We start from the raw sequence: 40,448 nt of genomic DNA, 5'->3' as shown, positions 1-40,448 counted from the left end.
GCACCGGCCGGTGGCGCCGCCCCCGCGATGCCCACGCGGGCCGGTGAGGATGCCCCCGTGGCGCCCGCACCGGCCGGTGGCGCCCCCGTGGCGCCCGCGCCGCGGCCCGGCGGGGAGGAGCGTGCTGCGGGCAGGGGTGCCCTGGCGCGGGTTTGTCGGGCCGGGCGGCCGTTGTGGGGGCGGTTCGGGCTGGCCCTGCTGCTGGGGGCCCTCGCCCTCGGGAGTGCCGTCGGTCTGATGGCGGTCTCCGGGTGGCTGATCTCGCGCGCCTCCCAACAGCCGCCCGTGCTCTATCTGATGGTGGCCGTCACCGCCACCCGTGCCTTCGGCATCGGCCGTTCCGTCTTCCGGTACGCCGAACGCCTCGTCTCGCACGACGCGGTCCTGCGGGTGCTGGCGGGGCTGCGGGTCTCGGTCTACCGGCGCCTGGAGCGCCTCGCCCCCGCGGGCCTGCGCGACACCCGGCGCGGCGACCTGCTCACCCGCCTGGTCGCGGACGTCGACGCCTTGCAGGACTACTTCCTGCGCTGGCTGCTGCCGGTCGGTTCGGCGGTGACGGTCGGCGTGGCCTCCGTGGCGTTCACCGCGTGGCTGCTGCCGGAGGCGGGCGCGGTGCTCGCCGCCGGGCTGCTGGTCGCCGGGCTGGCCGTGCCCGCCCTGTCGGGCGCGGTCGCCCGGCGCGCGGAGCGGCAGCTGGCTCCCGCCCGGGGCGAGTTGTCCACCCATGTGGTCGAGCTGCTGGCCGGCACGGCCGAGCTGACCGTCGCGGGTGCCCTGCCGGCCAGGCTCGCCCGGTTGCGTCGCGCGGACGCCGCCCTGACCCGCATCGCCCGCCGCGCCGGCGCCGCCGCCGCGCTCGGCGCCGGCCTGTCGGCCCTGGCCTGCGGCCTGACGGTGACCGGCGCGGCCTGGGCGGGCGTACAGGCCGTGCACGACGGCCGCCTCGGCGGCGTCTGGCTCGCCGTGGTCGTCCTCGTCCCCCTGGCGGCGTTCGAGGCCGTCATGGGGCTGCCGCTCGCGGTGCAGTACCGCCAGCGCGTGCGGCGCTCCGCGGAGCGGGTGCACGAGGTGCTGGACGCCCCCCTGCCCGTGCGCGACGGGACGGAACCGGCCCCGCCGTCGCCGTTCCCGCTGCGCCTGGCCGGACTCACGGCACGGCACCCGGGGCAGGACGCACCCGCTCTGGAGGACCTCGCGCTGGAGCTGACGGCGGGCCGGCGGATCGCCGTGGTCGGCCCGTCCGGGTCGGGCAAGACGACCCTGGCGCAGGTCCTGCTGCGCTTCCTGGACGCCGAGGCCGGCTCGTACACGCTGGGCGGCCGGGACGCCGTCGCGATGGACGGGGACGCGGTGCGGCGGCTGGTGGGACTGTGCGCGCAGGACGCGCACGTCTTCGACAGCTCGCTGCGCGAGAACCTGCGCCTCGCCCGTCCGGACGCGAGCGACGACGAGCTGCGCGCCGCGCTGGCGGCCGCGCGGCTGCTGGAGTGGGTGGAGGGCCTGCCGCAGGCCCTGGACACGCTGGTCGGCGAGCACGGGGCGCGCATGTCGGGCGGTCAGCGGCAGCGGCTGGCGCTGGCGCGGGCGCTGCTCGCGGACTTCCCCGTGCTGGTGCTGGACGAGCCCGCCGAGCACCTCGACCTGGCCACCGCCGACGCCCTGACCGCGGACCTGCTGTCGGCGACGCGGGGCCGTACGACCGTACTGATCACCCACCGGCTGGCGGGGCTGGCCGCGGTGGACGAGGTCGTGGTGCTGGAGAGGGGGCGCGTGGTGCAGCGGGGGGCGTACGAGGATCTGGCGGGCGCCGAGGGGCCGTTCCGGCGGATGCTGGAGCGCGAGGCCGGCGAGCCCGGGCAGGGGGAGGCCGGCGAGCCTGCGGCGGGTGCCGCGGCCGCCGGAGACGGCACGGACACCAGCCGTAAGGCGCTTTCCCTGGCAAATGGTACTTATTAGGCTTCCTGTCATGGCGTCGACCACAGGATCCTCCGACCCCCGGGACGACGTCCCGCGGGGCAGTACGGGCACGGGCGGCGGGGCCGCCCTCCCGGACTCGCTGGACGTCGCCACGGAGGCCACCCGCAGCCTCCAGGGCCTGTCCACCGAGCTGACCGGACGCGTGCCGCAGCTGCTGGAGGCCATGCGCTCGGTCGGCACCGGCCTGGACCTCCACACCACCCTCGACCGGATCGCCCGCACCGCCGCCGAACTTGCCGACGCCCGGTACGCCGCCATCGGCGTCATCGACGCCGGGGGTGAGGGGTTGTCGGACTTCGTCACCTACGGAGTCACGCAGGACCAGTACGAGCACATCGCCGCCTTTCCCGACGGCCAGCACGCCCTCGGCGTCCCCATCCGCGTCGCAGGCGAGATCTTCGGCAACCTCTATCTGACGGAGAAGCGCAGTGGCGGCCCGTTCGACCTCGCGGACCTGCACATGGTGAAGATCCTCGCCACGGAGGCGGGCATCGCGATCGGCAACGCGCGCGTGCACGACGAACGTCGTCAGCGCATGCGCTGGATCGACGGTTCGGTGGCCGTCACGACGGCCCTGCTGTCGGGCAGCGACGCCGAGGACGCCCTGTCCGTCGTCGCCGAACAGGCGCGCAGACTGGCCGATTCGGCCGCCGGGATCGTCCTGCTGCCCGACGGCGAGGGCGGCCTGGAGATGGTGGCGGTCTCCGCCGAGGACCCCGCCGGGCTGCTCGGGACGGTGATACCGCCGCACAGCCCCGTCGTCTCGCAGCTGCTGGAGGGGGAGCCCGTCTTCATCGACGACTCGGCCACCGACCCGCGCATGATCACCGAGGTGGCGCCCCGCTTCGGGCCGAGCATGCTGCTGCCGCTCAAGAGCGGCGACCGCGTGCTCGGCACCCTCGCGACCCCGCGGGGCCGTGGCGCGCGCAAGTACACCGCCACCGAGCGCACGCTGGCGACGCAGTTCGCCGCGCAGGCTGCCCTCGCGCTCGTCCTGGCGGAGGCACAGCGCGACCGCGAACGGCTCGCCGTCTTCGAGGACCGCGACCGGATCGCCCGCGACCTGCACGACCTGGTCATCCAGCGGCTGTTCGCCACCGGGCTGCTGCTGGAGAGCGCCCAGCGGCTGGCCGTCGTGCCCGAGGTCTCCACGAAGGTCGGCCAGGCGGTCGACGAACTGGACGTGACCATCCAGGAGATCCGCACCGCCATCTTCGCCCTGCAGCAGGAGCCCACGGAGGCGCCGGCCGGGCTGCGGACGCGCGTGCTGCGGGAGCTGGGCACGGCGGCCGTACCGCTCGGGTTCCAGCCCTCCGCGACCTTCCTCGGACCGGTCGACGCGAAGGTCGGCGAGCTCACCGGCAAGAACCTCATCGCCGCCCTGCGGGAGGCCCTCTCCAACGCCTTCCGGCACGCACGGGCGTCCCGCATCGAGGTCCTGGTCGACGCCACCGCCGCCCTGCCGGACGGGCGCGAGGCGGTGCGCCTGACGGTCGCGGACGACGGCGTGGGCATCCCGGAGGGCGGCCGGCGCAGCGGACTGCGCAACCTCGCCAAGCGTGCCGAGTCACTGGGCGGCTCCAGCTCGTACGGGCCGGGGCTGGGCGACGACGGGGGCGGCACGAAGGTGATCTGGGAAGCGCCCCTGTAGGAGCGCACCGGCGGGGCGCGTCGCACGCGTTTCTGACGGCATGTCCGTGCGAGGCAGAGCGTGCCGGTGGTGACGGTGCGTCCGTACGCGCGTACCCGCCGCTGTGCACGCGTCGGTGACGGTGCGTCCGTGCGGGTGCGTCCTTGTAGAGGTACGTGTCGCCCTATAGATGCGCGCATTCCTCCGAACGGTCTTCTGTGGGCGCGCCCGGCATGCGCTCACGCCAAGATCGCCACCATGCGATGGTCGTATCGTTCGTACCGCCGGACCCACCGGAGCCTGCGGACCCTGCGGAACCTGCGGACCCGCCCCGTGCACCGGCACGGCGGTGCGCTGCTGTGCGCCCTGTGCGTGGCGGTGGCGCCGTTGCCATCCGCCGCGCCCCCCGCCGGGCACGCACAGGAGCGGCTGGCACGCCTCAGCGCCGAGGTGCTCCGGCTGGCGTGGCAGACGGGATGGGTCCACCACCGCTACGAGCGCGGGCTGCGCGTGGCGAAGGACCAGAGGAAGCGGGCCGACCAGCTGGCGCGGCAACTGCACGGAGAACGGATACTGGCGGCCGTCCTGCACGAGGACGCCGGCACCGTGGCCCGGGCGCAGTACCGCACCGGCGGCTTCACCGCCCCGGGCAGCCTCGCGGCCGCCGCCGAGCCGCTGGCCCTGCTGGAGCTGCAGGCCAACGACTCCGACCGGCGGGAGCGGCTGGCCCGCATGGTGATCGAGGCCGACAACAGGAGCCGGGCCCTGGCTGCCGACCAGATGTCGACCTCCGCCTCCTGGCAGGCCCTCGACGCCGACGTCACCCAGCTGCGCGCGGAGAAGAAATTGCTGGAGGAACGGCTGAGCCGGGCCCGTGGCGAGCTGAACAGCCTGGCGGCCGCGGCCGTCCGCAACGGCCGTTGCACCCCCGTCGACCTCGACGGCCTGCAGGGCGAGCTCCAGGACAACCAGAACGGCGCGGACCGGGCGGCCGCGATCTCCCCCAGCGGCTTCACCCGCCCCCTGCTGACGTACGAGCTGACCGCACGCTTCGGCGGCACCGGGGCGCATTGGGCGGGCGGGCACACCGGTCAGGACTTCGCCGTTCCCACCGGGACGCCCGTGCGCTCGGTGGGCAGCGGGACGATCGTCTCCACCGGCTGCGGGGGGCCGTTCGGCATCAGCATGGTGGTCCGGCACGAGGGCGGCTGGTTCTCGCAGTACGCCCATCTGGCGGCGCCGCTGCTCGGGGCGGGCCGGCAGGTGCGCGCGGGCGAGTGGATCGGGCTGTCCGGGACCACCGGGAACTCCACCGGGCCGCACCTGCACTTCGAGATCCGCAAGTCGGCGGAGTTCGGGTCGGCCGTCGAACCGGTGGCGTGGCTGCGGGCGCGCGGCGTCCTTCTGTAGGCGCACGCCCTGCCGGGCGCCGGGGCGCCTAGGGCAGGCCGTGCAGGAGCTGCTCGATGACCGCCGCCACGCCGTCCTCGGTGTTCGCGGCCGTGCGGTGGGTGGTGGCCGCCAGCACCTCGGGATGGGCGTTGGCCATGGCGTACGAGGTGCCCGCCCAGGTGAGCATCTCCAGGTCGTTGGGCATGTCCCCGAACGCCACGACCTCCTCGGGCGCGATACCGCGCTCGGCGCAGCAGCGCGCCAGAGTGCTGGCCTTGCTGACGCCCGGCCCGCTGATCTCCAGCAGGGCGGTCGGGCTGGAACGGGTGAACGAGCCGTGCCGGCCGCCCGCCATGCGGGCCAGGTCCAGGAACTCGTCCGGGGCCAGCTCGGGGTGGAAGGCGAGCAGCTTGATGATCGGGTCGCCCTGGCCGTCCCCCGCCGCCAGGAGCTCCTCGGCGGGGGCTATCCGGGCGTCCGGGTCCAGCTGGAACGGCGGATAGTGCGGTTCGTAGTCGAAGCGCGAGGTGCGTTCCAGGGCGAAGGAGGCGCCGGGGGCCGCGGCGCGCACGGCGCGGATGATGGCGAGGGCGGCGGCGGACTCCAGCGGGCGGACCTCGACGCAGCGGCCGCCGTCGTGCAGGTCGACGACGACGGCGCCGTTGGCACAGATCGCCAGGCCGTGGCCCTGCACGTGGTCGCGGACGACGTCCATCCAGCGGACCGGGCGGCCGGTGACGAAGAAGACCTCGATGCCCGCCGCCTCCGCCGCGGCCAGCGCGGCGACGGTGCGGTCGGAGACCGTCTTGTCGTCGTGCAGCAGGGTGCCGTCGAGGTCGGTGGCGATCAGCCGGGGAACAGCTGCGGTCCGGCCTGCGGCCGGGGTGTCGGGCTCGGTAGCTGAAGTCACGGCCCCATTCTCGTCCACGCACCCGGGCAGGCGTACGAACGTACGGCCGGAAAGCCCCGTGCGCCCGTCCGCCGGGGCCAGCGCCTAGGCTCGGTGGCATGCGACTGAGCACCGTGATCCTTCCCGACCGCCGCTGGGCCGAGGGCGGCCGCGACTCCTGGCAGCGTGCCGAGGAGCTGGGCTTCGACACCGCTTACACCTACGACCACCTGTCCTGGCGCACCTTCCGGGACGGCCCGTGGTTCGGCGCGATACCGACCCTGACGGCGGCGGCCGGCGTGACGTCCCGCATGCGGCTGGGCACGCTGGTCACCTCGCCGAACTTCCGCCACCCGGTGACGCTCGCCAAGGAGCTCATCTCCCTCGACGACATCTCCGGCGGGCGGATCACGCTCGGCATCGGTGCCGGCGGCTCCGGCTTCGACGCCACCGCGCTGCGGGCGAGCGGCGAGGAGGCGTGGACGCCGCGCGAGCGCGCCGACCGCTTCGCGGAGTTCGTGCCCCTGCTGGACCGGCTGCTCACCGAGGACGTGGTCTCCCACGACGGCGAGCACTACTCGGCGACCGAGGTGCGCAACATTCCCGGCTGCGTGCAGCGCCCCCGGCTGCCCTTCGCGGTGGCCGCGACGGGCCCGCGCGGCATGCGGCTCGCCGCCCGCCACGGGCAGGCATGGGTGACCACCGGCGACCCGAAGCTCTACGAGACGGGCACGCCGGAGCAGTCTCTGGCCGCCGTCGCCGGGCAGATCGAGCGCCTCGGGGAGGTGTGCGCCAAGGCCGGCCGGGACGTGGCGGAGCTCCGCAAGGTGATGCTGACGGGCTTCACGCCGGACCGGCCGCTGGAGTCCTTCGACGCCTTCGTCGACTTCGCCGGAGCGCACGCGGAGGCGGGCATCGAGGAGATCGTCGTGCACTGGCCGATCACCGACTCGATGTTCGAGGCCGACGTCGCCGTTTTCGAAAAGATCGCCACGGAGGGCCTCGCGCAGCTCGCCTGAGGCGGCGGGTGGGGTGCCGGCCGGGGGGCGGTGGCTTGCCCTCTACTGCCTGCTGCCGGTCGCTACGGCGGACATGCTGCACGTGCCGCGGCCCGGAGGGCCGCGGTGTCTACGGCTCCGCCGCTCGGCGGCCCGTGTCTCACCGGGGCGGGAGGAGGCCGTCCATCACGCGGGCGCGGACTTCGCGCTCGGCGGCGGCCGCGATGAACGCTCCCGCGTTCTCGGGGCCGACCAGCTCCCGGACCGCCCGGACGACCGCGGCGGGCAGGCGCACCTCCTCGGTGGTCGCCGCAGAGGGGTCCGTGGCAGCGCCCGGCACGGGCCCGGGGCTGTTGCCGCAGCCGTCGCTGGGGCGGTCGTCAGAGCCGTCGGCAGGGCCCTCGCCGGGGTCCACAGCAGGGTCGACGGCAGGGCCCTCGCCGGGGTCCACAGCAGGGCCGTCGGCACGGCCCTCGTCGGGGGCCTCGGCAAGGCCATCGCCCGCCCCCTCGGCCAGGCTGTCGCCCGCATCCTCGCCAGGGGGCTCGGCCGAGCCGGCCGGGGGCGGCTGGGGGAGGTGGTCGCGTAGGTGGCGCGTTGCCAGGGTGTGCATGGCGCGGGCCAGTTCGGCGTCCACCGTTTGCTGGGCCAGGGGGCGCAGGCGGCGTACCAGGGCGGCGGCCTGTGCTGCCTCCTCGTCGGTGGGGGGATGGCCGAGGTACGGGTGGAAGACGTGCTCGGTGGTGAAGTCGAGGAAGCGGCCCGCGATGTGCTCGACCTGGGTGCGCAGCTCGCGCAGGTGCCCGGAGATGGCGGTGAGCGGGACCCCGGCGGCGTGGAGCTCGGCGGCCACGGCCAGCTCCTGGGGGCTGGGCACGAGGAACGCGTCGGGCGAGGACGGCAGCCGCACCAGGACGCCCAGCTCCACCGCCTCCTCGACGGCCCGGTCGTTCCGTTCGCCGCCGAAGCGCGCGTCCAGCTCGGCGCGGGTGATCCGGCCGGACTCCTCGTCCGTCCACGGTCCGTCCACCTCGACCGCCAGCCCCAGCACCCCGCCGAGCCCGCGGCCGGTGTCCCAGGCGTCCAGCAGCTCCTTGATGCTGGCCAGGGTGTAGCCCCGGTCGAGGAGGCCGGAGATCTGGCGGAGGCGGGCCAGATGGGCGTCCCCGTAGACGTTGGCGCGGCCGCGCCGCTCGGGCCGGGGCAGCAGCCCGCGGTCCTGGTAGGCGCGGATCGTGCGGACCGTGGCACCGCTGCGGTGGGCCAGGTCCTCGATGCGGTACTCGGCCGGCGGCAGACGGCCGGCGGCCGGGGCGGGGCCGGAGTCGGGCATGGCGAGGATCCTCATCGCCTCAGGAGGCGGCCGCGCGGCCGATTGCGCCCGCCGCGGCCCGGGCAGCCGGCGAGCTCGCCAGATAGGCGACGGCCTTGCGCAGCGAACCCTCCTGGGAGGGATGGTACGACCGCCGCAGGTAGCGCGGAACGGCCGAGCCCAGCTGCCCCCAGGTCGGCAACAAGCCTTTCGCGACAGCTCGCTTGTGCTCCCCCAGGGAGTAGCGCGAGCGGCCCGCCGACTGCGGGTCGTGCCGCATCAGATAGGCGCTGCCCCACGACCACAGGTACAGCAGCACCGGAGCGGTGATCGCCATGCCCAGCAGGCGGCGGGCGTAGCGCGCGGGGTCCTCGCCGCCGCAGTGCTCGTACATGTCGAAGGCCACCGAGCGGTGTTCGACCTCCTCGGCGCCGTGCCAGCGCAGCAGGTCGAGCATCACCGGGTCGCAGCCGGCGCGGTCGAGGGCCTCGGCGTGCAGCACCCAGTCGCCCAGGACCGCCGTGAACTGCTCGACCGCGGCGATCACGGAGAGGCGGAAGCGGAGCCACTCCCGCTCCGGGACGGGCAGGCCGAACGGGGGCTTCTCGCCCAGCAGGACGTCGAAGAGGAAGTCCACCTGCCGGGTGTACGGGCCGGTGTCCAGGCCCTGCGCGGCGAGGTGGTCCAGCACATGCGCGTGCTGCACGCTGTGCGTCGCCTCCTGGCCCATGAAGCCCTTGACGTCCTTGAGTAGCGCTTCGTCACGCACCAGCGGCAGGGCCTCCTTGAAGACCTTGACGAACCACCGCTCGCCGGCCGGGAGCAGCAGGTGCAGCACGTTGATGACGTGGGTGGCGGTGGGCTCGTCCGGTATCCAGTGCATCGGGGTGCCGTGCCAGTCGAACGACACCCGCCGCGGGGCTATGCGGTGGGGGTGGCTGTCTCTCATCGTGGGTCTCCTCTACAGCGGGGGGTCGATCCGCGCGATGGCGCGCCCGAGCCGGGGCGCGAAGCGGGAGACGAAGCGCAGGACGTGTGCCTCGGGGGCCACCGGCAGGACGGCCCGGTCGTGGATGACGGCGCGCAGGACGGACTCGGCGACCTTCTCCGGCGGGTAGTTGCGCTTCGCGTACGCCCGGCCCACCTTCTCCCGGTGCCGCCGCTGCTCCTCCTCGGACAGGCCCGCGAAGCGGGTGGCGGCGACGATGCCGGTGTTGACGATGCCCGGGCAGATCGCGCTGACCCCGATGCCCTTGCCCGCCAGCTCGGCGCGCAGGCACTCGGTCAGCATCAGCACCGCCGCCTTGGACGTGCTGTAGGCGGTCAGCGACTTTGACGGCTGGAAGGCGGCCGCCGAGGTGGTGTTGACGATGTGGCCGCCCTGACCGCGCTCCGCCATCTGCCGGCCGAAGGCCCGGCAGCCGTGGATGACGCCCCACAGATTGACGTCGAGAACGGCACGCCACTCCTCGGCCGTGGTGTCCATGAACGTGCCGCCCAGACCGATGCCGGCGTTGTTGACCAGCACGTCCACCACGCCGTACTCGGCGGCGACTTTGGCGGCCAGCTTCTCCATCGCCTGCTCGTCCGAGACGTCGCAGCACTCGGCCCACGCCTCCTGCGCCCCGGTCAGCCGGGCCAGCTCCGCCGTACGGGCCGCGCCCGCGGCGTCCCGGTCGACGGCGACGACCCGGGCCCCGGCCTCGGCGAAGGCGAACGCGGTGGCCCGCCCGATGCCGCTCGCCGCGCCCGTCACCAGCACCAGCCGTCCGCCGAAGTGCCGGGCGTACGGACCCGTGCCCGCCGGCGGCCGGGCGGGCGCACCGGATCGCCGGGCCGTCTCCTGGGCGGTGACGAACTCCGCGATCCAGGAGGCCATCTGGTCGGGGCGGGTGCGCGGCACCCAGTGCTTGGCGGCCAGCGTGCGGCGCACCAGCCGGGGCGCCCACCGCCCGAGGTCGTCGTAGAGCCGCTCGGAGAGGAACGCGTCGCCGGTCGGGGTCACCAACTGGACCGGCACGTGGGCGTAGGCGTCGGTGCGCGGGTCGCGCAGCCGTGCACGGACGTTGTCGCGGTACAGCCAGGCGCCGTGCGCGGCGTCGTCCGCCAGTGAGCCGGACGGGTGGCTGCCGGCCGGCAGCCGCTCCGCGCGCTCCAGCATCCGCGGCCACCGCCTGCCCAGCGGCCCGCGCCACGCCGCCTCGGGCAGCGCGGGCACGTGCAGGGCGCCCACATACCAGGACCGGGCCCCCTGCCCGAGGAGCTGGGCCACCCGGCGCGGGGTGGGCCGGGCCATGCGGTCCTTGATCCAGTGCCCGAAGTGGTCCAGGGAGGGGCCGGAGACGGAGGTGAAGGAGGCCACCCGGCCCTCGGTGCGGGCCACCGTGACGAACTCCCAGCCCTGCACCGAGCCCCAGTCGTGGCCGACCAGATGCACCGGGGCGTCGGGGCTCACCGCGTCGGCGACCGCCAGGAAGTCGTCGGTGAGCTTCTCCAGCGTGAACCCGCCGCGCAGCGGCACGGGAGCCGTGGAGCCGCCGTGGCCGCGCACGTCGTAGAGCACCACGTGGAAGCGGTCGCGCAGCCGCCGGGCGACGTCGTACCAGACCTCCTTGCTGTCCGGATAGCCGTGCACCAGCACCACCGTGGGGTCCGTGGCGTCGCCGAGCTCGACGACGCACAGCTCGACCCCGTCCGAGCGCACGCGCCGCTCGCGCGCGCCGTCGATCCCTCTGCCCTGCCCGTTCATGCGACCGCCCTCTCGTCCCGTCGGCGCCGCACGTGCGGCAGATCGTCGTCCAGCCAGAACGCGCTCTCCTGCGGGTCCCGCGAGTCGGTGACCACCAGAAGCTCCTCGAACTTCACGCCGGTGCCCCGGAAGCCCAGGTGCGGCTCGACCGCCCACAGCCCCGGCCGGGGCGGATGGTCGGAGAAGCGGTACGGGCTCCACAGCGGCGACCAGCCCTCGCGGTGGCCGTGCAGGGCGTCCGCCGCGAGCCCCTTCAGGGACTGCACCCCGAACCCGAACAGATGAGGGGACCAGCGGCGCTCACGGACCCGGTCCACCTTGTGCGCTATCACTCCGAAGGGATAGGCGCGGTGCCGGTTGGCGTAGCCCTGGCGGACCATGAGCCGGTCCACGTCCTCGTAGATCTCCCGCAACGGCCGGCGCTCGCGCACCTCGCGCAGCACCAGGTCGCGGTGTGCGCCCAGGTCGGCGAGCATCCGCTCGTGCAGCGGGTCGGAGCCCAGGCAGCCGGCGTAGCCGACGTCGGCGGTGAAGCCGCGGTGCACCGGGGCCAGGTCGAGGATGAACGGCATGCCCGGCTCCAGCCGGCGCCCGGTGGGGAAGAACTGCAGCGGCACCCGGAACCCCGCGAAGGCCGTGCGGTCACCGAACCACGCGAACGGCAAGTGGAACCAGTCCCGCACTCCGCGCTCGCGCAGCCACTCCCGCTGCATGCGGGCCGCCGCCCGCTCGGTCACCCCCGGCCGGAGCTGCGCGGCCACCGCCTCCGCGCACGCGTACGCCAGCCGCTGCACCTCCCGGAAACCGCGCAGCTCCTCGTCGAACCGCCCTGCCATGCCGCCCTCCGACCCCGTCCGAAGCCGCACCCGCACCTGCCGACGCACGCCAAACCGGCCGTCTCGCCCGCACGTTGACACCAACGAATGTGACAATGACCGGAGGCTGCGTCAAGGGTCACGGCGCGCCTGTGGAAAACCTCCCCACCCGTCGCAGGGGGTGGCCCCTACGGGCGCATCAGACCCGAGGACTACGCACAAACCGGCATCTGGTCTGACGACGTCTGTGGCCCACGCCACTACCGTCGACTACGTGACTGTGATCGCCACCGAAAGCCTCAGCAAGCGGTTCCCCCGGGTGACCGCCCTCGACCGGCTCTCCGTCGACATCACTCCGGGAGTGACCGGGCTGGTGGGGGCGAACGGAGCCGGCAAGTCGACGCTGATCAAAATCCTGCTCGGGCTCTCCCCGGCCACCGAGGGCCGCGCCGAGGTCCTCGGCCTCGACGTGGCCACCCGGGGCGCCGAGATCCGCGAGCGGGTCGGCTACATGCCGGAGCACGACTGCCTGCCGCCCGACGTGTCGGCGACGGAGTTCGTCGTCCACATGGCGCGGATGTCCGGCCTGCCGCCCACGGCCGCCCGCGAGCGGACCGCCGACACGCTGCGGCACGTGGGTCTGTACGAGGAGCGGTACCGCCCCATGGGCGGCTACTCCACGGGCATGAAGCAGCGGGTGAAGCTGGCGCAGGCCCTCGTCCACGACCCCCAGCTGGTGCTGCTGGACGAGCCGACCAACGGCCTCGACCCGGTCGGCCGGGACGAGATGCTGGGCCTGATCCGGCGCGTGCACACCGACTTCGGCATTTCGGTGCTGGTCACCTCGCACCTGCTCGGCGAGCTGGAGCGCACCTGCGACCACGTCGTCGTCATCGACGGCGGCAAGCTGCTGCGCTCCTCCTCCACCGACGAGTTCACCCAGGTCACGGGCTCCCTCGCGGTGGAGGTCACCGACTCCGACGCCCACCCGGACGGCACGGCGGCCCTGCTCGCCGCCCTCACCGGCGCGGGCCTGGTGAGCCGGCCCGCCGGCCGGGCCGCCGACGGCTCCCCCGCCGCCGGCCCCGTGCTCCTGGTCGACCTGGTCGACGAGGGGACGTACGACGTCGTCCGCGACGCCGTCGCCGACCTCGGCCTCGGCCTGGTCCGCATGGAGCAGCGCCGGCACCGCATCGCCGAGGTCTTCCGCGACGACGACGGGAGCGGCGGCGAGCCCGCCCCCCAGACCGCCTGGGGCGCCGGATGGCGCAAGACGCCCGGCCCCCGCCACGAGCAGCAGAACGGAGGCACGTCCGATGCCGCCTGAGACCAGGACCCCGGCGGCGCCCGGCCGGCCGCAGCCCGCCCAGGACGTCATCCACAACATCGGCTACCGCACGTACGACGGCCCCCGCCTCGGCCGCGGCTACGCCCGCCGCTCGCTGTACTCCCAGAGCCTGCGCGGCGCCTACGGCCTGGGCCGCTCGGCCAAGTCCAAGGTGCTGCCGATGATCCTCTTCGGTGTGATGTGCCTGCCGGCCGCGATCGTCGTGGCGGTCGCCGTCAGCACCAAGCTCAACGAGCTGCCCGTGGACTACACCCGCTACGCCCTGTGGCTGCAGCTGGTCATCGGCCTCTACGTCGCCGCCCAGGCGCCGCAGTCGGTCTCCCGGGACCTGCGGTTCAAGACCGTGCCGCTGTACTTCTCCCGCCCGATCGAGCGGGTCGACTACGTGGTGGCCAAGTTCGCCGCCATGGCCTCGGCCCTGTTCGTCCTCACCGCCACGCCGCTGCTGATCCTCTACGTCGGCGCGCTGCTCGCCAAGATGGACTTCACCGAACAGACCGAAGGCTTCGCCCAGGGGCTGGTCTCGGTGGCCCTGCTCTCCCTCCTCTTCGCCGGCATCGGCCTGGTCGTCGCCGCGCTCACCCCGCGCCGCGGCTTCGGCGTCGCCGCCGTCATCGCCGTCCTGACCATCCCCTACGGGGCGGTCAGCACCATCCAGAGCATCGCGCTCCACAGCGACAACTCCACGGCCATCGAGTGGCTGGGCCTCTTCTCGCCAATCACCTTGATCGACGGCGTGCAGACGGCGTTCCTGTCGGCCACCACCTCCTTCCCCGGCGGCAACGGCCCCGGTGCCGCCACGGGCGCGGTCTACCTCCTGGTCGTCCTCGCCCTGATCGCCGGCTCCTACGGGCTGCTGATGCGCCGCTACCGAAAGGCCGGGCTGTGACCACCATCCGCATCGACAACGTCTCCCGCTGGTTCGGCAACGTGGTCGCCGTCAACGACGTCTCCATGACGGTGGCGCCCGGCGTCACCGGCCTGCTCGGCCCCAACGGCGCCGGCAAGTCCACGCTCATCAACATGATGGGCGGCTTCCTCGCCCCCTCCGCCGGCACGGTGACCCTCGACGGCCAGACCATCTGGCGCAACGAGCAGATCTACCGCCACATCGGCATCGTTCCCGAGCGCGAGGCGATGTACGACTTCCTGACCGGCCGGGAGTTCGTCCGGGCCAACGCCGAGCTGCACGGCCTCGGCGACCGCGAGGCCCAACGGGCCCTCGCCACGGTCGAGATGGAGTACGCGCAGGACCGCCGGATCGACACGTACAGCAAGGGCATGCGGCAGCGCGTGAAGATGGCGTCCGCCCTCGTCCACGAGCCGTCCGTGCTCCTGCTGGACGAGCCGTTCAACGGCATGGACCCGCGCCAGCGCATGCAGCTGATGGACCTGCTGCGGGCCATGGGCGCCGACGGCCGCACCGTGCTGTTCTCCTCCCACATCCTGGAGGAGGTCGAGCAACTGGCCGCCCACATCGAGGTGGTCGTCGCCGGACGGCACGCCGCCTCCGGCGACTTCCGCAAGATCCGCCGCCTGATGACGGACCGCCCGCACCGCTACGCCGTACGGTCCAGCGACGACCGCGCGCTCGCCGCCGCGCTGATCGCCGATCCCTCGACCTCCGGCATCGAAGTGGACGTCCGGGAAGGCGTCCTGCGCATCCAGGCCGTCGACTTCGGCCGCTTCACCGAACTCCTGCCGTGCGTCGCCCGCGCGCACGGCATCCGGCTCCTGACGGTCTCGCCCTCGGACGAGTCCCTGGAATCGGTCTTCTCCTACCTCGTCGCGGCCTGAAGGGAGCGGTCACAGCCCATGTACAACCCCACTGTCGCCCGGCTGACCTACCGCGGCCTCCTCGGCCGCCGCCGGGCCCTCATCCTCTTCGTGCTGCCGGCCCTGCTGCTCGTGATCTCGGCCGCCGTCCGCATGCTGACCGGAGCCGACGACAACACGGCCACGAGCGTCCTGGGGGGCTTCGCCCTCGCCACGATGGTGCCGCTCATCGGCGTCATCGCCGGTACGGGCGCGATCGGCCCGGAGATCGACGACGGCTCGGTGGTCTACCTCCTGGCCAAGCCCGTCAAGCGCCCCACGATCATCCTCACCAAGCTCGTCGTCGCCATAGGCGTCACCGTCGCCTTCTCGGCGGTGCCCACCCTCATCGCGGGCTTCCTGCTCAACGGCAACAGCCAGCAGATCGCCGTGGCCTACGCCCTGGCCGCCACGGTGGCCTCGGTCGCCTACAGCGCGATCTTCCTGCTGCTGGGCACGGTCACGCGCCACGCGGTCGTCGCCGGGCTCGTCTACGCCCTGGTGTGGGAGTCGCTGTTCGGCAGCCTCATCCCCGGTGCGCGGACGCTGAGCGTGCAGCAGTGGTCCCTGGCCCTGGCCGAGAAGACCGCGGGGGCAGGAGCGGTCACGGCGGACGTGGGCCTGCCGCTGGGGCTCACGCTCCTGACCGGTGCCACCGTGGCCGCCACCTGGTTCGCGGCCCGCAGGCTGCGCGCGCTGACGCTCGCCGGGGAGGAGTAGGCCCGCACCGGCCCATCGGGCACACGCCCTAGGAGAGGGCCCGCGCGATCGCCATCTGTTCCGGCTGCAGCGCGGGCTCCCCGTCCTCGATGTCCCACAGGCAGTTCTGCAGGACCCGTCCCAGCGTCCAGCACACCGCGCGCTGCCGGTCCAGGCCGAGGACGTCGGTCATCAGGTCGAACCGGCGCCGCACCGCCCGCGCCACGTCGCCCGTCGCCACGACCTCCTCCCAGCGGTTGCCGATCGCCGGCAGCAGGTCGAAGGCCGGGTCGCCGGCCAGCGGTTTGGGATCGATCGCCAGCCACGGCTCACGGCCGGCCCCCGGCAGCGACGCCAGCACGTTCTCGTAGTGCAGGTCCCAGTGCAGCAGCCGGTCGCCGGCCTCGCCGACGACGTCCCTCACGGCCGCCGCGCACGAGGCCAGCAGCCGGCGTTCCCCGGGATCGGCCAGCCGCGGCAGCGCGTCCGGCACCTCGGCGAGCATCGCCGCCGCCACGTCCGCCAGCCGGCGCATGCCGGCCGGCGGCGGGGCCTGCTGCAGCCGCCCCAGCAGCTCGCTGAGGGCCAGCAGCGCGGCCTCGGCGTCCGGGACGTCCCTCAGCGAGCGCCCGGCGTCCAGCCGCTCCAGCAGCATCGTGCCGGTCTCCGCGTCCTCGTCGAGGAGACGGACCGCCCCCGCGCCGCCCCACGCGCGCAGGGCGTGCGGCTCGCCCGCGCTCTCGCCGGTGACCGGCTGCAGCTTCAGCGCGGCCGGCGAGCCGTCCTCGCGCAGCACGGGCAGGACGAGCGCCACCGCGCCGTGCGCCGCGGGCCCGTCGGCCTTCAGCCCCCACCGGTCGAGGAGGTCCGCGGCCAGCTCCGGCAGACCGGCGACCCACTCCGGGCCGCCCTCGCCCTCCGGCATGGTGGCGTGGTTGTCGACGAGACCGGCCGGGACCGTGATCCGGGCTGCACTGTGCACGGGGCGTCTCCTCCTACGGCACGGGCGTGCCGTCTCACCCCTCCAACGCGTCAGATCTTGCGATTGCGCCCGGCGCCCAGCCCCAGGAAGAGCAGCGCCGTGCAGGCGACGAGCAGCAGGGCGACGGGCAGCGTCCAGTCGCCGGTCGCCTGGTGCACCGCGCCGATCGCGAACGGGCCGACGGAGGCGAGGAGATAGCCCCAGGTCTGGGCCATGCCCGAGAGCCGGGCCGCCGTGTGGGCATCGCGGGTGCGCAGCACCATCAGCGTCAGCGCGAGGCCGAGGAGACCGCCCTGGGCCACGCCCATGAGCGTCGCCCAGACCCAGGCGCCCGCCACCGGGGCGATCAGCAGCCCCGTGACGCCGGCCGCCATGAGGGCGACCACGGCGACGGCCAGCGGCCGTTGGTCGCTCATGCGCCCGGCGAGCATCGGCACGACGAACGAACCGGCCATCTGCACCAGCGTGTAGAACGCGTAGACCATGCCGGCCTGGCTCTTGCTCATGCCGTGGTCGGTGAAGACCGTCGGCATCCAGGCGATGCACACGTAGGCGATGAGCGACTGGGTGCCCATCAGCAGCGTGACCTGCCACGCCAGCGGGGACCGCGTGAGGGACGTACGCGCCTCGGAGACCGGGCGCGGCGTCGCGGCCGCCGGCCCCTGCCCGGCGCCGCGGCGGGCGACGGCGGCCTGCGGGAGCCACACGAGCGCCGCGACGACCGCCAGCAGCGCCCAGGAGGCGAGGGAGCCCTGCCAGCCGCCGAGGGCGTTCTCCAGCGGGACGGAGGTGGCCGCCGCGCCCGTGGCGCCGAGGATCAAGGTGGTGGAGTACAGCGCCGTCATGCTCGCGGCGCGGTCCGGGAAGTCCCGCTTCACCAGGCCGGGCATCAGCACGTTGAGCAGGGCGATCGCCGTTCCGACGAGCGCGCAGCCGACGAAGAGGGCCACGACGGGGGGAGTGACGCGCAGCAGGATGCCGGCGGCCAGCAGGACGAGCGCGCCGCACAGCACGGCCTCCGTCCCCCAGCGCCGGGCGAGCCGGGGCGCGACGATCGAGCCGAGGCCCATGAAGACCAGCGGAATGGTCGTCACCAGGCTGCTCGCCGCGGCCGCCAGGTGGAAGTGGTCGCCGATCTCGCCCATCAGGGGAGAGACGCCGGCGAGCGCGGCCCGCATGTTGAGCGAGGCGAGGACGATGCCGAGCATCACCAGGGCGGGGTGCGCGCGGCGCCCGGCGGCGCCCGCGGGAGCGGGCGCCGGCTTCGCCTCGGCGCCCGTGAGGGGCTGCTCGGCGGCTATGACGGGTGTGTCCGGCCTCGTTTCCGGCATGGGGGTGCTCTCCAAAGGGGGGTGCGGTGAGGTGGTCGTCGCTCCGGCGCGCTCCGGGCCGGTCAGTGTTCGGCGAGCAGCGACTCGACGGCCTGCTTGGGGCGCTCCAGCAGCACCCGGGCGGCCCGGCCGGCCGCCTCGGGGTCACCGGAGGCGATCGCGTCCATGAGCGCGTGGTGGTCGCCGTGGATGATGCGGGGCATGTCGCGGTCGCCGAGCGCGGTGACCAGCGCCTCGCGGACGGAGCTGCTGAACCAGGCGTAGGTGGCCGTCAGCGCGGTGTTGTGCGCGGCCTCCACGACGGCCCGGTGGAACTCGACGTCGTGATCGGCGTACAGCTCCAGGTTGCCGGAATCCGGCTGGCCCTCGGCGTCCTCGAACGCCCTCTGCGCGTCCAGTGCGGCCCGCATCCGCTCCAGGTCGGCGGGCTCGTGCCGGTGCGCCGCCAGCCGGGCGGCCTCCGCCTCCAGCGCGATGCGCAGCTCCAGGACGTCGCGCACTCCGGCGCGCTGCAGACCGCGCATGATCTCGCCGGGGTCGGCCGTGGAGACGACGAAGGTGCCCTCGCCCTGCCTGGAACGCAGCATCCCGGCGTGCACGAGCACGCGGACGGCCTCGCGGACGGTGTTGCGTCCCACCTGCAGCTGCTCGGCGAGCGCGTGCTCGGTCGGGATGCGCTCGCCGACGGCCCACTCGCCCGCGGCGACCTGGGTGCGCAGCTGTTCCACGACGGTGTCCACGAGGGACTGGCGTCCCGCAGCTCGCAGTGCCATGCGTCCTCCGACGATGCCGATCCAACCGGTTGCCCAGTCATCCTACAACTGGTTGTCCTACAACTGGCAGGGTCGTCGAACGGGCCGGGCCGTCCAAGGGCCGGGCCCGTCCAACGGACAGCGCCGTCCGGCCGGCAAGGCCGTCGGCTCCGCCGTTCCCCGGGCTGTGGCCCGGGCGCCGGGCTACCGTCGAAGGGTGACAGTCGACGCGATACGTCTGCGGATCCGCTCCTGGGTCCGTTCCTCGCCCGGCACTCACATCTGGCTGCTGATCATCGGGATCACCAGCCTCGTCATCGCCTCCGCCAGCGAGGGCCTGGAGAGCTTCCTGCTGCACCGCACCAGCAGCAACATCCACGAGCTCAACAAGCACCCGATGCAGTCGCTGCTCATCAGCGGCTTCTGGATCGCGAACCCGTCCTCGTTCCTGCTCTACGTCGTGCTCTTCGAGCTCTTCCACGCCAACGTGGAGCGCTGGATCGGCACCCTGCGCTGGCTGGCCACGGTGGCGGCCGCGCACATCGCGGCGACGCTGATCAGCCAGGAGGTGCTGTTGCTGGCCATCCAGAGCCACTCGGCGCCGCGTTCGATGAAGCACGTGGTCGACATAGGGGTCTCGTACGGACTCGCCGGCTCCGCCGGTGTCCTCACCTACCGCGTGCCGCGGCCCTGGCGCTGGTGCTACCTGGCGGGGACGGTGCTGTTCTTCGCCGTGCCGCTGCTGACCGGCGGCACGTACACCGACGTCGGGCACGCGATCGCGCTGGCCCTGGGCCTGGCGTGCCGGCCGCTGACGCGCGGCCGGCCGGAGTGGGACTGGGACGGGCGGCGGGCCCGGCGCGCGGTGCCCGCGGCTGTGCCCGAGGCCGTCAGACGGCGGCTGGGCGGAAGAGGCGCTCCAGGACGACCGCGATGCCGTCCTCGTCGTTAGAGGCCGTCACCTCGTCCGCCACGGCCTTCAGCTCCGCGTGCGCGTTGGCCATCGCGACGCCGTGCCCGGCCCAGCCGAACATCGGAACGTCGTTGGGCATGTCGCCGAAGGCGATCGTCCCGGCCGCCTTGACGCCCAGCCGGCGCGCCGCGAGCGACAGGCCGGTGGCCTTGCTCAGGCCCAGCGGCAGCAGCTCGACTATGCCGGCACCCGCCATCGTGACGCCCACCAGACCGCCCGCGACCGCACGCGCGACCTCGGCCAGGGCGTCGTCGTCGAGCCGCGGGTGCTGGATGTAGAGCTTGTTCAGGGGCGCCGACCAGATCTCTTCCGGATCCGTGATCGGGACGGCGGGCAGCGGCCCCTCCTGGACGTGGTACCCGGGGCCGACCAGGACGTCGCCGTCCATGCCGTCACGGCTGGCGGCGAGGTACAGCGGGCCGGTCTCGGCCTCGATCTTGGCGAGCGCCAGCCCGGCCAGCTGCCGGTCCAGCGTCACCGACGTCAGCAGCCGGTGCTCGCCCGCGTGGTAGACCTGCGCGCCCTGGCCGCAGACGGCGAGGCCGCGGTAGTCCAGGGCGTCCAGGACGTGCCGGGTCCAGGCGACGGTCCGGCCGGTGACGACGATGTGCGCCGCCCCCGCCGCCGTGGCCAGCTGCAGGGCGGCGCGGGTGCGCTCCGAGACGGTGTCGTCGGAGCGCAGCAGCGTGCCGTCGAGATCGGTCGCGATCAGCCGGTACGGCAGCGGAGCGGATCCGTCTGCGGCGTCGTCACTCACTTGGCGAGGGGCTCCAGCAGCTCGCGGCCGCCCAGGTACGGGCGGAGCGCCTCGGGCACGCGCACGGAGCCGTCGGCCTGCTGGTGGTTCTCCAGCAGCGCCACGATCGTGCGCGGCACGGCGCACAGCGTGCCGTTGAGCGTCGCCAGCGGGCGGACGTTCTTGCCGTCGCGCATGCGGACGGACAGGCGGCGGGCCTGGAACTCGTTGCAGTTGGACGTGGAGGTCAGCTCGCGGTACTTGCCCTGGGTGGGGATCCACGCCTCGCAGTCGAACTTGCGCGAGGCCGAGGCGCCCAGGTCGCCGGTGGCCGTGTCGATGACCTGGAAGGGCAGCTCAAGGCTGGTCAGCCACTGCTTCTCCCACTCCAGCAGGCGCGCGTGCTCGGCGTCGGCCTCCTCCGGCGCGACGTACGAGAACATCTCGACCTTGTCGAACTGGTGCACGCGGAAGATGCCGCGGGTGTCCTTGCCGTACGTTCCGGCCTCACGGCGGAAGCACGGGGAGAAACCGGCGTAGCGCAGCGGCAGCTGGTCCGCCTCGATGATCTCGTCCATGTGGTACGCGGCGAGGGGGACCTCGGACGTGCCGACGAGGTAGAGGTCGTCGTTGTCGAGGTGGTAGACGTCCTGCGCGGCCTGGCCGAGGAATCCGGTGCCCTCCATGGCGCGCGGCTTGACCAGCGCGGGGGTGAGCATCGGCGTGAAGCCGGCGGCGGTGGCCTGGGCGATGGCGGCGTTGACGAGGGCGAGCTCCAGCAGCGCGCCGACGCCCGTCAGGTAGTAGAAGCGCGAGCCGGAGACCTTGGCGCCGCGCTCGACGTCGATCGCGCCGAGCGCCTGGCCGAGCTCCAGGTGGTCCTTGGGCTCGAAGCCCTCGGCGGCGAAGTCGCGGCGGGTGCCGACGGTCTCCAGGACGACGAAGTCGTCCTCGCCGCCGCGCGGCACGTCCGGGTGGACGAGGTTGCCGATCTGCAGCAGCAGGCGCTGGGCCTCCTCGGCGGCCTCGTCCTGCTCGGCGTCGGCGGCCTTGACGGCGGCGGAGAGCTCGCCGGCCTTCTTCAGCAGCGCGGCCTTCTCGTCGCCGGCGGCCTTGGGGATGAGCTTGCCGAGCGCCTTCTGCTCGGAGCGGAGCTCGTCGAAGCGGACGCTCGACGACCTGCGCCGCTCGTCGGCGGAGAGCAGTGCGTCGACGACGTCGACGTCCTCTCCACGGGCGCGCTGGGAGGCGCGCACACGGTCGGGGTCCTCACGGAGCAGGCGAAGGTCAATCACCCCTCCAGGCTACCGTCGTGCACTGCGATCGCTCGACGCGATATTCCTTTTCCTTCCGGTTTGCCCCACTCTGGGGTGAAGGGAAAAGCCCGTGATCCCCCCGCGCGGGCGCCCGCGGGGATTTCTGGAAAACCGGAAAAGGAGGGGCACAGGGGGCGCAAAGGGGCCGCGCCGACCGGCGAGCGGCCTTGTGGAGGACGGGAGTTGAGGACACCCGTTGTCCACAGGAAGTGATCCTTCCGGTTCTTTGTCCACAGGGTGTGCGCGAAATCTGTGGATGCCGGAATCTCGCCTTCCGCCTCTTCTGTCATTCGTCAGAGTTTCTCCGGCCAAACATCGTCCGGACACTCTTTGGGATGGGTTTCTCTCCCCCTAAGGGGTTGTTCGAGGCTTTTCGGTAGACGCAGGGGCGCGGGCCGGCCGGAGGGGGGCTGTGGACGGCCCCTGCGGCCGACCGCGGCGATTTGTCGACCTTGACCGTTTCGCCGCGCTTCTCGACACCTCGCTGTGTCGACTTATCCCCAGCTTCGGGGGTGCCTGTGGATAACCCTGTGGGAAAAGCCTCAGGCCCGGCCGTCCTGGCAGCGTGCCAGCCACTCCGCCGCCGCCACGAAATCACCGTCCGAGGTCCCCGGCCGCACCGAGAAGGCATCCGTCCGGACGTCCGGGTCGACACCCGCACGCGGGTACGACCCCAGGAACCGCACCTCCGCGCACGTCCGCTTGAGCCCCATCAGCGCCTCGGCCACCCGGCGGTCGGTGATGTGCCCCTCGCAGTCGACCGAGAAGCAGTAGCGGCCCATTCCCTGGCCCGTCGGCCGCGATTCGATCCGCATGAGGTTCACGCCCCGCACGGCGAACTCCTGCAGGTATCCCAGCAGCGCACCCGGGTGGTCGTCCCGCTGCCACATCACCAGGGACGTGCGGTCCGCGCCCGTCCGCGCCGCCGGCCGCGCCGGACGGCCGGCCAGCACGAAGCGGGTCTCCGCGTTCTCCGCGTCGTGGATCTCGGTGACCAGCGGCTGCAGTCCGTACGTGGCCGCCGCGAACTCCCCGGCGAACGCGGCGTCGTAGCGGCCCTCGCGCACCAGCCGCGCCCCGTCCGCGTTCGACGCCGACGACTCCCACACCGCGTCCGGCAGGTTGGCCGCCAGCCAGTTGCGCACCTGCGGCTGGGCGACCGGGTGCCCGGTGACCGTCTTGACGTCCTCCAGCCGCGTGCCGGGCCGCACGAGCAGGGCGAACGCGATCGGCAGCAGCACCTCGCGGTAGATCATCAACGGCTCGCCCGTGGCCAGCTCGTCGAGCGTCGCGGTGACGCCGCCCTCGACGGAGTTCTCGATCGGCACGAGCGCGGCCGCGGCCTCGCCGCCCCGCACCGCGTCGAGCGCGGCGGGCACGGAGACCATGGGGACGAGCTCGCGGGTGGCCGCCTCCGGGAGAGTACGGAGGGCGGCCTCGGTGAACGTGCCCTCCGGGCCGAGGTAGGTGTAGCGCGTTGCCGACCTCACGCGATGTCCCTCCGAGCGATCATCTGGTGGAGCAGCCACCATACCGATGCCCGTGCGGGGCCGTCCGCGGATGCCCGGTGAGGCCCGCGCGGGGACGGCCGCCCCGCCGTGGGCCCGGGATCACCCCTCCAGCAGCCGCTGCCCCACGTACTCCCCCGGAGCGCATCCGCCCGGCACCGCGAACACCCCGCTCGCCTCGTGCTTCAGGAAGCGCGAGAGCCCGTCGCCGCGGTCCAGCTTCCGCTGCACCGGGGTGAAGCCCTTGCGCGGGTCCGCCTGCCAGGCGATGAACAGCAGGCCCGCGTCCGGAGCGCCGTCGTCCCGGAAGCCGTCGTGGTACGAGAACGCCCGGCGCAGCATCGCCGCACCGCGGTTGGTCGCCGGCGAGGCCACCCGGACGTGCGCGTCGCCCGGAATCGCCAGCACCCCGTCGGGACCCATCTTGTTGAAGTCCGGGCGGGTGGTCTCGGTGCCTCCCGACAGCGGGGAGCCGTCCGACTTCCGGCGGCCGATGATCTTCTCCTGTCGCTCCAGCGACAGGTTGTCCCAGCTGTCGAGCAGCATCCGGATGCGCCGGAAGACGACGTACGAGCCGCCGGCCATCCACGCGTCGGCACCGGTGCGGTTGTCCGGCACGAAGATCCGTTCGGCGAAGTTCGCGTCGGTCTCCTTCGGGTTGTTTGTCCCGTCCATCTGGCCCATGAGGTTGCGGCCGGTCATCGGGTTCTCGGTGGCGCCGGGTGTGCGGTTGAAGCCGTTCATCTGCCAGCGCACCTTGGCGGTGTCCGCCGCCAGCCGCTGCAGCAGCCGCAGCGCGTGGAAGGCGACCAGCCCGTCGTCGGCGCCGATCTGCACCCACAGGTCGCCCTCGCTGCGCTTGGGGTCGAGGGCGTCGGCGGTGAAGGCGGGCAGCGGCTCCAGCGCCTCGGGGCGCTTGGCCTTGAGACCGGTCCGGTCGAAGAAGGTGCGTCCGAAGCCGATGGTGACGGTCAGGGACGACGGCCCGGCGTCGAGGGCGATGCCCAGCTCGTCGCCCTGGGGCGTGCGGCCCTCCATCATGTCCGCGGCCGCGGCCGACCAGCGGCGCAGCAGGGCCGCGGCGGCCTTGACGTCGGCCTTGGGCGCGAGGTCGAAGGCGGCCAGGTGCCCGTGCGCCTGCGAGGGCTGCAGGATGCCCGCCTGATGGGTGCCGTGGAAGGCCACGTTCGCCGAGCCGACCGAGGAGAGGGGATCGGGTTTGCCGCGCACCACCGACACACCGGTGGCACCGGCGGCACCGCCCGCGACGAGCGCGACGGCGCCGGCGGCACCGGCGGTGCCGAGCAGCCGCCGGCGGGAGACGCCGCCGGTGCCGTTGTCGGAGATCTTCTGCACGTCCTCGGGGGACGCGTCGCCGGAAAGGGTGTCGGTCCTGTCAGCCATCAGTTGATCTTCACGCTCTCGATCTCGGTGACCTGGTCGATGTCCGAGGTCCGTACGGTCAGGGACAGCTGCCAGTCGCCCGCCATGGGCAGTCGGAAGCCGGTGGCCTGCCAGCGTCCGACGGACTGACGCACGAGGGCGGCCCGGAGTGGACCGATGCGCTGCGTCGTCTCGGTCATGGCCAGTGTGAGCTCAGGGACGTCCACGGGGCGTCCGGAGGGATCCGTCAGAGTGACGGAGACGGTGGTGGCGCCGGAGCGCGCCGGGTCGACGGTGACGCGGGCGGTGCCGCGGCCGTTCGTCCCGCCCGTGTCGTAGGCGAGGCGCACGTCGGCGGGGCCGGAAGCGGCCGGAGCCGTGCCGGCCGCGCCCGCCGCCCGCTTCTGCCCGGCCTCGGCGCGGCCGGGCTGGGTGCCGGTCAGCAGCGTGGTGACGACCAGCAGGGCGACGGCGACGACCGTCTCGGCGAGGACCGAGCGCCGCAGTCCGCTGCGGTCCGCGTCGGCGTCGCGCTCCCGCAGCCCGCTCGCCTTCTCGACCGCGGCCCGCTGCCGGGCGAGCTGGGCGGCCCGGACGGGATCGGCCGCGGCGGTCCTGGCCGCGGCGGGCACCCCCACCGGGCCCCTGGTCCGGCGGACCGTGCCGGCCGCCGTGCCGGAAGCCTGCCCGGCCGTCCCGCCGTCGGCGAGCCGGCCGGTCCAGCGCCGCGAGAAGAAGGCGACGGCCAGCATGACGGCGACCAGTGCCACCTTCAGCAGCAGCCAGCGCCCGTACTCGGTGCCCGTCAGGGTGCTCCACGAGAAGCCGACTTGTCGCCACGACTGGTAGAGCCCGGTCGCCACCAGGACGCACACCGAGGCGAACGCCAGGCGCGAGAAGCGCTCCACCGCCGGGCGCCCGATCGCCTCACCGGACCGCAGCACGGCCAGCAGCCCGGCCAGGCCGCCCAGCCAGACCGCCACGGCCAGCAGGTGTGCCACGTCGACGGGCATGGCCAGCCACGGCTGGATGCCCGCCGAGGCGTGCTCGGCCATCGCCCACGTCGCCGCCAGCCCGGCCGCGACGACGAAGCCGCCGATGCCCAGCCCGTAGGCGACGTTCCGGCGCGCCGCGTCCGCGCCCTCGCCGGAACGCCCGTCGCCGGCGCGGTCGTCGCCCTCCCGCGCCTGCGGTGCGTACGAACCGAACAGCACCGCCAGGAAGACGGCCGCCGCGCTCAGCAACAGCAGTCGCGACAGCAGCGCCGCGCCCGGCTTGGTGGCCAGCACGTCGCCGAGCAGCGACAGGTCGGGGACCGAGCCCAGTCCCTTGCCGCTCGTGTACGCGCCGCGCAGCAGCAACAGCGCGGTCGTGGAGACGAACAGCGTGACCCAGCCGGCCACCGCGATCCGCTGCACCGGCCGCGAGGCGCGGCACACGCCCGCGAAGACACAGCCGCCGACGAGCAGGACGAAGCCCGCGTACGCCGCGAGGCGGCCGGTGCCGTAGAAGGTGTCGACGGCCGGGTCGATCGTCGTGGCCGCCGACCGCACGGTCACCACCGTCTTCGACGGGGCGCCGACGGAGAAGGTGAAGGCCCCGGCCACCGGGTGGCTGTCCGCCGAGACGGCCTGCCACGCCACCGTGTAGGTGCCGTCGCCGATCCCGCCGCGCAGCGTGACGGCGGCCGACTCGGACCTGCCGTCCACGTGCTGGGGCCGGCCCTCGTCGACCCGCTCGCCGCGCGGGTCGAGGACCCGCACGGAATCGGCGCTGAGCAGCACGCCCTCGGAGAAGGTGAGCTCCACCCGCTGCGGGGCGGCCGGCACGACCGACCCGTCGGCGGGGTCGGTGGAGGTGAGTGCCGCATGGGCCGACGCCGTGCCGGCGCCGAGCGTCAGCACGCACAGCAGCGCGGCGAGCACGGCGGCGAGCAGCGACGGCACCCGCCCGGTGATCGCGGTCTTCATCGCACGTCAGTCCTCGGTTCTCAGACCTTGGGACGGAAGGTCGTGCTCTCGACCGGCACCTTGATCTTGATGGGTGCCGAGGTGGCGAAGTGCAGGGTGAACTCGATCTTCTCGCCCGTCTTCGGCTTGTGGCTGAGCTTGCCGAGCATCAGGTGCGTGCCGCCGCGCGCGAGCGACAGCTTGCCCTTGGCCGGCACCTCCAGCTCCGCGGCGTGCTTCATCTGCGAGCCCTCGGTGGTGTGGAGGGTGGCGTCCGCGGAGAGCGGCGTGGTGACCTTGGTGAGCCGGTCGGCCTTGCCGCCGTCGTTGGTGACGGTGAAGTAGGCGGCGGCCATGTCGGCCATCGCCGGCTGCGGCAGGTAGGCGCCGCTGACCGACAGGTCGGGCTTGCCGGGGGAGAGGGCGTTCTTCTCCGACTGGCATCCGGTCACCAGGAGCAGGCCCCCGGCGACGACGAGCGGCAGGACGGCGGCGGTGGCGGTGGTGGTCCTGCTCATCTTCTTGGCGCGCATCACGGGTTCTCCCCCTTGATGATCTTCGGGAGATCCTTGGTGTACTGCTCGGACGTGGTGGACGAGGTGTAGATCCAGTGGCCGCCGTCGTCCTTCGGCGAGAAGCCGACGACCTCGGCGCCGTGGCTGACGGTGACGGAGCCGTCCTTCTCCTTCTTGGCCGGCTCGACGAGGATGCCCAGCGGCTTGGCCGCGGCCTGGATGGTGGCGAAGTCACCGGTGAGGCCGACTATGTCCTGGCCGCCCTGCGCGTCCAGCCACTCGCGCATCCGCTTGGGGGTGTCGCGCTCGGGGTCGGTGGTGACGAAGACGACCTGGAGCTTGTCCTGGTCCTCCTTCGGCAGCTTCTTCTCGGCGGCGGCGATGTCGGCGACGACCGTCGAGCAGACGTCGGGGCAGTAGGTGTAGCCGAAGTAGAGCAGGACCGGGCGGCCCTTGGTCTCCTTGACCAGCTCGTACTTCTTCTCCGAGGTGTCCGTCAGGACGAGGTCGGGCTTGGCCTTGGGCGAGTCCAGGGTGATCGCCCCGGTCCTGGCGGGCTCGGCGGAGACGTCGGCGGCGGGCTTGTCGCCGGAGCCGCCCGAGCCGCCGCAGGCGGTCAGGGTGAGCGCGGCGGCCGCGGCCAGGACCGCGCCCACGAACTTGGTGCGCATGGAGTGCTTCTCTCCAGGGAATCGGTCGGTGCTGCCGGCCCGGCGGGCGCGCGGACGCGCCGCCGGACCGGCCTTACGGGCCTTGGGGAGCCGGACCGGCTCAGGCGGCGGAGCGGCGGCGTCCGGCGACGACGCCGAAGACCGCACCGGCCACGCCGACGACGATGCCGACGACGCCCAGGACGCGGGCGGTGGTGTCGGAGCCCGAGGACTTCTCCGCGGCGGCCGTCCCGGCCTCGGAGCCCTTGCCGGCCTTGTCGCCCGCGGCCTTGTCGTTCTTGTCGTCGTGGTGGTCACCCGCGCCGGCGGTGGAGCCCTTGGCGACGAGCTTCAGGACCGGGGCCGGGTGCTCGGCCTCGTGGCCGCCCGGCGTCGAGGCGTCGATCCAGCGCACGACGTCGTCGTCGGAGTAGGTCTGCAGGGCCTTGAAGACGAGCTCGTCGGTGTCGGTCGGCAGCTGGCCGACGGACAGCGGGAACTGCTGGAACTGCCCCGGCTCGATCTTGCCGCCGGTCCAGGTGACCTTGGAGACGGCTTCCTCGATCGTCTTGCCGTGCACCTGCAGCGGCTTGTCGAGCTTGGTCTTCTCGACCTTGACCTCCCAGCCCGGCACGGCCTGCGGCATCACGGAGGCCAGCGGGTGCTTGGGGTCGAGGCTCAGCTCCAGCTTCACCGTCGAGGCGTTGTCCTTCTCGTTGGGCACCTTGACGGAGATGGTGCTGTAGCCGCCCTTCTCGGCGGTGCCGGGCTGCACGCTCACGTGCGCGGAGGCGGGGCCGGCGAGCAGCAGCAGGCTGCCGGCGGCGATGCCGCCGACCAGGGCGGTACGGGCGGCACGGAGACGACGGGACGAAGTCATGGGGAAACACTCCACGTGGCAGGAGAACAGAGGGGGATGGCGCGCGTGCGGCGACAGCGCGAACACCCCCTGCCGCTCCTTGTCCGGGCAGTGGTGCGTCGCGTTCGTCAGGCCGCGAGGGCGTAGCGCGGCGGGCCCCGCCTGATCACCAGGTGGCGCAGCTCCGGCTCGCGGGCCGGGCGTTCGTCCTCGGCGTCCGTCGGACGGCCGGGCACGACGAGCGGCTGCGCCGCCGGTACGCGGACGAGCAGTAGCAGCGACCGCAGCGCGCGGACGAGCGTCGCTTCCGCGAGACCGCGCGCGGACTGCGCCGACAGCCGCACCGCTCGCCACAGCGCGGCCTCGCCGCGGCGCAGCAGCCAGCCCAGGGCCAGCGCGGCGAGGAGGTGGCCGAGCGTCATCGCCGGCGAGGGCAGCAGCGCGTGCCACAGGGACGCCGGGGCGTCCTGGCCGGCTCCCGCCTGGTGGACGGCGGGGTGGACGGCCGGGTCGAGGCCGGCGTCCGTGATCACCTGGCGGGCCTCGGCGGCGGACAACGGGCGCTGGTTGCAGGTGAGCTGCGTGGCGAAGTGGATCAACCCGCCCTCGGCGCCGGCCCGTCGGCCGTCCGCCGTGCCGGACACGGCGGAGACCGACGACGCGGCGTGCTGCCCGAGGCCGAAGAGGGTGTGCAGCGCGAGCTGTCCGACGGCCAGCAGGGCCGCGATCCCCGGCAGCGAGCGCTCGCGCCCGGCCAGCGGCGCGGACACCGCGAAGACGGCCAGGAAGGCCGCGGCCAGCGTCCACGGGGGAACGCTCGCGCAGGAGGCCAGCACGTGCCCGCCCGCGGACAGCAGAACGCAGACCGCGGTGAACACCGCGGCCCGGATCAGTCGCAGATCGGCGCCGGCGCGCGCGACGGGGTGAGGCATGGCTGCGCCATCATCCCACCGGCCCCATCGATTCCCTACGGCAGGGGTGGAAAGGGGACCTCCGCCGGAGGCACTCATTCCGGTCGCGTCCCATACACGCCTTCCCCCACATGGCGCGTCGGCCGAATGAGCGGTCTCACACGGCCGGCAGGCTTACACACCGCCTCGCGCGGCTATACGTATCGGTATGTCGAGCCGCAGCCAGGAGGCTGAGCATGAGCATTTGGTGGTCACTCCACTTGCGGCGCGAGGCCGCGAGCGTTCCGCTCGCCCGTCGGCTTCTGATCGGTGCCATGGAGACGGCCGGGGTGGACCCCGACACCTCCTACGACCTCGCGGTCGCACTCAGCGAGGCGTGTGCCAACGCGGTCGAGCACGGTGGTGACGCATCCCCCGGCTATCGCGTGACCGCTCTGATCGACGGTGACACCTGTCGCATCGAGGTCACGGATTCGGGGCCGGGCTTCACCGACCGGCCCGTACGGGCCGGACGGCAGCCGGCCCGCCCGCTGCAGCCCAGGACCCCGGCCTCCGTCCACGACGAACACGGCCGGGGTCTCTTCTTGATCGCTTCCCTCACCGATCACGTCCGCGTCCGCAACCGCCCGGGCCGCCCGGGCGCCGTGGTCAGCTTCGACAAGATCCTCAAGTGGAGAGAGGGAGCCCCGCCGGCGGGGGCCCTGCTGAGGGCCTCGTGAGCACGGCACGGCCCCGGCAGGCCAGGAGACGGAGACGGGCCGGCGAGGAGACCGGACCGGCCGGTCAGGTGATCGTGATCGGCAGCGGGTGGACCTCGGTGACCGGATGCCCGGCCCGCTCGTGGACGCGCTTGACCGCATCCGCCGAGGGCGCCTCGGAGAGGCAGTAGACGGTGCCCGACTTCGGGTCCGCCCACGCCCGCTCGAAGTGCACGCCCTCCTCGCGCTCGATCGCCTGGTCGGCGCGGTGCGCGGTCGCGAGCTGGTCCTTGGTGATGCCCTGCATGCCGTGATGGACGTCCATGAACTTCGTCATGGCCGGCACCTCCCTCGTACGGAAGCCCCTCCAGCCATGATGCGCCCGCCGCTGCCCGGCTGCCCCCGGGGCGCGGACGACCCCGCGGCCGCCGGGAGCGGCCGCGGGGTCGTCGTGGACCGGCCGGGTGGGCCGGGTAGGCCCGGGCGCGGCGGGCGCCGCGGCGGTCGTCAGCCCTTCAGGCCCGCCATCCACGCCTCGACGTCCGCGGACGTGCGCGGCAGGCCGGCGGAGAGGTTCCGGTTGCCGTCCTCGGTGACGAGGATGTCGTCCTCGATCCGGACGCCGATGCCCCGGTACTCCTCCGGCACGGTCGTGTCGTCGGCCTGGAAGTACAGGCCGGGCTCGACGGTCAGCACCATGCCGGGCTCCAGGACGCCGTCCACGTAGGTCTCCGTGCGGGCGACCGCGCAGTCGTGGACGTCCAGGCCGAGCATGTGACCGGTGCCGTGCAGGGTCCAGCGGCGCTGCAGGCCCAGCTCCAGGACGCGCTCGACGGGGCCCTCCACCAGGCCCCACTCGACCAGCTTCTCGGCCAGGACCCGCTGGGCGGCGTCGTGGAAGTCGCGGTACTTGGCCCCCGGCTTCACGGCCGCGATGCCGGCCTCCTGGGCCTCGTAGACCGCGTCGTAGATCTTGCGCTGCAGCTCGGTGTAGGTGCCGTTGACCGGCAGCGTGCGGGTGACGTCGGCGGTGTAGAGCGTGTGGGTCTCCACGCCGGCGTCGAGCAGCAGCAGCTCGCCGGAGCGCACGGGGCCGTCGTTGCGCACCCAGTGCAGGGTGGTGGCGTGCGGGCCGGCGGCGCAGATGGAGCCGTAGCCTATGTCGTTGCCCTCGACGCGGGCGCGCAGGAAGAACGTTCCTTCGATGTACCGCTCGCTGGTCGCCTCGGCCTTGTCGAGGACCTTCACGACGTCCTCGAAGCCGCGGACGGTGGAGTCGACGGCCTTCTGCAGCTCGCCGATCTCGAACGCGTCCTTGACCAGGCGCTGTTCGCTGATGAAGACGCGCAGCTGCTCGTCGCGCTCGGCGGTGACCTTGTCGGTCAGGGCCGCCTCGATGCCGGCGTCGTGGCCGCGGACGTTGCGGACGGGCCCGGTGGCCTCGCGCAGGGCGTCGGCCAGCTCGCGCACGTCCTTGGCGGGCAGGCCCAGCAGCTGCTCGGCCTCGCCCAGGCTGCGCCGGCGGCCGACCCACAGCTCGCCCTGGCCGTCGAGCCAGAACTCGCCGTTCTCGCGGTCGGAGCGCGGCAGGAGGTAGATCGTCGCCTCGTGGCCGTCGGCGGTGGGCTCCAGGACGAGCACGCCGTCCTGGGTCTGGTCGCCGGTGAGGTACACGTACTCGGTCGAGGCGCGGAAGGCGTACTCGGTGTCGTTCGAGCGGGTCTTGAGGTTGCCCGCCGGGATCACCAGGCGCTCGCCCGGGAAGCGGGCGGACAGCTCGGTACGGCGGCGCGCGGTCTCGGCGGCCTGGGCTATGGGGCGCAGGTCGTGCAGCTCCGTGTCGGCCCAGCCGGACTTCATGTTCTCGGCGAGCTCGTCGGACACGGCCGGGTAGAGGCCGTTCTTCCGCTGCTTGATCGGCTCGTCGCCTTCGGGGTTCTCGGGCGCGGGCTGGTGCTCGGTCACTGCGTTTCCTCCTCGAACGGGGCCGCTTTCCATCGTATGTGTGGGGGAAAGTGCCCGAGAAGGCTGTGACCGAACAGTCAGCGAAGGCCGGACATATGTTCAGACCGGTGGTTCACCCGTCTTTCCGGGCGAATGTGCGGCTCAAACGCGGCTCTCAGGTGAAGTGGGCCACGAGGAGGATGACGTCCTCGCCGTCCGCCGGGGAGGCGTCCTCGGGCAGCACCGTCCGCAGCACGTGGTCGGCGATGGCGTCGGGGTCGTTCCGTGCGGCGCGGGGCACGCTCGCCGCGGCCGAGTGCAGCCGGGTGTAGGCGCGGTCCATCGTGTCGCCGGTGCGGTGCAGCAGGCCGTCGCTGTAGAAGAGGAGCGTTTCTCCGGGCTCGGGTTCGATGTCGACGCTGGGCGCCTCCCAGCACGTCAGCATCCCCAGGGGCGCCGAGAGCGAGGTCTCCACGTACTCGGCCCGCCCGGACCCGATGATCAGCGGTGAGCAGTGCCCGGCCCCCGCGACGACCACCTTCCGCTCGGCGGGCTCGCAGTAGGCGAAGAGGGCGGTCGCGGCGCGGGTCGGCTCGGTCACCCGCAGCAGCAGCTCCAGGTCGGAGAGGACGGCGACCGGATCCTCGCCCTCCATGACGGCGTACGCGCGCAGGGAGGCCCGGAGCCGTCCCACCGCGGCGACCGCCTCCGGTCCGGAACCAGTGATTCCGCCGATGGCGAGGCCCAGGGCCCCCTCGGGCAGCGCCAGCGCGTCGTACCAGTCGCCGCCGCCCCGCGGCCCCGGGCGGTGGCGGACGGCGAGGCGGACGCCGGGCACCCGGGGCAGCCGGGTGGGCAGCAGCTCCTCGTACAGCGCGGCCACCGTCTCGCGGGCGTGCGTCAGCTCCAGCAGCCGGGCCAGGTGCTCGGTCGCGTAGCCGCAGTAGAGGCCCGCCAGGTGGCGCTGGCGCCGGGTGGGCTCGGCGGGCTCGTCGTACAGCCAGACGGCCGCGCCGATGCGCCCGGCAGCGGGCGGAAGGCTCGATTCCGGGCTGCTGGACTCCGCACGGGGGGAGGAGGCCGGCGACTCCAGCGGGACGGCATAGCTGGCGGCGTAGCCCAGACGGGCCGCGACCTCGCGGTGGCGGGGGTCGAGGCCGTCCTCGCCCGGGATGTCGGGGTGGGTGGTGCCGGACCGGTCGCCCACGGGCGGCAGGTCGTCCAGCAGCCCCACGTACGGGCCGGGCGCGGCGGAGCCGGGACCGTGGTCGTGCGGGATGGTCTCGATGTGGCCGAGGTCGGCGCGGCCGAGGCCCAGGGCCACCGTGACGGGGTGCGCCGCGTCGCCGTCGCCGTGGAGCGTGACGAGGCCGCGGCCCGCGCCGACGAGCGAGGCGCCGGCCCGCAGCACCTCGCGCAGGGCGTCGTCGAGGTCCGCGGTCCTGGCCAGCCGTTCGGTGAGTTCGTGGAGGGTGGTGAGGTCGGAGACCCAGCCCGCGAGGCGGTCCTGGACCAGGGTGCCCGGCGCGGGAGGCGCGGAGGAGGAGGCGGACGCCGCCGGAGCGGCGGGGGCGATCTCGGGCGCGGTGGCGGGGGTGGGGACTGCAGGGGCGGAAGTGTGCGCGGGCGCGGGGGCCGGTGGGCTGATTCCGGCCACTTTCGGCAGGTGGGGCGTGGTCATGGCCGGCTGTTCCGGCCGGGCCGGGCGGCGGGGCGCTCCGGGCGTGGCGGGGAGCCGGCCCGCGGCGCTTCGCCGAGACCGCTCGACCCGCTGGCTGGCCAGGGCTTTCTGCGCAATAGCATCGCAAACCCCCTGTCGTGTTGCGTGCTATCAGTGCTCCACATGTACACGCCCGGGCAAGGGAATGTCCAGCATTGGACCAGTGGGATTGGTGGTGTCTGATGAGGTTCCGTCCCCCGCTGAAGTTTGGCCGGAAAAAACTGCTGCGGCCCGCGATTTGCGGTCGACTGGCGTCGCTCCAACAACGCGTCACATCCACCACGGTGGGTACGTACTCGGAGAAGGGCAGCGGCAGTTGGGGCCGTCCCGCAACCCGGCGGCGGACCCGAGCGTCTTATCGGTCGACGGCCACGCCCATCCCCGAGCGGCGTGGGGCAACCCATGCCGCGGGCGAGGGGCGCACCGGTTCAGCACGAAGCGCCATCCGCGCGCCACCCCCCGCCAGGTTTCACGCTCGGCCCGTGGCGTGATGCGCTGCGTTGTAGGCGCAGCGACGCGTGATCCACCTGGTGTGCCGGTCACAGGGGCAGCGGCGCGTTGAGTACCGCGCCGAGCAGTGCCCGTAGTGCCATGTAGTCCCCGAGGTCCCGGGGGCTGCGCGTAGTCCGTGCAGTCCATGCAGTCCACGCGGTTCCTGCAGACCTTGCAGTCCCTGCAGTCCCTGCAGTGCCTGTCTCAGTGCCATGTACGTGCAAGACGGTCCCCGCCGAAGGCGGGGACCCCCCTTCGGCGTTCACGGAAAGGAACGAGCGCTCATGCGCGAGATCCTCGGAAGGCGACGCAAGCTCTCCCTCCGGCGGGCCGGCCGTTCCGCGGTGCTCACCGCGGCCCTGACCTACGCCACGGAGTGGCAGTGGCCCGTGCTCCCCGGTGTGGGGCTGCGGCCCGGCATCGGCCGCGTACGCGAATGCGGCTGCCCCGATCCCGACTGCGTGGTCCCCGGTGCCCACCCGTTCGACCCCGGGCTGCTCGCGGCGACCACGGACGCCCGCATGGTCCGCTGGTGGTGGACCAACCGGCCCGAAGCGCCCGTCGTGCTCGCCACGGGCGGCCGGGCGCCGTGCGCGGTGAGCCTGCCGGCTGTGGCCGGGGCCCGTGCGCTGGCCGCCTTCGACCGTGCGGGCGTCCGGCTCGGCCCCGTGGTCGCCACCCCGACCCGCTGGTCCCTGCTGGTGGCGCCGTACTCGCTGGAGGTCCTCGGCGAGCTGCTCAACAGCCAGGACTGGGTGCCCGGCTCGCTGCGCTTCCACGGGGAGGGCGGCTACGCGGTGCTGCCGCCGTCCCCCACGGGCGCCGGGCGGGTCCGCTGGGAACGGGCCCCACGCCCGGCGGGCGCCGCTGCCGGCGGCCGCGGCGGACGGTCCGGCGCCGGCCGCCGGCTGGACGGCCTGGCGCGTCCCTGGCTGCCGGACGTCGCCTCGGTGGTCGACGTCCTGGTCGAGCAGAGCGTGCGCAGCACGGGCACGCCCGGTGGTGGCGGCAGCAGGCTGGCGTACTGACCGCGCCCGCTGCGCGGGGCCGGTGGCGGGTGCTTCCCGGGTTGTCCGGGCCCTGCCGGTGACGGCGGCGTCGAGGACGGCTTTCCGAGGGGGCCGGGAGCGCGTACGGACGGGAGACGCACGCGCTCTCACTCGTAAGGGTGTAAGCCGCCGAAAGAACCGCAGGAAACGGCCGTGCATGGCATCGGAGGGCGGGTCCGGGGCCCTACTGTTCGGGAACAGGGCTTGCGACGGGCGCCGGGACATAGGGCGCCGCCGGCCCGGCGGGCGTGCGTCCGAGTCCGACCCCGCGATCAATTCCGGTCCGTCCCCGCGATCGAGCCAGCGCGCTTCCGCGGCGAATTGCAGGTGGTCCCATGGTGCGTGCGCCCAGTGTGTCCGGCGCGTCCTCGCGGCGCGCGGCGAATTTCCGGATGATCGTGCTGGCCGGCGCCGTGACGCTCGCCGTGGCGCTGCCGCTGGCGGTGGCCTCGGCGGGTCCCGCGGGACCCGCCGCGCGGGAAAAGAGCCGGCCGAAGGCGGGCTCGGACAAGATCCGCGGCAAGGGCGGATATCTGCCCCGGCCGGCCGGATTCTCCGGCCCGGGTGCCGTCGGCGCCCCGCTCGGCCCGGACGGCGATCAGCCGGCCGCGTCGGGCCTCCTCGGCTTCGACGCCGCGGACGCCGGTGCCGCCGGGCCGGACGGGGCGGCCCGCGGCGCCGCGCGGTGCGGTCCCGAACTGGCCTCCCCCGCGGGCGTCGAGGCCCAGACGTGCGTCATGGAACAGGGCCGGGACACCTGGGCGCGCACGTACTACCGCAACGCCAGCGGCATCCCGCTGACCGGAGTGCTGACCCTCATGGCCCCCGGCGGCCGGACCGTTCAGGTGCCCTGCCCGATGGCCGCAACCGATGATCCGGACATGTGCGAGACCCCGCACGGGACGACCCTGCGGGGACATGGCTCGTATGCGGCGGTCGCGGAGATCGCCTCGGCGGAGGGGAAGCTGCTGCTCCGCTCCGGGAGCAACTCGCCGGAGCCCGAGGAGGGTTAGCGGGGGCCGGGCGGTGCGCCCGCTCGGGAGCCCCCCGAGGGGGCGCTGAGGGCGCTTCCGGCGCCGTGCGGTGCGGGGTGAGCCGGGCCGGGGCCTGCAGCCTGTCGTCGGCCCGTACCGGCCCGTATCGCGTCAGGGGGGCCTTCCGGCGGTCTTCCGGAGGGCGGTGGCCGCCGCCGCGTCGGCGCGGGCGGCCCGTATCGCGTCCGGGCATGGAAACGCCCGGTCGCTGGCGACGGGGGATGCACCAGCGACCGGGCTCCTAGAACGGTAACAAGAGATCCGCGGTTCGCAAATTCGATCGTGGATTTCCGGACGCGGATTTCCGGCCGGAGAGCGGGAGTTGTGACAGGAGTCACGTAGTTTGACCCGCCATTTACCCGCATTCACCGGCCTCGGTCGCCGGAATCAATCATTCCGCCAGGGTTCGGCGGCGCGGCTGATTCCTGATGGTCGTCCGAATGTATATCCGGTTCAGTTCAGGGTGATCTGACGGCTCGTGAGACCGCCTCGGGCGCGGCGCTCCTCCGCCGTCAGCGGGGTGTCGTCGGCCAGCGCGGTGGCGAGCCGCTCGGCGAAGGCCGTGGCCGGCTTCTCCACGTCCTCGGCGCCGACGTCGCCCGGCAGGTCCCACACCGGAACGATCAGCCCGTGGGCGCGGAACGAGCCCACCAGGCGGGTGCCCTCGCCGAGCGAGGTGCCGCCCGCGACGTGCAGCCGCGCGAGCGCGTCCAGCAGCTGCTCCTCCGGGTGCGTCATGACCCAGCGCAGGTGGTTCTTCTGCGGGGTGCGGCACCAGTACGCGGCGTCGACGCCCGACAGCCGGACGGTCGGGATCGCCGCGGCGTTCGCCCGCTCCAGGGAGGCGGCCACCTCGCCGGTGGCGTTCTCGGCGTTCTCGACCCAGAACTCGAAGCCCGTGTGCACGACCGGCTCGAACGGAGCGGCCGGGTCCAGCAGGTCCTGCAGGCGCGGCCCCTCGGCGCCGGTGCGCTCCGCGGTGACGGGGGTGCCCGGCTCGGCGGCCAGGGCGCGCTGGAGGGTGACGGCGAGGTCGCGGCTGAGGTCGCCGGTCGGGGTGTCGTTCTGCAGGCCCAGCAGCACGGCACCGCTGTCGCGGCGCAGGGCGGGCCAGGCCATCGGCAGGACGGTCGCCAGGGTCACGGAGGGCACGCCCTCGGGCAGCCCGTCCTTGAGCTTCAGCTCGACGGTCGCGGCGGGCACCAGCTCGCGCAGGGCGACCCAGTCGGCCTCGCCCGGCAGCCCTTCGAAGGGGCGCCGCACGAGCTCGGCCGGCGCGTGCGAGGCGGTGCGGCCGTGGCATGCCTTGTAGCGCCGGCCCGAACCGCAGGGGCAGGGCTCGCGGGCGCCGACGACAGGGATCGGCGCGTCGCCGGCCTGCGGCGTGGCGGCCTTGGTCTGGGGGCGGCGCTTCTTGGCCATGGTGTGCGTGTCTCCCGATCGTTGCGTCCGGCCCGCGCGTCCACGCCGGTCGCCGACGGCGTCGGCGTGTGGCGCCCGGGTGCCGGACGGCATTACTGCGTTGACGGCGCGAGCCTAGCGCCCGGGGGACCGGACGGTCCGGGCACGCGCGGCCGGGGCGCGCGGAGACGTTCGTACACCTGGGTGGTGGTGGCGGTGCCGGCGGTGTCGGCAGGTCGCGGACGCCGGCTACCGGTGCGAACGACGGCTCATCACATCAGCCCGTCGAGATCGGAGAAGGAGAGAAGGGGGTCGGGATCGACGCGCGTAGCGAAACCGGCGCGTGCGGACATCGCCGCCCATACGGTCACCTCGCCGGCGGCGTCCCGTACGCCCCAGTCCTGCGAGAGTGCGCTGATGATGTTCAGGCCCCGGCCGCCGCGCGCGGTGACCGAAGGGGTGGCCGGAAAGGGCCGGGTGGGGCCGCCGCCGTCGGTGACCTCGACGGTGAGCCCGCCGCGGTCGTCGAGCCGCCAGGCGGCGATGATGCCGCCGTTGCCCTCCCGGTCTCCGGCGCCGTTCTCCCGGCTCAGCGGGCGACCGTGGCGGTACGCGTTGCTGAGCAGCTCCGAAAGGATCAGTACCGCGTCGTCGATGACCGAATCCGGTACCCCACTGGCGCGCAAGTCCTTGCGCATCCGGTGTCTCGCTTCGCCCACACCGGCAGGACCATGGGGTACGGCCATGATCGACGACGTGGGCACCTCCTGTGCCACCACCAACGCCACCCCCGAGACCTCCTTTGCCCCACGTCAGGGGATGGATGCCCCAATGGACTGGACCGGAAACCGGCCAACCTCGACGCGGTGGGGCACTCACGCCGCTCGGCTGCGCAGCGAACGCGCCGGTGCACTCCATGTAATGGCCGCTACCCGCGCCCCAGCTGGGTAAGTACCGCCTTGGGCCGGTTCGTGATGATCGCGTCCACGCCGAGGCGGGCGCACAGCTCGACGTCCTCGGGCTCGTTCACCGTCCACACGTGCACCTGGTTGCCGGCGCGGTGCAGGCGGGCCACGTAGTCGGGGTTGCTCCGCACGATCCGGATGCTCGGCCCCGCGATGCCCACCCCGACCGGCAGCCGCCCGTCGCGGTGACGGGGGGAGACGAACTGCATCAGGTAGACGGTCGGCAGGGTGGGCGCCGCGGCCTGGACCCGGTGCAGGGAACGGGCGGAGAAGCTCATCACCCGTACGGGCGAGGGTTCGCCGGGCGGCGGGTCGGCGAGGCCGAAGCGGCCGAGGAGGGCCAGCAGCCTCTCCTCCACCTGGCCCGCCCAGCGGGTGGGGTGCTTGGTCTCGATGGCCAGCTCGACGCGGCGGCCGGAGTCGGCGACGAGTTCGAGGAGGCGTTCAAGGGTGAGGACGGACGTGCGCTCGGGGTCGCCGGGGACGGTGCCGCCGCCGTCGCGCCGGCCGTTCCGCCAGGTCCGGCCGGCCTCGGGGCCGGCGGTCGGGTCGGTGTCCGGGGGGAAGGCCCGGTCCAGTGCCCGGTCGGGGGCCTCCGCGTCGGCGGCCTGCCCCTTCCAGGAGCCGAAGTCGAGGGCGGCGAGGTCGGCCAGTTCGAGGGTGGAGACGGCGCCCCGGCCGTTGGAGGTGCGGTTGACCCGTCGGTCGTGCACACAGACGAGGTGGCCGTCGGCGGTCAGCCGCACGTCGCACTCCAGCGCGTCCGCGCCGTCCTCGATCGCTTTGCGGTACGCGGCCAGGGTGTGTTCCGGAGCGTCCTCGGAGGCTCCGCGGTGGGCGACGACGTCGAGGGGACGGCGCTCGGGACGCTGGTTCCCGGCCGGGTGCGCGTAGGTCACCGCGTTATGGTGCCACCGGCCGGCGCGATCGCGCAGGGGGCCTGTTTTGTCCTGTAGTAAGGACGGACGGCCGAGGTCACAGGCTCCGCTTACGGTGGTCTGACGCGCCATGGGAAAAGCTGGTGCAGGACCATGCGAACGTGGCCGGAAAAACGCGACGACTGACGTGTACCTGATTGAGGAGACAACTGTGAGCACCGAGAACGAGGGCGCCGCCGTTCCGTCCGCGGCATCGCCGCGCACGGGGTCTCCGGCATCGACGACACCGGCGGATTCCGCGCCCGCGCCCGGACCCGTGCCCGCCCCCGAGGGCGAGGCGCCGGCGGTCGGGCTGACGAAGGCGGCGGCGCCGGCGGAAGAGCGCACGGCGCAGCTGCCGCCGGTACCGCCCGTACCGCCGGCTCAGCCGGCGTCCGCTCCCGCCGATGCGGCCGCGCAGCAGACCACTCCGCCGGCGTCGGCTCCCGCCGATGCGGGCGGGCAGCCGACCCAGCAGATCGCGCAGCAGGCGCCGGCCGTCGCCGACCCGAGCGGGCAGGCGACGGAGCAGCCGGCCGGGCAGGCGCCCGCCGTCACCGACGCGGCCGGTCGTACCGGCTATGCGGATCAGACGGGCGAGCCGTACGGGACCGGCCAGCTTCCGCCCGCCCAGGCTCCCGGCGCGGCGCAGCAGCAGGGCGCGTTCGCTGCGGCCGGCGCTCCGGCCGCGGCCACGGGCGGCTGGTACGGCGGCGCGGACGCGCCCCCGCCGTACGGC

35 protein-coding genes and 1 pseudogene are annotated in these 40,448 nt (G+C 73.7%); 13 read left to right on the top strand and 23 right to left on the bottom strand.

Annotated features, from left to right (window positions below; genetic code table 11):
• The 3 genes from cydC to LE181_RS24745 form a co-directional block, all read left to right on the top strand.
• Positions 1-1,956 (top strand): thiol reductant ABC exporter subunit CydC (gene cydC, locus LE181_RS24755; RefSeq protein WP_225663699.1); only part of this gene is annotated, 1,956 nt, incomplete at its 5' end.
• 10 nt (positions 1,957-1,966) lie between these two features.
• A complete protein-coding gene (locus tag LE181_RS24750; protein WP_372458487.1) occupies positions 1,967-3,628 on the top strand; it encodes a sensor histidine kinase in 1,662 nt (553 codons plus the stop codon).
• A 237-nt stretch (positions 3,629-3,865) separates the two neighbouring features.
• Positions 3,866-5,017, top strand: coding sequence for a M23 family metallopeptidase (locus LE181_RS24745; RefSeq protein WP_225663698.1), 1,152 nt, complete (start codon positions 3,866-3,868; stop codon positions 5,015-5,017).
• Between the two features lie 28 nt (positions 5,018-5,045).
• On the opposite strand, the gene LE181_RS24740 is transcribed toward LE181_RS24745, so the two are convergent.
• Positions 5,046-5,909 (bottom strand): HAD family hydrolase, encoded by an 864-nt coding sequence (locus LE181_RS24740; RefSeq protein ID WP_225663697.1) that lies wholly within the window; start codon positions 5,907-5,909, stop codon positions 5,046-5,048.
• Between the two features lie 98 nt (positions 5,910-6,007).
• Here LE181_RS24740 and LE181_RS24735 point away from each other — a divergent pair, with 98 nt between their 5' ends.
• The gene (locus tag LE181_RS24735; protein WP_225663696.1) at positions 6,008-6,907 is read left to right on the top strand and encodes an LLM class flavin-dependent oxidoreductase; all 900 of its coding nucleotides are present in this window, start codon (positions 6,008-6,010) and stop codon (positions 6,905-6,907) included.
• 139 nt (positions 6,908-7,046) lie between these two features.
• Here the strand turns inward: LE181_RS24735 and LE181_RS24730 are convergent, their stop codons facing one another.
• From LE181_RS24730 to LE181_RS24715, 4 genes are read right to left on the bottom strand one after another with little or no spacing between them, the layout of a single operon-like run.
• Entirely contained in the window at positions 7,047-8,219 is a 1,173-nt protein-coding gene (locus LE181_RS24730) for a MerR family transcriptional regulator (protein WP_225663695.1), read from the bottom strand.
• Between the two features lie 19 nt (positions 8,220-8,238).
• Positions 8,239-9,147 (bottom strand): metal-dependent hydrolase, encoded by a 909-nt coding sequence (locus tag LE181_RS24725; protein ID WP_225663694.1) that lies wholly within the window; start codon positions 9,145-9,147, stop codon positions 8,239-8,241.
• A gap of 12 nt (positions 9,148-9,159) precedes the next feature.
• The gene (locus LE181_RS24720) at positions 9,160-10,947 is read right to left on the bottom strand and encodes an SDR family oxidoreductase (protein ID WP_225663693.1); all 1,788 of its coding nucleotides are present in this window, start codon (positions 10,945-10,947) and stop codon (positions 9,160-9,162) included.
• Complete coding sequence (locus LE181_RS24715; protein WP_225663692.1) at positions 10,944-11,783, bottom strand: M24 family metallopeptidase; 840 nt, start codon at positions 11,781-11,783, stop codon at positions 10,944-10,946. The genes LE181_RS24720 and LE181_RS24715 overlap by 4 nt, the downstream gene beginning before the upstream one ends.
• 226 nt (positions 11,784-12,009) lie before the next feature.
• On the opposite strand from LE181_RS24715, the gene LE181_RS24710 reads away from it, so the two are divergent.
• The 4 genes from LE181_RS24710 to LE181_RS24695 are packed head-to-tail and all read left to right on the top strand — an operon-like array spanning position 12,010 to position 15,645.
• Positions 12,010-13,089, top strand: coding sequence for an ABC transporter ATP-binding protein (locus tag LE181_RS24710; protein WP_225663691.1), 1,080 nt, complete (start codon positions 12,010-12,012; stop codon positions 13,087-13,089).
• Positions 13,079-13,999, top strand: coding sequence for an ABC transporter permease (locus tag LE181_RS24705; protein ID WP_225663690.1), 921 nt, complete (start codon positions 13,079-13,081; stop codon positions 13,997-13,999). The genes LE181_RS24710 and LE181_RS24705 overlap by 11 nt, the downstream gene beginning before the upstream one ends.
• Positions 13,996-14,907 carry an ABC transporter ATP-binding protein gene (locus tag LE181_RS24700; RefSeq protein WP_225663689.1) on the top strand — a complete coding sequence of 304 codons (912 nt, stop codon included), beginning with the start codon at positions 13,996-13,998 and terminating at the stop codon, positions 14,905-14,907. The genes LE181_RS24705 and LE181_RS24700 overlap by 4 nt, the downstream gene beginning before the upstream one ends.
• Positions 14,908-14,925: 18 nt before the next feature.
• Positions 14,926-15,645: an ABC transporter permease gene (locus LE181_RS24695; RefSeq protein WP_225663688.1), complete on the top strand. Its 720-nt coding sequence runs from the start codon at positions 14,926-14,928 to the stop codon at positions 15,643-15,645.
• Between the two features lie 28 nt (positions 15,646-15,673).
• Here LE181_RS24695 and LE181_RS24690 read toward each other — a convergent pair whose 3' ends face one another.
• The 3 genes from LE181_RS24690 to LE181_RS24680 form a co-directional block, all read right to left on the bottom strand.
• On the bottom strand, positions 15,674-16,606 hold the full coding sequence (locus LE181_RS24690) for an aminoglycoside phosphotransferase family protein (protein WP_225663687.1): 933 nt from the start codon (positions 16,604-16,606) through the stop codon (positions 15,674-15,676).
• Positions 16,607-16,656: 50 nt separating this feature from the next.
• Positions 16,657-17,937 carry a CynX/NimT family MFS transporter gene (locus LE181_RS24685; protein WP_225663686.1) on the bottom strand — a complete coding sequence of 427 codons (1,281 nt, stop codon included), beginning with the start codon at positions 17,935-17,937 and terminating at the stop codon, positions 16,657-16,659.
• Positions 17,938-17,999: 62 nt separating this feature from the next.
• The gene (locus LE181_RS24680) at positions 18,000-18,710 is read right to left on the bottom strand and encodes a FadR/GntR family transcriptional regulator (RefSeq protein ID WP_225663685.1); all 711 of its coding nucleotides are present in this window, start codon (positions 18,708-18,710) and stop codon (positions 18,000-18,002) included.
• Positions 18,711-18,906: 196 nt separating this feature from the next.
• Here LE181_RS24680 and LE181_RS24675 point away from each other — a divergent pair, with 196 nt between their 5' ends.
• Entirely contained in the window at positions 18,907-19,641 is a 735-nt protein-coding gene (locus LE181_RS24675) for a rhomboid-like protein (RefSeq protein WP_225663684.1), read from the top strand.
• Here LE181_RS24675 and LE181_RS24670 read toward each other — a convergent pair.
• The 9 genes from LE181_RS24670 to LE181_RS24630 form a co-directional block, all read right to left on the bottom strand.
• Positions 19,580-20,419 (bottom strand): HAD family hydrolase, encoded by an 840-nt coding sequence (locus LE181_RS24670; protein ID WP_225663683.1) that lies wholly within the window; start codon positions 20,417-20,419, stop codon positions 19,580-19,582. The two genes, LE181_RS24675 and LE181_RS24670, sit on opposite strands and share 62 nt — an antisense overlap.
• Positions 20,416-21,693, bottom strand: a complete 1,278-nt coding sequence (serS, locus tag LE181_RS24665; RefSeq protein ID WP_225663682.1) for a serine--tRNA ligase — start codon at positions 21,691-21,693, stop codon at positions 20,416-20,418. The genes LE181_RS24670 and serS overlap by 4 nt, the downstream gene beginning before the upstream one ends.
• A 563-nt stretch (positions 21,694-22,256) precedes the next feature.
• Positions 22,257-23,204 (bottom strand): prephenate dehydratase, encoded by a 948-nt coding sequence (pheA, locus tag LE181_RS24660; RefSeq protein ID WP_225663681.1) that lies wholly within the window; start codon positions 23,202-23,204, stop codon positions 22,257-22,259.
• 120 nt (positions 23,205-23,324) lie between these two features.
• The gene (gene efeB / locus LE181_RS24655; RefSeq protein WP_225663680.1) at positions 23,325-24,626 is read right to left on the bottom strand and encodes an iron uptake transporter deferrochelatase/peroxidase subunit; all 1,302 of its coding nucleotides are present in this window, start codon (positions 24,624-24,626) and stop codon (positions 23,325-23,327) included.
• Positions 24,626-26,575, bottom strand: coding sequence for a copper resistance CopC/CopD family protein (locus LE181_RS24650; protein WP_225663679.1), 1,950 nt, complete (start codon positions 26,573-26,575; stop codon positions 24,626-24,628). Before LE181_RS24650 ends, efeB begins: the two co-directional genes overlap by 1 nt.
• Before the next feature lie 20 nt (positions 26,576-26,595).
• Positions 26,596-27,087 (bottom strand): copper chaperone PCu(A)C, encoded by a 492-nt coding sequence (locus LE181_RS24645; RefSeq protein ID WP_225663678.1) that lies wholly within the window; start codon positions 27,085-27,087, stop codon positions 26,596-26,598.
• On the bottom strand, positions 27,087-27,740 hold the full coding sequence (locus LE181_RS24640; protein WP_225663677.1) for an SCO family protein: 654 nt from the start codon (positions 27,738-27,740) through the stop codon (positions 27,087-27,089). Before LE181_RS24640 ends, LE181_RS24645 begins: the two co-directional genes overlap by 1 nt.
• Before the next feature lie 100 nt (positions 27,741-27,840).
• Positions 27,841-28,599 (bottom strand): YcnI family copper-binding membrane protein, encoded by a 759-nt coding sequence (locus LE181_RS24635; RefSeq protein WP_225663676.1) that lies wholly within the window; start codon positions 28,597-28,599, stop codon positions 27,841-27,843.
• Between the two features lie 107 nt (positions 28,600-28,706).
• Positions 28,707-29,510, bottom strand: coding sequence for a hypothetical protein (locus LE181_RS24630; protein ID WP_225663675.1), 804 nt, complete (start codon positions 29,508-29,510; stop codon positions 28,707-28,709).
• Positions 29,511-29,725: 215 nt separating this feature from the next.
• Between LE181_RS24630 and LE181_RS24625 the strand changes: the two genes are divergently transcribed.
• Complete coding sequence (locus tag LE181_RS24625) at positions 29,726-30,208, top strand: ATP-binding protein (RefSeq protein ID WP_225663674.1); 483 nt, start codon at positions 29,726-29,728, stop codon at positions 30,206-30,208.
• Positions 30,209-30,272: 64 nt separating this feature from the next.
• Here LE181_RS24625 and LE181_RS24620 read toward each other — a convergent pair whose 3' ends face one another.
• From LE181_RS24620 to LE181_RS24610, 3 genes are all read right to left on the bottom strand, one after another.
• Positions 30,273-30,524 (bottom strand): SCO4226 family nickel-binding protein, encoded by a 252-nt coding sequence (locus LE181_RS24620; RefSeq protein WP_225663673.1) that lies wholly within the window; start codon positions 30,522-30,524, stop codon positions 30,273-30,275.
• A gap of 170 nt (positions 30,525-30,694) precedes the next feature.
• A complete protein-coding gene (locus LE181_RS24615) occupies positions 30,695-32,152 on the bottom strand; it encodes an aminopeptidase P family protein (RefSeq protein ID WP_372458486.1) in 1,458 nt (485 codons plus the stop codon).
• A gap of 154 nt (positions 32,153-32,306) precedes the next feature.
• Complete coding sequence (locus LE181_RS24610; RefSeq protein ID WP_225663671.1) at positions 32,307-33,812, bottom strand: PP2C family protein-serine/threonine phosphatase; 1,506 nt, start codon at positions 33,810-33,812, stop codon at positions 32,307-32,309.
• An 815-nt stretch (positions 33,813-34,627) separates the two neighbouring features.
• On the opposite strand from LE181_RS24610, the gene LE181_RS24605 reads away from it, so the two are divergent.
• Together LE181_RS24605 and LE181_RS24600 are read left to right on the top strand one after the other, a co-directional pair.
• Positions 34,628-35,371, top strand: coding sequence for a bifunctional DNA primase/polymerase (locus LE181_RS24605; RefSeq protein WP_225663670.1), 744 nt, complete (start codon positions 34,628-34,630; stop codon positions 35,369-35,371).
• 356 nt (positions 35,372-35,727) lie between these two features.
• Positions 35,728-36,405 carry a hypothetical protein gene (locus LE181_RS24600; RefSeq protein ID WP_225663669.1) on the top strand — a complete coding sequence of 226 codons (678 nt, stop codon included), beginning with the start codon at positions 35,728-35,730 and terminating at the stop codon, positions 36,403-36,405.
• Between the two features lie 474 nt (positions 36,406-36,879).
• Here LE181_RS24600 and LE181_RS24595 read toward each other — a convergent pair whose 3' ends face one another.
• The 3 genes from LE181_RS24595 to LE181_RS24585 all read right to left on the bottom strand — a co-directional run bounded on the left by LE181_RS24595 (position 36,880) and on the right by LE181_RS24585 (position 39,691).
• A complete protein-coding gene (locus tag LE181_RS24595; RefSeq protein WP_225663668.1) occupies positions 36,880-37,848 on the bottom strand; it encodes a DUF5926 family protein in 969 nt (322 codons plus the stop codon).
• 251 nt (positions 37,849-38,099) lie between these two features.
• Positions 38,100-38,525 carry an ATP-binding protein gene (locus tag LE181_RS24590; RefSeq protein ID WP_263869363.1) on the bottom strand — a complete coding sequence of 142 codons (426 nt, stop codon included), beginning with the start codon at positions 38,523-38,525 and terminating at the stop codon, positions 38,100-38,102.
• Between the two features lie 230 nt (positions 38,526-38,755).
• Entirely contained in the window at positions 38,756-39,691 is a 936-nt protein-coding gene (locus LE181_RS24585) for a glycerophosphodiester phosphodiesterase (RefSeq protein ID WP_225663667.1), read from the bottom strand.
• A 190-nt stretch (positions 39,692-39,881) separates the two neighbouring features.
• Between LE181_RS24585 and LE181_RS24580 the strand changes: the two are divergent.
• Positions 39,882-40,448, top strand: a pseudogene (locus tag LE181_RS24580) (hypothetical protein); the annotation flags it as partial.

Origin of the sequence: Streptomyces sichuanensis (genome assembly GCF_020328095.1) — a bacterium.
GTDB classification, from domain to species: Bacteria; Actinomycetota; Actinomycetes; order Streptomycetales; family Streptomycetaceae; genus Streptomyces; species Streptomyces cinnamoneus.
This window is presented reverse-complemented; position numbering and strand designations above follow the sequence as displayed.

What these genes read in the sequence shown, in the direction of transcription:
- LE181_RS24750 (WP_372458487.1), top strand. Translation starts at nt 1,967, where the DNA reads ATGGCGTCGACCACAGGATCCTCCGACCCCCGGGACGACGTCCCGCGG.
- LE181_RS24745 (WP_225663698.1), top strand. Translation starts at nt 3,866, where the DNA reads ATGCGATGGTCGTATCGTTCGTACCGCCGGACCCACCGGAGCCTGCGG.
- LE181_RS24735 (WP_225663696.1), top strand. Translation starts at nt 6,008, where the DNA reads ATGCGACTGAGCACCGTGATCCTTCCCGACCGCCGCTGGGCCGAGGGC.
- LE181_RS24730 (WP_225663695.1), bottom strand. Translation starts at nt 8,219, where the DNA reads ATGCCCGACTCCGGCCCCGCCCCGGCCGCCGGCCGTCTGCCGCCGGCC.
- LE181_RS24725 (WP_225663694.1), bottom strand. Translation starts at nt 9,147, where the DNA reads ATGAGAGACAGCCACCCCCACCGCATAGCCCCGCGGCGGGTGTCGTTC.
- LE181_RS24720 (WP_225663693.1), bottom strand. Translation starts at nt 10,947, where the DNA reads ATGAACGGGCAGGGCAGAGGGATCGACGGCGCGCGCGAGCGGCGCGTG.
- LE181_RS24715 (WP_225663692.1), bottom strand. Translation starts at nt 11,783, where the DNA reads ATGGCAGGGCGGTTCGACGAGGAGCTGCGCGGTTTCCGGGAGGTGCAG.
- LE181_RS24705 (WP_225663690.1), top strand. Translation starts at nt 13,079, where the DNA reads ATGCCGCCTGAGACCAGGACCCCGGCGGCGCCCGGCCGGCCGCAGCCC.
- LE181_RS24695 (WP_225663688.1), top strand. Translation starts at nt 14,926, where the DNA reads ATGTACAACCCCACTGTCGCCCGGCTGACCTACCGCGGCCTCCTCGGC.
- LE181_RS24685 (WP_225663686.1), bottom strand. Translation starts at nt 17,937, where the DNA reads ATGCCGGAAACGAGGCCGGACACACCCGTCATAGCCGCCGAGCAGCCC.
- LE181_RS24680 (WP_225663685.1), bottom strand. Translation starts at nt 18,710, where the DNA reads ATGGCACTGCGAGCTGCGGGACGCCAGTCCCTCGTGGACACCGTCGTG.
- efeB (WP_225663680.1), bottom strand. Translation starts at nt 24,626, where the DNA reads ATGGCTGACAGGACCGACACCCTTTCCGGCGACGCGTCCCCCGAGGAC.
- LE181_RS24650 (WP_225663679.1), bottom strand. Translation starts at nt 26,575, where the DNA reads ATGAAGACCGCGATCACCGGGCGGGTGCCGTCGCTGCTCGCCGCCGTG.
- LE181_RS24645 (WP_225663678.1), bottom strand. Translation starts at nt 27,087, where the DNA reads ATGCGCGCCAAGAAGATGAGCAGGACCACCACCGCCACCGCCGCCGTC.
- LE181_RS24640 (WP_225663677.1), bottom strand. Translation starts at nt 27,740, where the DNA reads ATGCGCACCAAGTTCGTGGGCGCGGTCCTGGCCGCGGCCGCCGCGCTC.
- LE181_RS24635 (WP_225663676.1), bottom strand. Translation starts at nt 28,599, where the DNA reads ATGACTTCGTCCCGTCGTCTCCGTGCCGCCCGTACCGCCCTGGTCGGC.
- LE181_RS24630 (WP_225663675.1), bottom strand. Translation starts at nt 29,510, where the DNA reads ATGCCTCACCCCGTCGCGCGCGCCGGCGCCGATCTGCGACTGATCCGG.
- LE181_RS24625 (WP_225663674.1), top strand. Translation starts at nt 29,726, where the DNA reads ATGAGCATTTGGTGGTCACTCCACTTGCGGCGCGAGGCCGCGAGCGTT.
- LE181_RS24620 (WP_225663673.1), bottom strand. Translation starts at nt 30,524, where the DNA reads ATGACGAAGTTCATGGACGTCCATCACGGCATGCAGGGCATCACCAAG.
- LE181_RS24610 (WP_225663671.1), bottom strand. Translation starts at nt 33,812, where the DNA reads ATGACCACGCCCCACCTGCCGAAAGTGGCCGGAATCAGCCCACCGGCC.
- LE181_RS24605 (WP_225663670.1), top strand. Translation starts at nt 34,628, where the DNA reads ATGCGCGAGATCCTCGGAAGGCGACGCAAGCTCTCCCTCCGGCGGGCC.
- LE181_RS24600 (WP_225663669.1), top strand. Translation starts at nt 35,728, where the DNA reads ATGGTGCGTGCGCCCAGTGTGTCCGGCGCGTCCTCGCGGCGCGCGGCG.
- LE181_RS24595 (WP_225663668.1), bottom strand. Translation starts at nt 37,848, where the DNA reads ATGGCCAAGAAGCGCCGCCCCCAGACCAAGGCCGCCACGCCGCAGGCC.
- LE181_RS24590 (WP_263869363.1), bottom strand. Translation starts at nt 38,525, where the DNA reads ATGCGCAAGGACTTGCGCGCCAGTGGGGTACCGGATTCGGTCATCGAC.